This is a genomic window from Rhizobium sp. CNPSo 3670 (genome assembly GCF_057784555.1).
The window spans coordinates 113,815-171,485 of the sequence record NZ_JBXSOL010000003.1 but is presented as its reverse complement, the minus strand read 5'-3'; the positions used below and the strand labels follow the sequence as shown (position 1 = coordinate 171,485).

The 57,671-nt window shown below is 60.8% G+C and carries 49 protein-coding genes and 2 pseudogenes (2 of these 51 only partly in view); 31 read left to right on the top strand and 20 right to left on the bottom strand.

All coding sequences use genetic code 11. The annotated features are described in order from the left end of the window. The 6 genes from AC13QO_RS03995 to AC13QO_RS03970 all read left to right on the top strand — a co-directional run. On the top strand, positions 1–19 hold the 3' end of the coding sequence (locus AC13QO_RS03995; protein WP_085777717.1) for a cupin domain-containing protein. Its footprint begins 485 nt before the window's first position; the window shows 19 of its 504 coding nt (coding positions 486–504); its start codon lies beyond the left edge, outside the window; its stop codon occupies positions 17–19. Between the two features lie 24 nt (positions 20–43). Further along, the gene (locus AC13QO_RS03990; RefSeq protein ID WP_085777716.1) at positions 44–559 is read left to right on the top strand and encodes a GNAT family N-acetyltransferase; all 516 of its coding nucleotides are present in this window, start codon (positions 44–46) and stop codon (positions 557–559) included. A 287-nt stretch (positions 560–846) separates the two neighbouring features. Next, a complete protein-coding gene (locus AC13QO_RS03985) occupies positions 847–1,743 on the top strand; it encodes a glycosyltransferase family 2 protein (RefSeq protein ID WP_488539977.1) in 897 nt (298 codons plus the stop codon). Between the two features lie 123 nt (positions 1,744–1,866). Continuing rightward, entirely contained in the window at positions 1,867–4,227 is a 2,361-nt protein-coding gene (locus tag AC13QO_RS03980) for a glycosyltransferase (protein WP_488539976.1), read from the top strand. A gap of 207 nt (positions 4,228–4,434) precedes the next feature. Next, positions 4,435–5,616 carry an ATP-grasp domain-containing protein gene (locus AC13QO_RS03975; protein WP_488539975.1) on the top strand — a complete coding sequence of 394 codons (1,182 nt, stop codon included), beginning with the start codon at positions 4,435–4,437 and terminating at the stop codon, positions 5,614–5,616. Then, positions 5,613–6,827, top strand: coding sequence for a Gfo/Idh/MocA family protein (locus AC13QO_RS03970; RefSeq protein WP_488539974.1), 1,215 nt, complete (start codon positions 5,613–5,615; stop codon positions 6,825–6,827). The genes AC13QO_RS03975 and AC13QO_RS03970 overlap by 4 nt, the downstream gene beginning before the upstream one ends. 218 nt (positions 6,828–7,045) lie before the next feature. Here the strand turns inward: AC13QO_RS03970 and AC13QO_RS03965 are convergent, their stop codons facing one another. Then, the gene (locus tag AC13QO_RS03965) at positions 7,046–8,155 is read right to left on the bottom strand and encodes a DegT/DnrJ/EryC1/StrS family aminotransferase (protein ID WP_085777710.1); all 1,110 of its coding nucleotides are present in this window, start codon (positions 8,153–8,155) and stop codon (positions 7,046–7,048) included. Between the two features lie 191 nt (positions 8,156–8,346). Here AC13QO_RS03965 and AC13QO_RS03960 point away from each other — a divergent pair, with 191 nt between their 5' ends. Genes AC13QO_RS03960 through rfbA form a run of 5 tightly spaced genes read left to right on the top strand, consistent with a single transcriptional unit; the run spans position 8,347 to position 13,741 of the window. Continuing rightward, a complete protein-coding gene (locus AC13QO_RS03960; RefSeq protein WP_488539973.1) occupies positions 8,347–10,341 on the top strand; it encodes a CgeB family protein in 1,995 nt (664 codons plus the stop codon). Beyond that, on the top strand, positions 10,331–10,909 hold the full coding sequence (gene rfbC, locus AC13QO_RS03955; RefSeq protein ID WP_085777709.1) for a dTDP-4-dehydrorhamnose 3,5-epimerase: 579 nt from the start codon (positions 10,331–10,333) through the stop codon (positions 10,907–10,909). The genes AC13QO_RS03960 and rfbC overlap by 11 nt, the downstream gene beginning before the upstream one ends. Positions 10,910–10,915: 6 nt before the next feature. Next, positions 10,916–11,971 carry a dTDP-glucose 4,6-dehydratase gene (gene rfbB, locus AC13QO_RS03950; protein ID WP_085777708.1) on the top strand — a complete coding sequence of 352 codons (1,056 nt, stop codon included), beginning with the start codon at positions 10,916–10,918 and terminating at the stop codon, positions 11,969–11,971. Between the two features lie 3 nt (positions 11,972–11,974). After that, positions 11,975–12,862 (top strand): dTDP-4-dehydrorhamnose reductase, encoded by an 888-nt coding sequence (gene rfbD / locus AC13QO_RS03945; protein WP_488539972.1) that lies wholly within the window; start codon positions 11,975–11,977, stop codon positions 12,860–12,862. 9 nt (positions 12,863–12,871) lie between these two features. Further along, positions 12,872–13,741 (top strand): glucose-1-phosphate thymidylyltransferase RfbA, encoded by an 870-nt coding sequence (gene rfbA, locus AC13QO_RS03940; protein WP_097598538.1) that lies wholly within the window; start codon positions 12,872–12,874, stop codon positions 13,739–13,741. A gap of 116 nt (positions 13,742–13,857) precedes the next feature. On the opposite strand, the gene AC13QO_RS03935 is transcribed toward rfbA, so the two are convergent. The 7 genes from AC13QO_RS03935 to AC13QO_RS03905 all read right to left on the bottom strand — a co-directional run bounded on the left by AC13QO_RS03935 (position 13,858) and on the right by AC13QO_RS03905 (position 20,592). Beyond that, complete coding sequence (locus AC13QO_RS03935; RefSeq protein WP_488539971.1) at positions 13,858–14,469, bottom strand: riboflavin synthase; 612 nt, start codon at positions 14,467–14,469, stop codon at positions 13,858–13,860. After that, the gene (gene ribD / locus AC13QO_RS03930) at positions 14,469–15,779 is read right to left on the bottom strand and encodes a bifunctional diaminohydroxyphosphoribosylaminopyrimidine deaminase/5-amino-6-(5-phosphoribosylamino)uracil reductase RibD (RefSeq protein WP_488539970.1); all 1,311 of its coding nucleotides are present in this window, start codon (positions 15,777–15,779) and stop codon (positions 14,469–14,471) included. Before ribD ends, AC13QO_RS03935 begins: the two co-directional genes overlap by 1 nt. A 3-nt stretch (positions 15,780–15,782) precedes the next feature. Beyond that, entirely contained in the window at positions 15,783–16,259 is a 477-nt protein-coding gene (gene nrdR, locus AC13QO_RS03925) for a transcriptional regulator NrdR (RefSeq protein WP_003547190.1), read from the bottom strand. A 9-nt stretch (positions 16,260–16,268) separates the two neighbouring features. After that, positions 16,269–17,567, bottom strand: a complete 1,299-nt coding sequence (gene glyA, locus AC13QO_RS03920) for a serine hydroxymethyltransferase (RefSeq protein ID WP_085777703.1) — start codon at positions 17,565–17,567, stop codon at positions 16,269–16,271. A gap of 206 nt (positions 17,568–17,773) precedes the next feature. Then, positions 17,774–19,075, bottom strand: a complete 1,302-nt coding sequence (locus tag AC13QO_RS03915) for a L,D-transpeptidase family protein (RefSeq protein ID WP_085777702.1) — start codon at positions 19,073–19,075, stop codon at positions 17,774–17,776. Positions 19,076–19,508: 433 nt separating this feature from the next. Beyond that, positions 19,509–20,024: a transcriptional regulator LdtR gene (ldtR, locus tag AC13QO_RS03910; protein ID WP_004673822.1), complete on the bottom strand. Its 516-nt coding sequence runs from the start codon at positions 20,022–20,024 to the stop codon at positions 19,509–19,511. Positions 20,025–20,154: 130 nt separating this feature from the next. Continuing rightward, the gene (locus AC13QO_RS03905; RefSeq protein WP_064811669.1) at positions 20,155–20,592 is read right to left on the bottom strand and encodes a DUF6163 family protein; all 438 of its coding nucleotides are present in this window, start codon (positions 20,590–20,592) and stop codon (positions 20,155–20,157) included. A gap of 131 nt (positions 20,593–20,723) precedes the next feature. On the opposite strand from AC13QO_RS03905, the gene hemB reads away from it, so the two are divergent. The 4 genes from hemB (at position 20,724) to AC13QO_RS03885 (ending at position 24,124) form a co-directional block, all read left to right on the top strand. Beyond that, complete coding sequence (gene hemB / locus AC13QO_RS03900; RefSeq protein ID WP_085777701.1) at positions 20,724–21,737, top strand: porphobilinogen synthase; 1,014 nt, start codon at positions 20,724–20,726, stop codon at positions 21,735–21,737. A gap of 74 nt (positions 21,738–21,811) precedes the next feature. Continuing rightward, the gene (locus AC13QO_RS03895; protein WP_064801688.1) at positions 21,812–22,270 is read left to right on the top strand and encodes an RDD family protein; all 459 of its coding nucleotides are present in this window, start codon (positions 21,812–21,814) and stop codon (positions 22,268–22,270) included. 195 nt (positions 22,271–22,465) lie between these two features. Continuing rightward, positions 22,466–23,242 carry an arginyltransferase gene (locus AC13QO_RS03890; RefSeq protein WP_085777700.1) on the top strand — a complete coding sequence of 259 codons (777 nt, stop codon included), beginning with the start codon at positions 22,466–22,468 and terminating at the stop codon, positions 23,240–23,242. Beyond that, the gene (locus AC13QO_RS03885) at positions 23,243–24,124 is read left to right on the top strand and encodes a DMT family transporter (protein WP_488539969.1); all 882 of its coding nucleotides are present in this window, start codon (positions 23,243–23,245) and stop codon (positions 24,122–24,124) included. An 81-nt stretch (positions 24,125–24,205) separates the two neighbouring features. Here AC13QO_RS03885 and AC13QO_RS03880 read toward each other — a convergent pair whose 3' ends face one another. Further along, positions 24,206–24,664, bottom strand: coding sequence for an SRPBCC family protein (locus AC13QO_RS03880; protein WP_434712683.1), 459 nt, complete (start codon positions 24,662–24,664; stop codon positions 24,206–24,208). Between the two features lie 221 nt (positions 24,665–24,885). Beyond that, the gene (parC, locus tag AC13QO_RS03875; protein ID WP_285192811.1) at positions 24,886–27,141 is read right to left on the bottom strand and encodes a DNA topoisomerase IV subunit A; all 2,256 of its coding nucleotides are present in this window, start codon (positions 27,139–27,141) and stop codon (positions 24,886–24,888) included. Between the two features lie 233 nt (positions 27,142–27,374). Between parC and AC13QO_RS03870 the strand changes: the two genes are divergently transcribed. After that, the gene (locus tag AC13QO_RS03870) at positions 27,375–28,562 is read left to right on the top strand and encodes a YdgA family protein (RefSeq protein ID WP_285192810.1); all 1,188 of its coding nucleotides are present in this window, start codon (positions 27,375–27,377) and stop codon (positions 28,560–28,562) included. Between the two features lie 127 nt (positions 28,563–28,689). Here AC13QO_RS03870 and aspS read toward each other — a convergent pair whose 3' ends face one another. After that, on the bottom strand, positions 28,690–30,480 hold the full coding sequence (aspS, locus tag AC13QO_RS03865; RefSeq protein WP_285192809.1) for an aspartate--tRNA ligase: 1,791 nt from the start codon (positions 30,478–30,480) through the stop codon (positions 28,690–28,692). A gap of 255 nt (positions 30,481–30,735) precedes the next feature. Here aspS and AC13QO_RS03860 point away from each other — a divergent pair, with 255 nt between their 5' ends. The 4 genes from AC13QO_RS03860 to AC13QO_RS03845 all read left to right on the top strand — a co-directional run bounded on the left by AC13QO_RS03860 (position 30,736) and on the right by AC13QO_RS03845 (position 36,007). Continuing rightward, the gene (locus tag AC13QO_RS03860) at positions 30,736–32,127 is read left to right on the top strand and encodes a multicopper oxidase family protein (protein WP_488539968.1); all 1,392 of its coding nucleotides are present in this window, start codon (positions 30,736–30,738) and stop codon (positions 32,125–32,127) included. A gap of 131 nt (positions 32,128–32,258) precedes the next feature. Beyond that, positions 32,259–33,404: a ribonuclease D gene (rnd, locus tag AC13QO_RS03855; RefSeq protein WP_183699535.1), complete on the top strand. Its 1,146-nt coding sequence runs from the start codon at positions 32,259–32,261 to the stop codon at positions 33,402–33,404. 76 nt (positions 33,405–33,480) lie between these two features. Next, positions 33,481–34,542 carry an adenylate/guanylate cyclase domain-containing protein gene (locus tag AC13QO_RS03850; RefSeq protein WP_430957741.1) on the top strand — a complete coding sequence of 354 codons (1,062 nt, stop codon included), beginning with the start codon at positions 33,481–33,483 and terminating at the stop codon, positions 34,540–34,542. Positions 34,543–34,648: 106 nt separating this feature from the next. Next, positions 34,649–36,007, top strand: a complete 1,359-nt coding sequence (locus AC13QO_RS03845; RefSeq protein WP_488539967.1) for an esterase-like activity of phytase family protein — start codon at positions 34,649–34,651, stop codon at positions 36,005–36,007. 76 nt (positions 36,008–36,083) lie between these two features. Here the strand turns inward: AC13QO_RS03845 and ppx are convergent, their stop codons facing one another. The 4 genes from ppx to AC13QO_RS03825 all read right to left on the bottom strand — a co-directional run bounded on the left by ppx (position 36,084) and on the right by AC13QO_RS03825 (position 41,716). Next, positions 36,084–37,604, bottom strand: a complete 1,521-nt coding sequence (gene ppx, locus AC13QO_RS03840) for an exopolyphosphatase (RefSeq protein ID WP_285192805.1) — start codon at positions 37,602–37,604, stop codon at positions 36,084–36,086. 11 nt (positions 37,605–37,615) lie between these two features. Further along, positions 37,616–39,820, bottom strand: a complete 2,205-nt coding sequence (locus AC13QO_RS03835; protein WP_097598446.1) for an RNA degradosome polyphosphate kinase — start codon at positions 39,818–39,820, stop codon at positions 37,616–37,618. A gap of 65 nt (positions 39,821–39,885) precedes the next feature. Beyond that, a complete protein-coding gene (gene hdaA, locus AC13QO_RS03830; RefSeq protein ID WP_488539966.1) occupies positions 39,886–40,599 on the bottom strand; it encodes a DnaA regulatory inactivator HdaA in 714 nt (237 codons plus the stop codon). Then, positions 40,592–41,716, bottom strand: coding sequence for an AI-2E family transporter (locus AC13QO_RS03825; RefSeq protein ID WP_085780030.1), 1,125 nt, complete (start codon positions 41,714–41,716; stop codon positions 40,592–40,594). Before AC13QO_RS03825 ends, hdaA begins: the two co-directional genes overlap by 8 nt. A 247-nt stretch (positions 41,717–41,963) precedes the next feature. On the opposite strand from AC13QO_RS03825, the gene purM reads away from it, so the two are divergent. From purM to AC13QO_RS03810, 3 genes and pseudogenes are all read left to right on the top strand, one after another. Further along, entirely contained in the window at positions 41,964–43,037 is a 1,074-nt protein-coding gene (purM, locus tag AC13QO_RS03820; RefSeq protein WP_488539965.1) for a phosphoribosylformylglycinamidine cyclo-ligase, read from the top strand. After that, positions 43,034–43,705, top strand: a complete 672-nt coding sequence (purN, locus tag AC13QO_RS03815) for a phosphoribosylglycinamide formyltransferase (RefSeq protein WP_488539964.1) — start codon at positions 43,034–43,036, stop codon at positions 43,703–43,705. The genes purM and purN overlap by 4 nt, the downstream gene beginning before the upstream one ends. Before the next feature lie 317 nt (positions 43,706–44,022). Beyond that, positions 44,023–45,173: pseudogene (locus tag AC13QO_RS03810) on the top strand (integrase core domain-containing protein). A gap of 115 nt (positions 45,174–45,288) precedes the next feature. On the opposite strand, the pseudogene AC13QO_RS03805 reads toward AC13QO_RS03810, so the two are convergent. From AC13QO_RS03805 to AC13QO_RS03795, 3 genes and pseudogenes are all read right to left on the bottom strand, one after another. Beyond that, a pseudogene (locus AC13QO_RS03805) lies at positions 45,289–46,437 on the bottom strand (alpha-D-ribose 1-methylphosphonate 5-triphosphate diphosphatase). A gap of 148 nt (positions 46,438–46,585) precedes the next feature. After that, complete coding sequence (locus tag AC13QO_RS03800; protein ID WP_488539963.1) at positions 46,586–47,176, bottom strand: NUDIX domain-containing protein; 591 nt, start codon at positions 47,174–47,176, stop codon at positions 46,586–46,588. After that, complete coding sequence (locus AC13QO_RS03795) at positions 47,173–49,377, bottom strand: molybdopterin-containing oxidoreductase family protein (protein WP_488539962.1); 2,205 nt, start codon at positions 49,375–49,377, stop codon at positions 47,173–47,175. Before AC13QO_RS03795 ends, AC13QO_RS03800 begins: the two co-directional genes overlap by 4 nt. 16 nt (positions 49,378–49,393) lie before the next feature. On the opposite strand from AC13QO_RS03795, the gene AC13QO_RS03790 reads away from it, so the two are divergent. Both AC13QO_RS03790 and AC13QO_RS03785 read left to right on the top strand, forming a co-directional pair. Further along, complete coding sequence (locus AC13QO_RS03790; RefSeq protein ID WP_488539961.1) at positions 49,394–50,263, top strand: 23S rRNA (adenine(2030)-N(6))-methyltransferase RlmJ; 870 nt, start codon at positions 49,394–49,396, stop codon at positions 50,261–50,263. Positions 50,264–50,323: 60 nt separating this feature from the next. Further along, positions 50,324–50,920 (top strand): glutathione S-transferase, encoded by a 597-nt coding sequence (locus AC13QO_RS03785; RefSeq protein WP_221112315.1) that lies wholly within the window; start codon positions 50,324–50,326, stop codon positions 50,918–50,920. A gap of 87 nt (positions 50,921–51,007) precedes the next feature. Here AC13QO_RS03785 and AC13QO_RS03780 read toward each other — a convergent pair whose 3' ends face one another. Further along, positions 51,008–51,643 (bottom strand): outer membrane protein, encoded by a 636-nt coding sequence (locus tag AC13QO_RS03780; RefSeq protein WP_011424814.1) that lies wholly within the window; start codon positions 51,641–51,643, stop codon positions 51,008–51,010. Positions 51,644–52,007: 364 nt separating this feature from the next. Between AC13QO_RS03780 and AC13QO_RS03775 the strand changes: the two genes are divergently transcribed. The 5 genes from AC13QO_RS03775 to AC13QO_RS03755 all read left to right on the top strand — a co-directional run bounded on the left by AC13QO_RS03775 (position 52,008) and on the right by AC13QO_RS03755 (position 56,494). Continuing rightward, the gene (locus AC13QO_RS03775; protein WP_488539960.1) at positions 52,008–52,775 is read left to right on the top strand and encodes an SDR family oxidoreductase; all 768 of its coding nucleotides are present in this window, start codon (positions 52,008–52,010) and stop codon (positions 52,773–52,775) included. Continuing rightward, entirely contained in the window at positions 52,772–54,811 is a 2,040-nt protein-coding gene (gene uvrC / locus AC13QO_RS03770) for an excinuclease ABC subunit UvrC (RefSeq protein ID WP_221127326.1), read from the top strand. The genes AC13QO_RS03775 and uvrC overlap by 4 nt, the downstream gene beginning before the upstream one ends. A gap of 157 nt (positions 54,812–54,968) precedes the next feature. Beyond that, positions 54,969–55,559 (top strand): CDP-diacylglycerol--glycerol-3-phosphate 3-phosphatidyltransferase, encoded by a 591-nt coding sequence (gene pgsA, locus AC13QO_RS03765; protein ID WP_097598457.1) that lies wholly within the window; start codon positions 54,969–54,971, stop codon positions 55,557–55,559. After that, the gene (gene moaD / locus AC13QO_RS03760) at positions 55,556–55,810 is read left to right on the top strand and encodes a molybdopterin converting factor subunit 1 (protein ID WP_064801643.1); all 255 of its coding nucleotides are present in this window, start codon (positions 55,556–55,558) and stop codon (positions 55,808–55,810) included. The genes pgsA and moaD overlap by 4 nt, the downstream gene beginning before the upstream one ends. 222 nt (positions 55,811–56,032) lie before the next feature. Continuing rightward, positions 56,033–56,494, top strand: coding sequence for a molybdenum cofactor biosynthesis protein MoaE (locus AC13QO_RS03755; RefSeq protein ID WP_488539959.1), 462 nt, complete (start codon positions 56,033–56,035; stop codon positions 56,492–56,494). A 56-nt stretch (positions 56,495–56,550) separates the two neighbouring features. Here AC13QO_RS03755 and AC13QO_RS03750 read toward each other — a convergent pair whose 3' ends face one another. Then, positions 56,551–57,447: a branched-chain amino acid ABC transporter permease gene (locus tag AC13QO_RS03750; RefSeq protein ID WP_285192794.1), complete on the bottom strand. Its 897-nt coding sequence runs from the start codon at positions 57,445–57,447 to the stop codon at positions 56,551–56,553. 64 nt (positions 57,448–57,511) lie between these two features. On the opposite strand from AC13QO_RS03750, the gene AC13QO_RS03745 reads away from it, so the two are divergent. Next, positions 57,512–57,671, top strand: partial view of a CGNR zinc finger domain-containing protein gene (locus AC13QO_RS03745; RefSeq protein ID WP_488539958.1) — the start only. It continues 386 nt past the right edge of the window; only the first 160 of its 546 coding nucleotides appear in the window; the start codon lies at positions 57,512–57,514; its stop codon lies beyond the right edge, outside the window.

Here is a 57,671-nt window from a genome sequence, read left to right as displayed (position 1 = left end):
CGGTGAGCCCGGCGCCTGAACGCGACTTCCACAAGGATTCGTCGTGATCGACATACCCACCTTGGAAACAGAGCGGCTGACGCTTCGCCCTCACCGCCTCGACGATTTCGAGGCGCATGCGGCGCTATGGGCGGACGAAAAGGTCGTTCGCTTCATTACCGGTGCGCCGTCGACGCGCGAGCAGAGCTGGAGCCGCATGCTGCGCATCGCCGGCATGTGGCACCATATGGGTTTCGGCTTTCTGGCGATCGTGGAAAGGGAAAGCGGTAGGTTCATCGGCGAAGCTGGTTTCCTCGAAGCCCGGCGCGATATGAAACCGTCGATCGAGGGAACGATGGAGATCGGCTGGGCGCTGATGCCCGCGGCTCACGGCCACGGTTATGCCACAGAGGCGCTGACGGCTCTGATCGGCTGGGCGGAGGCGCACTTTCCGGGAAAGCCGATGAGCTGCATCATCAGTCCCGAGAACCACGCCTCGCTGCGGGCCGCAGCCAAACTCGGTTTCCGCGAGACCATCCGCACGCAATACAACGGCGAGATCATTCAGTTTTCGCGTTAGGGAATTCCGCCAAGCGGGTAACGCAGCGCAGAGCGTCCACCACACAGGCCGATGCTCGTGGAACGCAGAATTGCGAATGCCCGAGAGCGTGCCACCTTCTCCCAGCAATCATTCAGCTATCGAGCGAGATCCGAGGCGTCTTTTGCCGATTTGCCTGCCCTTCTGCGCAAGCCTCGCGTAATGCCCGAATTCTATGGTCATGGCAAGCGGTCTGCTTGGTCCTTCGGCGAAGCGATCACCGCTCTCGCCGGCTGAGGCTGGAGAGAAGCGTTTCAAGGGAGAAACATTTGCCGCGCGTGTCGATCTGTATACCGGCCTACAAGCCTGATTTCTTTGAACTCGCCCTAAAGAGCGCAATCGCGCAAAGCTATGCGGATGTCGAGATCATTGTCTCGGACGATTGCCCGACGGACGCCATCGAGGCAATCTGTTCACGGTATTCCAGCCTCGTTGCTTATAGCCGCAATCCCCATCCCGGCGAATACACCAATATCATGAGGCTGGCGGGTCTCGCTGAGGGCGAATACATCAAATTTCTGTTCGATGACGACGTGCTTAGCCCTTTCTGCGTGCAGTTTCTTCTCGAAGCGCTGGAGGCGACGCGCGGCAGAGGGACGAAACTTGCCTTTTCACCGCGGCACGTGATCGACGAGAGGAACAACTTCATCAATCTGATCAACCATTTCCAAGTCGATCGGGGTTTGAAGATCATCGAAGGCCGGGATTTCATCCGCTTGACCGCGATGCATCACCTCAACCTTATCGGCGAATATTCGACCGTGATGATGCGTAAGGCGGACTGCTTTGACGCAAATGGCGAGTTCCGCCTTTTCAGGCCCGAAAACGGCGTCTTCCGTGGCCTTCTTGATCTTTCAGGCTGGACAGAACTCGCCAAGGAAGGCGCGTTCGTCGCCCATCCGCACCCGCTTTCCTATTTCCGGCAGCATTCCAATTCCAAATCAAACCACACCACCAACCCGATCTTCATCTACGCCATCGTCTTTTACGAAGACATTCTGAACTATGCGCACGCCAACGGATTCCTCAGCCCGCAGGATTTGCCGGTCTCCTATCGCAATCTGATCAATGTCTACCAGTATTGGCGCGCCGCCTTTCCGGAACTCGATGCGAGGATCGCTCGCCTGAGCGCGCTGCTTGATGATGTCGGGCGATGGAGCGCGTAGCGGTTGGGTCGCTCGATCCCGGCGAGATTCACTGTACCCGCACGTTTCGCGCAATTCTCACGATTTAATTGATGGTCGACATGGCGCGATCATGCAGACAGAGGGTTTCAAATGATGCAGTTGATGGATGATACAATGGCGGGTTTCGGCGGACGCGAGCAGATCGTGCAGGCGTCTTTTTCCGTCGTCGTTCCCGCCTACAACGCATCAAACGTCATCGGGCGATGCCTGCAGAGCCTATTAAGTCAGCAGGGGCAGACGGCATTTGAAATTATTGTCGTCGACGATTGCTCGGCGGACGACACGATCTCTAAAGCCGAAGAGATAGGTCGTGGGCACAATAACATTAGCGTCCTGCGCCTCGACAGCAACGGCGGACCCGGCATTGCCAGGAATGCAGGGGTACTCAGAGCAAAAGGCGAATGGATTTGCTTCGTGGATGCCGACGACGTCGTGGAGAACAACTTTCTGGAGATGCTTCAGGCATCCGTCGAAGACTTCACGGATATTCTCGCGTTCAACTCCAGCCTTTATGACGCAGAAACCGGCAATAGCCTGAAAGCCAGCATCCGCGAGGATCTCGCCCGAGTCGAGGGCGCCGAAAGGCTGGCGGATTATCTTCAGGATCGCGTTGATCGATCAGTCATCTTCCATCTGTTCCGCCGCCGTTTCCTCCTAGACAATAACATCATGTTCCGCGGCGGCCTTCACGAGGACGTCGATTATATGTTTCACGCGCTGATGCGCGCGCGTTCTGTCAAGAGTCTTGACAGGCAGATCTACCGCAAGCTCGATACCCAGGGCTCAATCGTAAATTCGCTCAGCACCCGTCATGTCGACGGCTTCTTCGATGCGCTCGATGCCATGCATGCGCTCGTGGCGGACACGCCGATGTGGCCTGACCTGAAAAATCCTTTCCTGACCGGCATCATTAACGTGACCGCGTCTCGCCTGCTCAGGCTGCTGCCCGGCAAGGTGGTCAAGCTCGAGGATGCCGGCAAAATTCTCTCCACGCTTCACGGCCGTGTCGTGCGCTCAATGAAGCTTGCCGAGATTGCCTATCCCCTGCCGGTTCCGCCATCCGGCTTCCGCACCAAATATCGGATCACCTTCGATGCCTTTATGAACGGCATGGAAAAAGGCGATACGACCGAAGATATGCTGAGAGTCTTCGCGGAGATCGCGCCGAAGCTCTGGAGCTGCTACGACCTTCATCATTCCATTCTGCTCGGGCCTGGCGAGGTGCGTACCTGCTGCAAGCGCTTCACCTATGAAGGCGAACTGAAAGGCGATGTGGTTCTTTTTGGCGGCAACGGCAAGGATTTCCAGTTCACCTACAGCGATATCAAGCAGGCAAAAGATGCCCTGTTCCTCGAGATCAACCGAGACAACTCGGATGAATGCCGCGGTTGTCCCTTCTTGAAATTCGAGGAATGGGGCCGGCCGCTCGATCAAGGCGTCAAGTATCTTTCCTTCGAGCATCACTCGCTTTGCAATATGCGCTGCACCTATTGCAGCGAAACGTATTTTGGCGGCAAGAAGCCCGCCTATGACGCCGGCGCCTTTATCGACACCTTGAAGGATGCGAAGGCGCTCGAGAACATGGAATATATCGTCTGGGGCGGCGGCGAACCGACGGTCGAGCCGCGCTTCGACGAGCTTCTCAGCAAGCTGGCCGAGGGCATTTCCGATGTAAAGCAACGCGTCATCACTAACGCGACGATGTATTCGGAGACCCTTGCCGACCTTCTCCGGAAGGACCAAGCCCATATCGTTACCAGCATCGACGCCGGAAACAGCAAGAATTTCAGTGAGATCCGCAAGTATAAACATTTCGAGCGGGTATTCGAAAACCTGCGCCGCTATGCTGCCTGCTCTTCGCGCAATGTCGTCATAAAATATATTCTTTTGCCGGAAAACAGCTCCTCAGACGAACTTCGGCAATATGCCGACCTGATCGTCGAGAATGGCCTAACCGATTGCAACTTCCAAATCAGCTGCGATTTCAAAACGGATCGCGTGACCGATGACCAGTTAGTGTCGATCGTAGAACTTCACCATCTGCTGAGAGTTCGCGGCGCGCGCCTCATTTTCCTTGACGATCTCGTTTGGCAGCGGATTTTGACGGTTACGCCGGCTACCCTGGAATTGCTGAAATCCAAGCTGCAACCTTCGGTGCTGGAGACGGCATTCGAGCCGGCCTATCCTGAGGGCGTTGTGGTTTGGGGGATCGGCGGACAGGCTCAGATCATTCGCCGCAAGTCGCAGTTCTTTAAAACGAGCAAAATCGCTTATTTCATTGATCCGCGTCCCGAAATGATCGACCAGAGGCTCGGCGGCATTGAAGTGCGCTCTCCTCATTCGGCCCTGTCGGATGACCTGCCGATTATGATCGGCGCCGTGCAAAGCGCGCCGGAAATCTACGATCAGATTGAGGCTCTCGGCATAAGCCCCCAACGCATTCTGCAGAAAGTCATCCTGTAGCGCTGAACGCAGATCGGAGCGATGGGAAGTCCACCGCCTCGATCAGCAAGCCTCGGAAAACGCCTGCGGCCTACGATTTTGATCACCGCATCCATTTTCGAGTCTTTGAACACCGGAAGCGGATGGAAGAGAGCTGTCAATCTGCTGCTCCAGCGGTTTGATGCGGAACGCCCCTAACTCGTCAGGGGATGTGGGAGGGATTTGAGAATGACCAAGAGAGCATTGCTGGTCGGCAGCAACTTCAGCGCAGTTCCCCTTCTATTCGCGCTGAAAAGGCGCGGCCTGCATATTTCCGTGTGCGGAAACCGGCCGGATGAGCCCTGCCACGCGCATGCGGATCAATCGCATTTCATCGACTACAGCGATCCGACCGTGCTGCTCTCCCTCGTCGAGAGCGGCGATTTCGATTTCATCGTGCCGACCGGCAATGACGTTGCCTATATGTCGACCACCTTCGTCGCCGAAAAGCTCGGATTCCCGCGCTTCGATTCGCTGGAAACTGCGACCATCATTCACACCAAGCAGGCGTTCCGCAGCTTCACCGAGCAGTACGATATCCCTGCCCCACGTTCGGTGCGTCTGCATGGCGACTCGCCGGTCGAGACCGGCGCACTGCGCTACCCGCTGCTTGTAAAGCCAAGCGACAGTTTCAGCGGTCGTGGCGTCACGAAGGTTTTCGACAAGACAGAACTTGCGGACGCCGTCGCCGACGCCCGGCGCAACTCGCGCGCGGCGGAGATCGTTATAGAGGAATTCGTCGAAGGCAGCCTGCACAGCCATTCCGCCTTCATCAAGGACCAGGAAATCGTCTTCGACGTCTTCGTCGACGAATATTGCACAGTCTACCCATACCAGGTCGATTCATCGAATCATCCGTCGCGACTCTCCGAAACTGTCCGTTCGAAGACGCGTGCCATTATGGCGCGTGTCGTCAAGCTGCTCGGACTGCAGGACGGCCTCATCCATACGCAGTTCCTGTCAAATGACGACGATGTCTGGATAGTCGAATGCATGCGACGGTGCCCGGGTGATCTTTACGGCTCACTTGTCGACCAGTCTCTCGGCATCGATTATGCCGACCTGGTCATAACGCTGCTGCTGGGCGAGGAATTTTCGGTCAATCCGCGCTTCAAACCGCCGCTGTTTTTTGGGCGCCACACCATCACCTCCGACAGGCCCTCGACGCCGTTTTCCTTCTCACATTCCATTCCATCATCCGATGTCCGCATCGCACAACTCAAGACCACGGGCAAACCGATGAATTCGGCACCGCTCGACAAGCTCGCCATCCTCTACGCCCGTTTCGAGACGCAAGACGAGATGCTGAAGGTGGCGCCGGATTTCAAAACGTTCATTTCGCTCCAAACGATGCAAGGAGACCTCGCATGAGCCGCTCAAGCCAGGGAGTAGCGGGAAAGCTGCGCCTCGCCTTTCTGGGCGGCGCCGTCAATTCTGCTGTAGGTCGCGCTCATCGCGATGCAATCGAACTTGATCAGAAATTCGATCTCGTCGCCGGCTGCTTCAGCCGCCACGGCGAGATCAATCGTGAGACAGCGGAACAGTACCGCATTTTGCCGGAGCGCTGCCATGCCGACTTCGATAAGTTGCTATCGAAAGAAATCGGCAACATCGATGCTCTCGTCGTGCTTACGCCGACGCAGCAACATACGAAGCAGGTTGTCGGCGCACTCGAGGCGGGTATTCCGGTGATCTCGGAAAAGGCCCTTGCTGGTTCGAGCGCCGAGACGCGCATGATCGACAATTCGCGTAGTAACGGGACCTTTTTGGCCGTAACCTACAATTACACGGGGTACCCCATGCTCCGCGAAATCCGCGGCATGGTCGAGCATGGTGTTTTCGGTGAATTGCAGCAGATCCATATTGAGATGCCGCAGGAGAGCTTCCTCCGTTTCCGCCGCGACGGGACGCCGATGACGCCACAGGATTGGCGCTTGCGTGACGGTCCCGTGCCGACCGTTTCGCTCGATCTCGGCGTTCATGTGCACTCGTTGCTTCATTTTCTTACCCAGCGGGAGCCGGAAGAAGTCTGCGCGACCAGCCAGAGTTTCGGCAACTTTCCGCAGGTACTCGACAATGTACAGGCGCTTGTGCGCTGCGCCGGCGGCCTGCATTGCAGCATGTGGTACGGCAAGACAGCGCTCGGGCAACGCAACGGGCTGCGTGTTCGGCTCTATGGCTCCAAGGCATCAATCGAATGGCTTCAGGAAAACCCCGAGATTGCCTATTTCTACGACCGCAGCGGCCGCAGGCAGGTCCTCGATCGCGCCAGCCCGGAAATTATGATCGCCAACGCTAGCCGCTATGAGCGGTTCAAGGCGGGTCATCCTTCGGGCTTCATCGAAGCTTTCGCAAATTATTATGCCGACCTGGCGGACGCCCTGCTGCAACACAAGACCGGTACCACTCGCTTGCCTCACCCCTATGTGCTCGGGTTCAATGAGGCGGAAGAAGGACTGCTGCTGCTGGAAGCGATCGAATGCTCGCGGCTTGAAAAGCGCTGGGTCGAGGTTGAGCCGCGAGGCGTACGACGCCCGGCGATAGACCGGCTCGAAATCCAAGCTCCGCAACTGGCACTCTAATCTATCCTCTACAAGATAAGAAAGCGGCGTGATCGATGGTCACGCCGCTTTCGTATGAGCAGCCGGCTGCATGCGCGGTTCGCAATTGCTTGTTTTGGCAGGCAGGGCCCGCGTTCCCAATCTGCTGACAAGGCGGGCCGCCTGGCCTATTGGCGCGCATATCGCACCGCAGATCGTTTCTATCTGCGGTGCGATACGACATCCGGAATATCGCGTTTTCAAACTGACTCGATCAGCCCACAAACCTTGTCGACGATCTCCATCTCCATGTCCGGATAGATGGGAAGGCAGAGCACCTGTAGTGCTGCTTCGCTTGCGACCGGCAGATTCGACGGCTGGGCGGAAGGCAGGCTGCGATACATCGAGAAGCTTGAAATCAGCGGATAGAAATAGCGGCGCGTATGAATGCCGTTTTCCTTCAATAACTCATAGAGCCCATCGCGTGAAATGGGATAGCCGGGACGGACGAGGATCGGGAAATAAGAGAAGTTGGAGACCGTCTCGCCGGAACGGTCCAGGCATTCAATGCTCGCGACGCCGCGGAGCCGCTCGCGGTATGCACGGTCGATGAGCTCACGCCTTTCCAAGGCAAACTTGATGTATTTCAGCTGCAACAGGCCGAGCGCAGCGTTGAACTCGCTCATCTTGCCGTTCGTGCCTGGCGCGACCACGGTCACTTCATCGACGTAACCGAAGTTCTTCAGCTGGTCGATGCGGGTCTTCGTCTTGATGTCCGGGCAGATGATGGCGCCGCCTTCGAATGTGTTGAAAACTTTCGTCGCATGGAAGCTCAGGATGGAAAGGTCGCCGTGATTGAGAACACTTCCCCGTTCGTCCTCCACGCCGAAGGCATGGGCGGCATCATAGATGACCTTGAGATTGTAGAGATCGGCGATCTTCTGGATCGCATCGACGTCGCAAGGGTGGCCGTAGCAATGCACCGGCATGATCGCCGTCGTCTGCTGCGTGATCGCCGCCTCGATCTTCGCTGGATCGAGATTGAGCGTCACCGGGTCGATGTCGACGAAGACGGGTTTTAAGCCGTTCCAGAGAAGCGAGTGCGAAGTGGCCACGAAGGAATAAGGCGTGGTGATGACTTCGCCCGTGACGCGGAGTGCCTGAAGCGCCGTCAGCAGCGCAATGGTGGCGTTCGAAAAGAGGCTGATGTGCTTCACGCCGAGATGGTTGCAGAGCTCCTGCTCCAGTTGCCCGTGGAATGGCCCGCCATTGGTCAGGATGCGATTGTTCCAGATCGCTTCCAGCGAAGGAATGAATTCTTCAAGCGGCGGCAGGCTGGGCTTTGTTACATAGATCTTTTCGTTTTTCATGACGCCGTCCAGGGTTGGGCACTATCACGGATTTGGGCCTGGTACGAACATCACGGCTTAACCTGTTGCGAAGCTGACCAGCGAAATTCATGCCAACAGTGTGGCGCAAGCTTCACGTCCAATAGTCGGCACCCATACGAATGCCGCATCGTGAATCACGAAGACGGCAGCCATTCGCGAAGGACAACGCCTTGACGATCAATCAGCCCATTTCTTCTTTGCCGGCCGGTCTTCCCGATCTGGCGCTTCTCACGGAGAAAGCTGCCGGGACGGGATCCGTCATCATCTATCAGCCTTATCTCGACCCTTCGCAGCGCAGCCAAATCGACGCGGCGGCCATGCCGCTCGACATCTCGTTCAATACGCAGGCCACGACCCGCGAATATGAACTCTTCCGCACCCTGCATCAGCATCACGATGCGATCGGCCTCGGCGAGGATGTATTCTGGGGGCTGCTCTCCAGCAAATTCGAGATGAAGTCGGTGACGAGCTTCCCGTCCTTTGTCACGGAGGCGGAAAAGGCCAGGGCAGAAGGTGCGGACGCCTATCTTTACAATCCCCTGATCGGCCACGCGGCGATCTACAGCAACGTTTGGGAACATTCGCTGCTTGGCGGTCATCCCGGTATGGACCCGATTTTCCTGCACATCCAGGACCTCGGCTATCCGATTGCGCCGCCGCAGGACAAGACTTCCTTCGCGTTCTGCAATTATTTCTGCGGAAACCGGAAATTCTGGTCCGAGTATTTCGCCTTTTGCGAACGCATTCTCGAATCGCTGGAACACCAGGCGCGCGCCGGCACGCCGGCGGGCGCCGCCTATGCCGGTACAGCCCACTATTCGCGTGATGCCAACGCGAAGATGCGCCCCTTCGTGATCGAGCGCCTGCTCGGGCTCTATGTCCAGCAGGCTGCCGCCTCCGGATTGAAAATCGCCGCCTTCGTACCGGCTCTTGCCGATTTCGAATGGAAGTTCGGTACCCGCCTCGGCCGGATGCTGCATGGCCTCTTTGCCGCCAAGGAAGCCTTTCTGAAGACCCGTGACGAGGCTCTGCTGACCTCGTGGCAGGAAGGCCGCCAGCCGCTCATCAAGCAGCCGCATCTGATCTGGATGGCTGACGATCCGCCGGGCTGGATGCCGCGCGGCCAGTTCATCGGCGGCCGCGAATTGATGCGCGCCTATGCTCCGCAGGCCGCAGGCGCCTCCCCGATTCCGCAGCAGCCGGTGCGGACGGAAAGGCCCGCTATACCAGCTGCGCCGAAAATCGAGCAGCCGCTCCGCAACCCGCTGCAGCCTTTCGCCGGCGGATGGCAGGCACACAAGGATCGTCATTGCATCTGGATCGTGACGCCCGAAAACTACAATCACAGCCACGCCTTCGACGAAGTCGCACTCGGCATGCAAGGCGCCTTCGAGGAACTCGGCGGCTCGGCACCGATCGTCCGCGACATGAATGCATTCGCCGGCCGTGCGCCGATCATCTACGGCGGCAATCTTCTCCCCGCCGAAATCGTCGGCCATCTGCCGAAGGACAGCGTCATCATCAACCTCGAGCAGGTGTCCGAGGAAAGCAGCTGGATCAATTCGCGCTATACGTCGATCCTGAGGGCGATGCCGGTGCTCGACTACAGCCCGCGCAACCGCGAAAACCTTGCCGCCAAGGGCATCGATCATGCCGGTGTGCTCGAAATCGGTTACAGCGGTTGCCTGAGCCAGATCCAGCACAACCCCGTCAAGGATATCGACGTCCTCTTCTATGGCTCGATGAACGAACGCCGCCACCATATCCTGAAGACGTTGAACGACAGCGGGCTCAAGGTCGCGCACCTCTTCAACATCTATGGTGCGGAACGCGATGCGGCGATTGCCCGCGCCAAGATCGTCATAAACATCCATCATTATGCGAGCGGCGTTTTCGAGATCGTGCGCATTTCCTATCTGCTCGCCAATCGCGTTTGCGTGTTGACGGAAGGCGACATCCGCGATCCAGACCTCCAGCCCTTCATCGGCGGGTTGGCAATTGAGCGCTATGACGACATGATCGAGCGCTGCTACAAGCTGATCGCAGATGCAGACGAGCGCGATGTCATTGCCGCGACGGGCTTTGCGGCCATGCGGAGCCGCTCGCAGGCGGAGATGCTGATGAACGTCATGAAGGCCGCAGAAAAGGTAAGTCATGCGCATTGAGACCGCGGCCATCGAGGGCATTGTTGCAATCACGCCGCCACGCTTCGGCGATCACCGCGGCTACTTCTCGGAGGTATTCAAAGATGCCTGGTTCCGGGAAAATGTGGCCGACGTCGCGTTCATCCAGGACAATGAATCGCTTTCGGCGCAGGCTGGAACCGTCCGGGGGCTGCATTTCCAGATCCCGCCCTTTGCACAGGGCAAGCTGGTGCGCTGCCTTGCCGGTCGGATCATGGATGTCGTCGTCGATATCCGCGAGGGATCGCCGAGCTTTGGCAGATGGCTCTCTCAGGAACTCTCGCCGGAAACCGGCAAGCAGCTCTGGATACCGGCTGGTTTCGCACACGGATTCGTTACGATCGAGCCGAACAGCGTCGTCAGCTACAAGGTAACCGCACCCTACAGCCCGCAGCATGATCGGGGCATCGCGTGGAACGATCCGATGATCGGCATTCGCTGGCCGTTCGATGAGAGAGAGATGGTGTCGTCCGACAAGGACAAGACGCTGCCGCGGCTCGCCGATCTGCCAAGCCATTTTTCCTATTCAGCACAACAACCCAAGGATTGATCGTCGATGCGCATACTGGTCACGGGCGGAGCGGGCTTCATCGGATCGGCATTGGTGCGCCATCTTGTCAGCGAGATCGGCGCGGAGGTGCTGAATGTCGACGCGCTGACCTATGCCGGCAATCTGGCATCGCTGAAATCCGTGGAATCGGCGCCGAACTATCAATTCCTGCGCGCCGACATCTGCGACCATGCCAGAATGCAGGAAGCATTCGCATCCTTCCGCCCTGATATCCTCATGCATCTGGCAGCAGAGAGCCATGTCGATCGCTCTATCTCGGGCGCGGCCGATTTCATTCAGACCAACATCGTCGGTACATTCAGCCTGCTGGACGCCGCACGGCACTATTGGGACGGGCTTGACGCGCGCGGCAAGAGCGCCTTCCGCTTTCTGCATGTCTCGACGGACGAGGTGTACGGCTCGCTCGGCGACCAGGGCCTCTTCGAGGAGACGACGCCTTACGATCCGTCATCGCCCTACTCCGCATCCAAGGCCGCGAGCGACCATCTGGCGATCGCCTGGCACCGCACCTACGGCCTGCCCGTCGTCGTCTCCAATTGCTCCAACAATTACGGCCCGTTCCATTTCCCGGAAAAGCTCATTCCGCTGATGATCCTGAACGCATTAGAGGGCAAGCCTCTTCCGGTTTACGGCAACGGCGCGAATGTTCGCGACTGGCTCTATGTCGAAGACCACGCCCGCGCGCTCTTTGCGATCGCATCCAGAGGACGCCCCGGCGAAAAATACAATGTCGGCGGCCGCAATGAGCGCAGGAACATCGATGTCGTTCATCGCATCTGCGCGATCCTCGACGGCGTCTACACTGACAAGGCACCGCATGCGCGTCTGATCACCAACGTCACGGACAGGCCCGGACACGACGCACGCTATGCGATCGATGCCTCGAAGCTCGAAAGCGAACTCGGCTGGAAGGCGCAAGAGACCTTCGAAACCGGTATCGAGAAGACCGTGCACTGGTACTTGGAAAACGAATGGTGGTGGAGGCCGCTACGCGAAAACGTCTACTCCGGCGAACGCCTCGGCGTTTTCAAGGGACGATAAGCGATGCGCATTGCCGTCACCGGCAAACAGGGCCAGATCGTTCAGTCGCTGCTCAGACGCGGCGCCGAAACGGGCGTCGAAATCAGTGCGGTCGGCCGCCCGGAAATGGATCTCGCAAATCCCGCAAGCATCGCCGCCGCTTTCTCGGCTCTGCGCCCGAATGTGATCGTCTCGGCGGCGGCCTATACGGCGGTCGACAAGGCCGAGAGCGAAGCCGAGCTTGCTTTTTCTGTCAACGCGGCGGGCGCCGGGGGGGTTGCCGAGGCTGCCGCGCGGATCGGGGCTCCGGTCATCCACATTTCGACCGACTACGTCTTCAGCGGCGACAAGTCCTCCGCCTATTCCGAAGAGGATGCGACGGCGCCGATCTCGGTCTATGGGCGTTCGAAGCTTGCGGGCGAGAAGGCCGTCGCGGCGGTGAACCCGAACCACGTCATCTTGCGCACTGCCTGGGTGTATTCGCCCTTTGGCACCAATTTCCTGAAAACGATGCTGCGGCTTTCCGAGACGCGCGATCATCTTCGCGTTGTCGCCGATCAGACAGGATGCCCGACCTCGGCACTCGACATCGCCGACGCGGTTCTTGCGATCGCAGCCCGTATCGTAGCGGACCCTGCGCCATCGCTGCGCGGCACCTTTCATCTGACCGGCAGCGGCCAAGCAAGCTGGGCGGACTTCGCCGAAGAGATATTCGCGGAGCTTCTTAAATCCGGCGGCAAAAAGGTCGAGGTCGAACGCATCCCGACGGCGGACTATCCGACACCGGCGAGGCGTCCCGCCAATTCACGTCTCAACGGCGACAAGCTCGCCAAAACATATGGAATCCGGCTCCCGGAGTGGAAGCAGTCCATGATGGTGGTCATGCAAGACCTTTTGAATAAAGGTCTTTAAGGAGATGGCATGAAGGGAATTATTCTCGCCGGCGGCACAGGCACACGTCTGCATCCGATCACAGAGGCTGTCTCGAAACAGTTGATGCCGGTCTACGACAAGCCGATGATCTACTATCCGCTGACGACGCTTATGCTCGCCGGCATCAGAGAGTTGCTGATCATCACTACGCCTCACGACATCGAAGCTTTCAAGCGCCTTCTCGGCGATGGCTCGCAATGGGGAATTTCGCTGACCTATGCCGTACAGCCGAGCCCGGACGGCCTCGCCCAGGCGTTCATCATCGGCGCCGACTTCGTGCACGGCGACAGCTCGGCACTCGTTCTCGGCGACAACATCTTCTACGGGCACGGCCTACCGGAAATCATGAAATCCGGCACGAGTCGTCGCGAAGGCGCGACGGTCTTCGCCTATCACGTCACCGATCCGGAACGCTATGGCGTCGTCGGCTTCGACGAAAAGATGAATGCGCTGTCGATCGAGGAGAAGCCGAAGGAGCCAAAATCGAACTGGGCGGTGACCGGCCTCTATTTCTACGACCAGCAGGTGGTCGATATCGCCGCCAACCTGAAGCCGTCACCGCGCGGCGAATTGGAAATCACCGATGTCAACCGTACTTATCTCGAGCGCGGCCAGCTTTTCGTGGAGTTGATGGGCCGGGGCTATGCCTGGCTCGACACCGGCACGCCGGACAGCCTGCACGATGCCGCGGGTTTCGTCAGCACGCTGGAGAAACGCCAGGGCTTCAAGATCGCTTGTCCCGAGGAAGTCGCCTGGCGCATGGGTTACATCTCGCCGGCCGAACTCGCCAAGCTCGCGGAGAAGCTCGGCAAGAGTGCCTACGGCCAGTATCTGAGGAAGCTATCCCCGGATTGGTAAACTATCTGGCTGGCGCCGCCTCACAGACGGTAGTTGGACGTCTCAGGCGCGCAGATGATGTTCCTCGCGCCCGGCATGCCAGTCGTGGCGCACCGGAAAGCAGTACAGGTTGTAATTCAGGCGCTCGGGAATTCCGCCAGCCTGGCAGCGTAACGCGCCATTGTATCGACTTCGAAATTGACGAAATCGCCGGCTTTGCGCTCACCCCACGTGGTGACGTCGAGCGTGTGGCGGATGAGCAGGACGTCGAAATCGGTGCCGTCGACCGCATTGACGGTCAGCGAAGTGCCATCGAGTGCGATCGACCCCTTGGGGGCGACGAATTTCGCCAGATGCTCAGGTGCGCGCAAGCGGTAACGGGTAGCATCGCCCTCCGATGTCACCGAGAGGATTTCCGCCTTGCCGTCGACATGGCCGGAAACGATGTGGCCGCCGAGTTCATCTCCGATCTTCAGCGACCGTTCGAGGTTGATGCGGCTGCCTTCACGCCAGGTGCCGATCGTCGTCAGCCGCAGCGCCTCTTCCCAGGCTTCCACTTCGAACCAGCGGCCATTGCTGCCTTCATCAGGCAGGCCTGTCACGGTGAGGCAGATGCCGGAATGGGAGATGGACGCGCCCATATCGATGGTCGCAGGATCGTAACTTGTTGCGACGCGGAGTTTAATGCCTTCTTTCAACGACGAAACGGATTCGATCATACCGATATCGGTGACTATTCCGGTGAACATCAAAGCCCTCTTTCGTATTCGTCCAGGCGATCGTCGCCAAACATTCGCGTGCTCATATGCATGAAACCGGATGGTATGTCGGTTGCCTGCAACGGGGATTCAATACCGCCCTCACCGATGACGCCGGGCGCCTGGTAAAGGTGGATTCGATCGACGAGGCCGGCCTCAAGGAAAAGCCGCGCTGTCTTTGCGCCCCCCTCGACCAGAAGCGAGGAAATGCCCCGCGTCGCAAGCGCCGGCAGCAGGACCTCGGGGTGATAGGGATTGCAGTAGACGACTTCGACGCCGGCGGTTTCGAGCGCGGTGCGGCGGGAGTCTATGTCGGCGGGGTCAGTGATCGGAGCGCCCCCCTCTGTCCTGCCGGACATCTCCCCCACAGGGGGGGAGATTGGCTGGGGGGCAGCTCCCTGCCCTACATCTTCTGTTGCTGGTGATGATGAATCTGCTTGGGACGTCGGATCGCGCTCCTTGCCAATCTCCCCCCCTGTGGGGGAGATGTCCGGCAGGACAGAGGGGGGTAATCCTTCAGCATCCGCCGCCAACGGCGAAACTTTCTCGCTCGCCACCACGATGACCGGCACCTCCCGCGCCGTCTGAACCAGCTTACTCGTCAGCGGCAACGCAAGAGACGGATCAAGGACGATGCGGATCGGCGACTGGGCTTCGAGGCCTGGCGTGCGCACCGTCAGAAGCGGGTCATCCGCTATCGCGGTGCCGATGCCGACGAGGATCGCGTCGGATTCGGCGCGCAGCGCCTGAACCTCGGCGCGGGCCTCCGGACCTGTGATCGCCACTTGGCCCTCCCCCTCCCGGCCGATCATGCCATCGGCGGAAACGGCAAGTTTGAGAGTCACATAGGGGCGGTTCTTCGTCTGGCGGGTGAGATAGCCGGCCAGCGAACGCCGGCCCTCCGTCTCCAGTACGCCGGCATCCACCTCGATGCCGGCTTGGCGCAGCATGGCGATGCCGCGGCCGGAGACGCGCGGATCGGGATCGGTGACGCTGATGACGACGCGAGCGACGCCATAGGCAATCAGCGCCTCGGCGCAGGGCGGGGTCTTGCCGTGATGCGAGCAGGGTTCGAGCGTCACATAAGCAGTGGCGCCGCGGGCACGTTCGCCGGCTTCGGCGAGCGCCTGCGGCTCGGCATGCGGGCGGCCGCCGAGCGCGGTGACCGCACTGCCGACGACGACGCCGTCACGAACGATGAGGCAGCCGACGGAAGGGTTGGTGGCGGTGCGGCCGAGATGCCGGCGCGACAGGCGGATCGCCGATGCCATGAAACCTTCGTCATCCGCCGTGACGCTCATGGCTCATCTGTCCAGCGGGTCGCGGGCGATCTTGGCGTTGATTTCGGAAATGACCTTCTCGAAATCCTCGGCAAGCGAGAAATCCCGATAGACCGAGGCGTAGCGCACGAAGCCGACATCATCGAGGCTCTTCATGGCTTCCAGCACCTGCAGGCCGATCTGCTCGGAGGAGATTTCCGTCTCGCCGGAACTTTCGAGCCGGCGGACGATGCCGGAGACGGCACGCTCAATGCGATCCCGCTCGACAGGGCGCTTGCGCAACGCGACTTCGAAGGAGCGCACCAGCTTGTCACGATCGAACGGTACCTTGCGGCCGGTCTTCTTAATGACCATCAGCTCGCGCAGCTGCACACGCTCGAAGGTGGTGAAACGCCCCCCACAATCCGGACAGATACGCCGCCGGCGGATGGACGTATTGTCCTCCGCCGGACGCGAATCCTTGACCTGGGTATCTTCCGAACCGCAATAAGGGCAGCGCATCGCTACTCCTTACCCCATGTAGCCATACATGGGGAAGCGGTCTGTGAGGTTGACCACCTTGCCGCGCACGGCGGCTTCGACGGCGGCGTTGCCGTCGTCGGAATTGGCGACCTTCAGGCCGTCGAGAACCTCGACGATCAGATTGCCGATCTCGCGGAATTCGGCTTCCTTGAAGCCACGCGTCGTGCCGGCCGGTGCGCCCAAACGCACGCCTGATGTGACGAAGGGCTTTTCTGGGTCGAAGGGGATGCCGTTCTTGTTGCAGGTGATATAGGCGCGGCCAAGCGCTGCCTCGGCGCGCTTGCCGGTGGCGTTCTTCTTGCGTAGGTCGACCAGCATCAGGTGGTTGTCGGTGCCGCCGGAGACGACGTCGAGGCCGCCTGCAATCAGCGTTTCGGCCAGCGCCCGGGCGTTCTTGACGATCTGAGCGGCGTATTCCTTGAATTCCGGCTGCAGCGCCTCGCCGAAGGCGACCGCCTTGGCAGCGATGATGTGCATCAGCGGACCGCCCTGCAGGCCCGGGAAGACGGCCGAATTGAACTTCTTGGCGAGATCCTCTTCATTCGTGAGGATGACGCCGCCGCGCGGGCCGCGCAGCGACTTGTGCGTTGTCGTCGTCGCGACATGGCAATGCGGGAACGGCGACGGATGCTGGCCGCCGGCAACGAGGCCGGCGATATGGGCCATGTCGACCATCAGATAGGCGCCGACGCTGTCGGCGATCTCGCGGAAGCGCTTCCAGTCCCAGATGCGGGAATAGGCGGTGCCGCCGGCGATAATGAGCTTCGGCTTGTGCTCTTCGGCCTTGCGGGCGACTTCATCCATGTCGAGAAGGTTGTCGCCTTCTCGCACGCCGTAGGATACGACGTTGAACCACTTGCCGGACATGTTGACCGGCGAACCATGCGTGAGGTGGCCGCCCGAATTTAGGTCAAGACCCATGAAGGTGTCACCAGGCTGCAGCAGCGCCAGGAACACGGCCTGGTTCATCTGCGAGCCGGAATTAGGCTGGACGTTTGCGAAATTGACGCCGAATAGCTTCTTGGCGCGCTCGATCGCCAACTCCTCGGCGATGTCGACGAACTGGCAGCCGCCGTAATAGCGCTTGCCGGGGTAACCCTCGGCATATTTGTTGGTCATGATGGAGCCCTGGGCTTCCAGCACGGCGCGGGAGACGATGTTCTCGGAAGCGATCAGTTCGATCTCGTGCCGTTGGCGACCGAGTTCCTTTCCGATCGCGCCGAAGATTTCCGGATCGACGTCCGCAAGCGAGCGATTGAAGAAGGATTCGGTGGAAGCATTGGTCATGGGCGGGCTCCTCAACTGGAATGCGCTGAGGTATTAGCCTTCCGCCGGGGCAAGGGCAATACGAAGAACGACATTTGCTGGGCAAAGCGCGCGCTGCAGCTCTTTTGTGAGCACCCCTCGGCAGGACGCGTCAAACAGCGCCCTCCCCGGCATAAAAAACCGCGCCCGAAGCGCGGTTCTCAAAATCACGACGCAGAGGGCGCCGCTTATTGAACCGGCTGCTCCATGCCGGCCGTGGTGTCGAGCGCGAGCTCGGCATTGCCGTCCATCTGATAGATGTCGTCGCGGAACTGGACGATGCCGTCGGGCATGCCCCAGGCGGAGATGTAGACGAAATAGACCGGTACTTCGGTGGCGAGCTTGATCGGCGTGTTGACGCCGCTTGCGATCACCTGCTCCATCTGCTGGCGGCTCCAGCCCGGCGTCTCGCGCAACAGCCAGGTCGACAGGTCGCGCACGTTCTGAACGCGGACGCAGCCTGACGATTCAAAACGCATGAGCTTGTTGAACAGGCCCTGCTGCGGCGTGTCGTGCATGTACTCGCCGTTCTTGTTGTAGAAGTTGATCTTCGTCGATGCCATGGCGTTGATCTTACCCGGGTCCTGGCGGAACATCAGGTTCGGCGCCTCGCCGTTCCAATCGACAGTCTCCGGAGAAACCTCATTGCCCTTGCCGTCGATCAGACGGATCGCGTTCTTTTCGAGATAGGTCGGATCCTTGCGCATGAGCGGCATGATGTCCTTTTCGACGATCGAGCGCGGCGCGGTCCAGTAAGGGTTGAGGATGACTTCGTAGATCTTCGAATTGACGAGATGCGTCGGGCGGCTCAGACGGCCGACGACCGCGGTGTGGCGCGTCGCGACGCTGCCGTCTTCGACGGCCTCGACATAGGCGGCCGGAATATTGACCATCAGATGGCGCCGGCCGAGATCTTCCGGGAAGGTCTGCAGGCGGACCAGGTTGGTGTTCAACTGCTGCAGGCGGACATCGGCCGGAATATTCATCGCCTTCAGCGTGAACTCGCCGAGAACGCCGTCGGACGGCAGGCCGTGACGCGCCTGGAAGCGTTTGACGGCGCCGTCGACATAGGAATCGAAGGCGTTCGACATGCCTGCCTCGCGCGGCAGGTCGCCGGTGATCGCAAGGCGCTGGCGCAGCGCCTGGACGGCGGGAGAGGAAACGCCGAGCTGCAGGCGCTGATCACCGGGATTGACTTCGGGCCAGCCGCCGGCTGCCGCAATCTGCTGATACTGCATGATCGCCTGCTGGGCGCTCGCGACCGATTGGGGACCGAGGATCGGCGTGTTGGAAACGACGGCCGTCGCCGTGCGCGAAGCCGCCTTGGCATCGAACTGGTCATCCCAGTTGCCGCGGCGCGGTGCGTTGATCAGTGTATCGAGCGCCGACTGCGCGAAGGCCGGCGCGGCGATCGCACCGGCGCCGATCGTTGCCGCGGACGCAAGGAAAGCGCGGCGAGAGAGAGCTTCATTTCCGTTTTTCTTCGACATAGTCCCAACCACTGAATGCCGCTGTAAAGGAAGCGCGGCCCTTTGCGATATCACTGCGCCTTAACGCAGATCCCACCATTCGTTCTTCCGGCACATCGGAAAATTCCGCCCGCCGCATCACAAGATTGCGATGCGGAAGTCTGAACGTTCCTGATCCATTGAAAGCGCCGGTTGTTAACATTCCGCTGCCACACCAATATGGCCAATTCGTGTTGTCAGGCCGAGGGCAACTGCCGAAGGCCGAGTTCATCACGCAACGAACCATATGACGGGTAAATCGTGCCGGTTAATAACGGCTAAAAAACGGCTTGGAAACCGGCCTTTGCGCTTGCCTGGCCTGCGTTGCAAAGATGCCACGCGGGCGCGAACGGCAAAACCGGACGCGCAGGGAACGCATCCGGTTTTCTTCAACCCTGAAAGGAGGTCGAGGGTCTTAGAGGCGGTACATGATCGAGTCGTTCCAGAAACGATCCAGACGCTGGAGCAGCTTGTTCATCTGGGTGAACTCGTCGGTGCCGATGCCGCCGACCTTGTCGATCGAGGCGATGTGGCGTTCGTAGAGCTTGGCGACCGTTTCGGCGATGTCCTGGCCGGTTTCGGTCAGGCTGATGCGGACTGAGCGGCGGTCGATGCGGGAGCGCTGGTGGTTGATGAAACCGAGGTCGACCAGCTTCTTGACGTTGTAGGATACGTTGGAGCCGAGATAGTAACCTCGCGAGCGCAGCTCGCCGGCGGTCAGCTCGGAATTGCCGATGTTGAAAAGGAGCAGCGCCTGGATGGCGTTGACGTCACTGCGACCCTGACGGTCGAACTCGTCCTTGATGACGTCGAGAAGACGGCGATGAAGACGTTCGACAAGATGAAGGGATTCCATGTAAAGATCACGGATGCCCTGATCCTGCTGGTCACGGAAGTTGGATACCGCCTGCGGCTTGATTTTCGTGTTCATATTGACTGCCTCACTGTTTTGTTTGGCGGTGTCGTTTTCTTCCCGCCTTGAGTGAGACCCTATCGAATACATATAAAATTCGACTTAAACCGCAGGCTTAATGGAGCCTTACCGGAAACCCCACGTTGTCTCAGGGTAAATCAACACTTACCTGGCGGCGGTGGCGGCGCTTTTCCAGCCAGAGCAACAGGCGGAAAATGCAGTAGACCGCGGCGACCATGAGATGCAGCAGGATGATCAGCTTATTGGGCCCGAAAATATCAGGCAGCAGACCATACATCAGAATCTGGCCGCCCGCTGCCAGCACCCAGATAACCGGCCCCCAGGAGACGGTGAGCCAGAGGCCGAGGGAGGCGACGGGGAAAAGCACGGCAAGGCTGGTGCTGGCCACCTTCCACGGCAGGCTCAAAAGATCGAATCGGCCGGCCCCGACCAGCGAATAACCGACGAGCATCGCCCAATATTGCAGCCCGAACCAGAAGCAGGATACGGCCACCAGCCTCAGGAACAGGATGAAGAGAAGATCCGCCAGCGTGCGTTTCGGTATTGTCGGGGAATCGGTTTCCATAGCGCAAACATCGGTTCGGGATCGGATCGTTACAAGCGGTTTTTCCGCCGCGGCCAATCGTCCGGTTTGGATTTTCCGGGCGCCATGATAATGAGCGCTCCGATAAATGGAATGGGCCAGGGACAGATATCATGCAGGATAAGACGCATCTCGTCGACGACATCACCGGCCATCGCCGCATGCGGCGCAATCGCAAGGCAGACTGGACTCGCCGGCTGGTGCAGGAAAACCGGCTGACGGTAGACGACCTGATCTGGCCGATCTTCGTCGTGCCGGGCTCCGGTATCATCGATCCGATCCCGGCCATGCCCGGCGTCAACCGTATGAGCATCGACAAAGCAGTCGAGGCCGCGCGCGAAGCGGCCGGCCTCGGCATTCCGGCGCTGGCGACCTTTCCCAACATCGAGATGGAGCTGCGCGACGAGACGGGTTCGAACAGCCTCGAGGCCAACAATCTGATCAATCAGGCCACGGCGGCGATCAAGAAGGCGGTACCCAATATCGGCGTCATCACCGATGTCGCGCTCGACCCCTTCACCAGCCACGGCCATGACGGCATTCTGAGAGACGGCGAGATCGTCAACGACGAGACGGTCGATCAGGTGGCGCGTGCCGCGGTGATGCAGGCCGATGCCGGCGCCGACATCATCGCGCCCTCGGAGATGATGGACGGGCGCGTCGGCGCGATCCGCAGGGCGCTCGATGCCGCCGGCCATCAAGAGGTCGGCATCATGAGCTATGCGACGAAATTCGCCTCCGCCTTTTATGGCCCCTATCGCGAAGCGATCTCGACCGGCGGGCTGCTGAAGGGCGACAAGAAGACCTATTATATCGACCCGGCCAACGGCACCGAGGCGATCCGCGACGCCGCCCTTGACGTCGAGGAAGGCGCCGACATGCTGATGGTCAAGCCAGGCCTGCCCTATCTCGACATCTGCTGGCGGATGAAGGAGGCCTTCGGCCTGCCGACCTTCGCCTACCAGGTTTCCGGTGAATATACGCAGATCAAGGCCGCAGCGATGAACGGCTGGATCGACGGCGAGCGGGCGATGCTCGAAACGCTGCTGTCGTTCAAGCGGGCGGGATGCGACGGCATCCTCACCTATTTCGCAGTCGAGGTGGCGAAAATTCTCAGCAAACGGTGATTTCGAGGCGAATGATTGTATTTCGCCCCGCCGACACCATATCAGCGGCGTCGCTTTTGCGAGAGGAGATCGAGATGAGCTACAACCCCAATCCGCTTTACGCCGCACCGGAGGACTGGCGCGCCTATAGCGGCGTGTTGAGCCGCCGTGTCTTTGCCTTCATCCTCGATTACCTCATCGTGGCGCTGCTGTGCATTCCCGCGGCGATCGTTTTGTTCTTCCTTTCGATCGTCACGCTCGGCCTCGGCTTCTTCCTCTACCCTGCCCTCTTCGTCATCGTCGCCGGCCTTTATTTCGGCCTGACCGTCGGCGGGCCGAGCCAGGCTTCGCTCGGCATGCGGGCAATGGGAATTGCGATCGTGCGCGTCGACGGCCGGCCGATGGATTTTCTGACGGCGATCGTGCATCTGGCGCTGTTCTGGATCCTCAACTCGGTGCTGACGCCGCTCATCCTGCTTGCCGGCCTATTTATCGAGCGCAGCCGTCTCATCCACGACCTCCTGGTCGGCACGGTGACGGTGCGCACTGCCTGAGACCTGCCGTCTGAGACCTGGCGGCGGAGACGAAAAAACTCTCCGCCTTGCCTGTACCCGGCATCACGACGCTCCATATCCAAAGATTAGAAGACTGAAATGAAGGGCGGAGACCGCCGCGCTGTTGACGTTTTCTATTCTTAGGTCATGCTGTCAGAAAACGGCACTGTCTCGACAAGGAAACTTCCGCGACAAATGAATACGCAGACGACGCCATCCCCGCAGTTTTATCTGACGGCTCCGGCTGCGTGTCCGTATCTGCCGCATGAGATGGAGCGCAAGGTCTTCACCCATCTGGTCGGCCCGCGGGCCGCCGAGATGAACGACATCCTCACCCAGGGCGGGTTCCGCCGCTCGCAGAACATCGCTTACCGACCGGCCTGCGAATCCTGTCGCGCCTGCGTTTCCGTGCGGATTCTCGCCCAGGAATTCGAACCGACGAAATCGATGAAACGGGTGCTTGCCGCCAATTCCGATGTCATCGCCACCGAATTCGCAGCCCAGCCTTCCAGCGAGCAATATTCACTCTTCCGGCGCTATCTCGATTTCCGCCACCAGCAAGGCGGCATGTCCGATATGACCGTGCTCGATTATGCGATCATGGTGGAGGACACGCATGTGAACACGCGAATCATCGAATACCGCCGGCGCGAGGAAGGCTCCGGGCTGGAGGAGCGGCCGAAGGGCGAACTGCTTGCCGCCGCACTGACCGACACGATGAGCGACGGGCTGTCGATGGTCTATTCCTATTTCAATCCTGCGCTCGAGCGGCGTTCGCTCGGCACGTTCATGATTCTCGACCATGTCAGGCGCACGAAAGCGCTCGGTCTGCCGCATGTCTACCTCGGCTATTGGGTTCAGGGGTCACGGAAAATGGACTATAAGACCCGTTTCCAGCCGCAGGAGCATCTGACCCCGCGCGGCTGGGAACGTTTCGACCCCTCCTCCATGCCCGAAAGCACGCGCGACTGAATGTTCCCCACCGCTCTTTCCGATCATCGGAAAGGCCTGCTGCTGACGGCGATCGGCGGGCTGGCACTTTCCATGGATATCCCGCTCGTCCGCCTTGGCGACGGTGACATCTGGTGGGTTCTCGGAATGCGGAGCGCAGCAACAGTTGTCGCCACGCTCGTGATATTAGGAGCAATGCGCCTTGTTTCGGGCAAGTGGCCGGTCCTCGTTCCGGGGCGACCTGGTCTTATCGCCGGTCTGCTCTACGGTCTCTCTTCCCTAACTTTCGTGCTGGCCGTCTTCAATACGGCCACGGCCAATGTCGTCTTCATCGTCGCCTTCAATCCGATGTTCGGGGCGCTGCTTTCCTGGATTTTCCTCAAGGAGAAGCCCCCGGCCGCGACGCTGATCGCCATGCTGTTCATGATATCAGGCGTCGGACTGATTGTAAGCGAAGGACTTGCCAGCGGCCATATCTTTGGCGACGCCATGGCGCTTCTCAGCGCGCTCATTCTTGCCGCAGCCATTACACTCGGGCGTGCCTCGCGCCGGCAAATGGGCTTCGTGCCGCTGCTTGCCGCCATCCTGCCGGCCGCGCTCGGCCTCGCGCAAGCTCTGCCCTCAGCGTTTGCAATCGCCCATCCCGTCTGGATCCTCCTCAACGGCGCCGTCATGATGCCGGTCGCCTTCTGGTGTCTTGCAACCGGGCCGCGCTACCTCTCCGCACCTGAAGTCGGCATGTTCTATCTACTGGAAACGGTGCTTGCCCCGATCTGGGTTTGGCTGATCTTCGCGGAAACGCCGGCGACGATGACACTCGTCGGCGGCGGTATACTGGTGGCGGCGATCGCTGGGCATTGCTTCTGGATGCTACAAGGTAAGGGCATCAGACAAATCGCATGATGCGACGTGGTCCCTTGCCTGCCCTATGTCATAACAACAAGGACGGCGCGATGCGCCTTCTTTGGAATTTCAGCGTGCCGCTCAGCCGGTCGCCTTCAACTGTTGCTGTTCCAGTTCCCTGCCGAGCGCTTCGACGACATGCGCCCAGCCTTGCCGTGTTTTCTCCTCGTGCGCGGCCCATTCGGCGCACATTTCGTGGGTCAATGTCAGGCGGCTTCCGCCACCAAGAGGCTCGATGTCGATTTCGACGCGATCGCAATTATGGTCATGCTCCTCGACGGAAAAACTGAAGACCATGCGTTGCGGGCGCTTCAATTCCAGGAAGACGCCCTGATGAAAAGCGTCGCCGGTCGGGCGGCGGTCGACGACGAAGAAACGGCCGCCGACGCGCGGGTCGATGTCGGCACGGATGACGTGACCATCATCAGTCGCAAACAGGAAGCGGCGGGCAATTTCGGGGTTCAGCCAGGCGTCGTAGACGACAGCGGGCGGGGCCTTGTAGGTGTGGCTGACATGCAATTTGATGGTGCTGGCGGGCATCGATTTTCCTCCGGTAGGGGCACGCGCGCCTTCTCGAAGCGCAACGAACCACAGCCGTTCCGTCCGCCCACGCAACCGGCCTTCTCTTCTTTTTGATAACAGCAATGAAATAGAGAAGTTCCCGCGCCCGCCAAGAGCCAAGAGCGGAATTTAGTTCGGCAAAAAATCAAGGCCTACGGCGTCCTTTGCGCGCCTGAACAGGCGCGCGGCGCTGTAAAGCCTCAGCCAGCGAATTTGCCGCTGCGCGGGAAGCCCTTCGGTACGGTCCGTCCGGCGCTGGCGCGATCGCCAAGCCATTCGGCGAGTTCGTCCTTGTTCTTCGTGAAGGTGCGGCCGGCGCTGTCTTCCCAGACGAGGCCGTCTGATATCGCGAAGCATCGGACGTCGGAAATGCCGCCGTCCTTGTAGCGCTGCAGGCGCACGCCCTTGCCACGCGACATTTCCGGCACCTGCGCGAGAGGGAAGACCAGCAGCTTGCGGTTCTCGCCGACGACGGCGACGTGATCGCCGCTGACGGGCACCAGCAGCTGCGTTTCCTCCGGCAGCGCGACATTCATGATCTGCTTGCCTTTGCGCGTATTGGCGACCAGCTCCGCCTCTGGCACGACGAAGCCGTTCCCAGCCGTCGAGACGATCAGCTGCTTGCGCGAGGGATCGTGCACGAAGGCGGTCAGAACAGCCTGGTCGTTATCCATGTCGACTATGATACGCAAAGGTTCGCCGTGGCCGCGACCGCCCGGCAGCTTGTCGCCACCGAGCGTGAAGGCCTTGCCGCCTGTCGTAACGATCAGGATCTTGTCCGTCGTCTGCGCCGGGAAGGCCACTTTCAAGCCGTCGCCCTCCTTGAAGGTCAGGGTCGACGTGTCTGCGATGTGGCCCTTCAGGGCGCGGATCCAGCCCTTTTCGGAAATGACGACGGTGATCGGTTCCTTCTCGATCATCGCCTGCTGGATCGCTTCCTCGTCGGCTTCGGGCGCATCGGCGAACTGGGTGCGTCGACGGCCGACCTCGGTCGCCTTGGCGAATTTCTTCTTCACTTCGCCGATTTCCCAGGCGACCGTCTGCCACTGCTTGTCGTCGGAGGCAAGCAACGCCTCAATCTCGCTCTTTTCCTTGGTGAGTTCGTCGAACTCCTTGCGGATCTCGAATTCTTCCAGCTTGCGCAGGGCGCGCAACCGCATGTTGAGGATCGCTTCGACCTGGTTGTCCGTCAGGTCCCATCGCGCCATCATGACCGGCTTCGGCTCGTCTTCCTCGCGGATGATCCGGATCACCTCGTCGATATTGAGATAGGCGATCAGAAGGCCGCCGAGGATTTCGAGACGCTTGTCGATCGCGGCCAGACGGAAGCGCGACCGGCGCTGCAGGACCTCGCGACGGTGGTCCAGCCACTCCTTCAGCACTTCGTTCAGCGCCATGACCTTGGGGATGCGCCCCATGGACAGGACGTTCATGTTGAGCGGAAAGCGGCTTTCGAGCTCCGTCAGCTTGAACATCGACTCCATCAGGATCGTCGGATCGACGCTCCGGGACTTCGGCACCAGGACGATGCGGATGTCCTCGGCCGATTCATCGCGGATGTCTTCCAGCAGCGGCAGCTTGCGGGCAATCAGCAACTCGGCGATCTTCTCGATCAGCCGCGATTTCTGCACCTGGAACGGAATTTCGGTGACGACGATCTGATAGCCGCCGCGGCCCAGATCCTCCGTCTGCCATTTCGCCCGCACGCGAAAACCGCCGCGGCCGGTGCGGTAGCTCTCGATGATGCTGTCGCGGCTGTCGATGATGATGCCGCCGGTGGGGAAATCCGGGCCGGGAATGAACTCGACGAGCTTTTCGACCGTCGCATCGGGATGCTTGATCAGATGCAGGGCGGCATCGCATAGCTCATGGGCATTGTGAGACGGGATCGAGGTCGCCATGCCGACGGCGATGCCGGAGGAGCCATTGGCGAGCAGGTTCGGGAAGGCGCCGGGAAGCACGACCGGCTCGGAATTCGATTCGTCGTAGGTGTCGCGGAAATCGACCGCATCCTGATCGATCCCTTCGAGCAGCAGTTCGGAGACCGCCGTCATCTTCGATTCGGTGTAACGCATGGCGGCAGGGCTGTCGCCGTCGATATTGCCGAAATTGCCCTGGCCGTTCACCAGCGTATAACGCTGCGAGAAATCCTGCGCGAGACGAGCCAGCGCGTCGTAGATCGACTGGTCCCCGTGCGGATGGTAGTTACCCATCACCTCGCCGACGATCTTGGCGCATTTTCTGAAGGCTGAAGTCGGCCTCAGCCCCATCTCGTTCATCGCGTAGACGATGCGGCGATGGACAGGCTTCAGCCCGTCGCGCACGTCAGGCAGGGCGCGGTGCATGATGGTCGATAACGCATAGGCGAGATAGCGCTGCTCAAGCGCCGCCTTCAGGTCGACCGGTTGGATGTTGTCGTCGTCTCCGCCGGAAGGCGGCAAAATCTCTTGTCCCATAGGTCCTGACTAGCCCAGAAGAGGCTGGCGGGCAAGGAATCCAGGCCATTGCAGCTGTGGATGAAGTCTTCCGGCTGATATCAAAGGATGAGACAAGCTCATCGCGGCAATTTGGATTTCGTTTGCCCTTCCCTTCAACAAAAAATTAGTGGGCCGCAATATAAAGCAGGCCCAATCCGTAGTAGCGTAACTGCAGATTTCCAACCGTCACACGCCACCAGAGGAATCACCCTATGAACTTTTACCGGACAACGCGGCTGATGCTGTCGGGCGCAGCCTTTTTCTCGCTCGCAGGCTCGGCTTTCGCTCTCGACGGCGCCGATCTGCTGAAGAAGCTCAATGCCGCCTATGCCGCGCAGGGCGGAACGATTTCGGCTGAAGGCATCGATATCGACGGCACGACGGTGACCTTGAAGAACGTCAGCCTCAAACCGACCGGCGGCGAAAGCCTGCCTATCGGCGAAGTCACTCTTTCCGGTGTCGAGGAAGACGAGGACGGCGGTTACTACATCGAAGAAGCGACCTTCCCCGACATCAACAAGACCGAAGATGGCGTCACTGTGACGGCGCAGCAGCTGACGCTTGGCGGCATTTCGATCCCGTCAACGCCCGGCGGCGACTCGCTCGATACGATGATGCTCTACGAAACAGCCCATACCGGCCCGCTGAAGGTGGTCAAGGACGGCGCGGAAGTCTTCTCCGTGCTCGAAAGCAACATGAACCTGACATTGCGCGAAGACGAATCCGGCTTCGATTTCGACGGCGCTTTTAAGAGCATGAAGGCCGATCTCAGCAAGGCCGAGGATGCGCAGAGCAAGGACGCGATCGAGAAGCTCGCCCTGCAGCACGTCCAGGGCGACATCACCATGAAGGGCGCCTGGGAACTCGCGCCCGGCACGATCGACATTTCGGAATTCGCCTTCGACTTCACCAACATCGGCAAACTGAACCTTGGCTTCAAGATCTCGGGCTATACGATGGCCTTCATGAAGTCGATGCAGGATGCGATGAAGCAATCCGAAGCCAATCCGAACAAGGAACAGTCGCAGCAGGCGCTCGGCCTCGCCATGCTCGGCCTGATGCAGCAATTGTCCTTCGAGGGCGCAAAGGTGCGCTTCGAAGATGCCTCGATCACCAAGCGGGCGCTCGATTATGCCGGTTCGCAGCAGAACATGTCCGGCAAGCAGATGGCGGACTCGCTGAAGGCGATGACGCCGATCATGCTGGCGCAGCTCAATATCCCGGAACTGCAGAACGCCGTTACGGCCGCCGTCAACACCTTCCTCGACGACCCGAAGAGCCTGACCGTCAAGGCCGCTCCCGAAAAGCCGGTGCCGTTCCCGACGATCGTCGGTGCTGCCATGGGCGCTCCGAACACGCTGCCCCAGGTGCTCGGCGTCAAGGTTTCGGCCAACGACTGATCGCGCAAATCTCAAGAAAGGGCCCGGCAGTTCCGCTGCCGGGCCTTTTTGTTTGCAACGGGGACGATGAGGGCAAACGAAAAGCCCGGCGATTGCAGCCGCCGGGCTTTCTCATTGGGAAACGAACTCAGTCCTTTTTGACCGGCGGAATCGGCCGGATCGAAAGCTCGCGCAGCTGCGTCGGCGTCGCCGGGCTCGGAGCGCCCATCAGCAGGTCCTGAGCCTGCTGGTTCATCGGGAAGAGCGAGATTTCGCGCAGGTTCTTCGCGCCGACGAGCAGCATGATGATGCGGTCGATGCCGAAGGCGGCGCCGCCATGCGGAGGTGCGCCATACTGGAAGGCGCGGTAGAGGCCGCCGAAACGGTCCTCGACGTCCTGCTGGCTGAGGCCGACCTTCTCGAAGGCGGCAACCATGGTTTCCGGCGACTGGTTGCGGATCGAACCCGAGGCGATCTCGAAGCCGTTGCAGACGGCGTCATATTGGAAGGCCTTGATCGTCAAAGGATCCTGGTTCTGCAGCGCGTCGAGGCCACCCTGCGGCATCGAGAACGGGTTGTGAGCGAAATCGACCTTCTTTTCTTCCTCGCTCCATTCGAAGAAGGGGAAGTCGACGATCCAGCAGAGCTCGAACCGGTCGCGGTCGACGAGGTTGAGTTCTTCGCCGGCCTTGGTGCGGGCCTCGCCCGCAAACTTATAGAATTTTTCCGGCTCTCCGGCGACGAAGAAACAGGCGTCGCCGTCATCGAGGCCGAGCTGAGTGCGGATCGCATCGGTGCGCTCCTCGCCGATGTTCTTGGCAAGCGGTCCGGCGCCTTCGAGCTTATCGCCTTCCTTGCGCCAGAAGATGTAGCCGAGGCCCGGCTGGCCCTGGCTCTGCGCCCAGGCGTTCATGCGGTCGCAGAAAGCACGCGAGCCGCCTGTTTTGGCAGGGATCGCCCAGATCTGGACCTTCGGGTTGGAGGCGATCATGCCGGCGAAGACCTTGAAGCCGGAGCCGGCGAAATGCTCGGTCACCGCTTCCATGACGATCGGGTTGCGCAGATCAGGCTTGTCGGAACCGTATTTGCGGATCGCCTCGTCATAGGGGATGCGCGGCCATTCCTTGGTGACCGGCTTGCCTTCGGCAAACTCCTCGAACACCTTGGTCATCAGCGGACCCATCGTGTTCCAGACGTCTTCCTGGGTGACGAAGCTCATTTCGAGGTCGAGCTGGTAGAATTCGCCCGGCAGGCGATCGGCGCGCGGATCTTCGTCGCGGAAGCACGGCGCGATTTGGAAGTAGCGGTCGAAGCCTGCGACCATCAGAAGCTGCTTGTACTGCTGCGGCGCCTGCGGCAGAGCGTAGAAGGTGCCGGGATGAATACGGCTCGGCACGAGGAAGTCGCGCGCACCTTCCGGCGAGGAGGCCGTCAGGATCGGCGTGGTATACTCGGTGAAGCCAGCGCTGCCCATTTCACGGCGCATGGCCGAAATCACCTGGGTGCGCTTGACGATGTTCTTGTGCAGGGTTTCGCGGCGAAGATCGAGGAAGCGATACTTGAGGCGAACGTCTTCCGGATAATCAGGTTCGCCGAAGACTGGTAGCGGCAACTCCTTGGCGGCGGAGAGCACTTCGATCTCCTGGGCGTAGAGCTCGATCTCGCCGGTCGCCATGTTCTTGTTGACGGTGTCCTCGGTGCGAGCCTTGACGAGGCCGTCGATGCGGATGACCCATTCGCCACGCACGGTTTCCGCTGTCTTGAAGGCCGGGCTATCCGGGTCGGCGACCACTTGAGTGATGCCGTAATGGTCGCGAAGGTCGATGAAGAGAACGCCGCCATGGTCGCGAACGCGATGGACCCAGCCGGCGATGCGGACGGTCGAGCCGACATCCGTCTTGCGGAGGGCGGCACATGTGTGGCTGCGGTAGCGATGCATAATCTCAAATCCTGGCATGTGGCTGAAGACGGCAGCAGGGGTTCGAAGACCCTCCCGCGCCGACAAGAAAATCGGGCGGAAAAGCGCATGGACGCTCCGATTTGTCAAGGCTTGGCGCGCCCCGCCCCTGGGTTTGGCATGCGTTTATGGCGAGGCTGCGACCCACAGGCTGCGGCAGTTTGGCCGCGTTTCCCGTATTGATGAAGATGCAGCTCAACTTTAAAAGGATCGGCATTCCCATCCTGGAGCCGCCGCATGCCTCTGCTGACCCGCCGCAACCTTCTGAAGGCATCCGCCGTCGCGGGCGCCTATGGCGCCGGCATCGCCGTTGCGGGCAAATTCGGGCTTGCCGGGGCGGCGCCGGAACCGCAGCTGCTGATGGCTGTGAAAACCGAGGCCATGCTGACCCAGACGGGTCCGACCATGGACATCATGAGCTGGGGCCATGACGGCATGCCGCCGGTTCTGCGGATGACCAAGGGGCGGCCCTATGCGGCAAGGCTGAAAAACGGGCTCGACGAGCCGACGACGATCCATTGGCACGGGCTTCGCATCGACAACCGCATGGATGGCGTGCCGTTCGTGACGCAGCCCTATATCTATACCGGCGACAGCTTCGATTATGCCTTCACGCCGCCGGATGCCGGTACCTTCTGGTATCATCCGCATTGCAACACGCTGACGCAGATGGGACACGGCATGACCGGCATGCTCGTCGTCGAGGATCCGGCCGATCCGGAATTCGATGCAGAAGTGCTGCTCAATCTGCGCGACTGGCGTCTCGGAGGCGACGGGCAGTTCATCGCGCCCTTCCGGCCGCGCGACGCTGCCAAGAGCGGCACCTACGGCACGGTGCGCACGGCCAACTGGCGCCAGGAGCCGCAATATGATGCGCCGGCCGGCGGGTTGGTGCGGCTGCGCGTTGCCATCACCGACGTGACGCGCATCTTCTCGCTGAAGATGACGGGCGCAGATGCGACCGTCATCGCAATCGACGGCAATCCGGTGCCGAAACGCTTCCCCCTCGACCTCCTGCAGATCGGGCCTGGCCAGCGGCTCGATCTCGCCGTACGCATGCCGGATGGCGAAGGTGCCGTCGCGACACTGGAAGACATTCGCGGCACGGCACCGAAGACGATCGCCAGCCTGCGTGCCGTTGGGGCATCGCTGAAGCGCGATATCGGCGATCTCGGGCCTCTTGGCCGAAATCCTGTCCCGAAGGCCGATCTTTCCGCTGCCGAACAGATCCCGCTGGTGTTGAGCGCCACTGCGGAAAATGCCGCCGTGGAGAGCATCTGCGGCACGCTCGGCTACAGCTTCTGGGCGATCAACAAGGTGCCCTGGCCCGGGGACACGCCCGATCCGACGGCGCCGCTGGCGGAACTGAAGCTCGGCAGGAGCTATGTCTTCAACCTTGAGAACACGACGCCGCACTCGCATCCGATCCACCTGCACGGAATGAGTTTCAAGGTGATCTCCTCCTCGACGCGGGAGGTGATGCCACTGGTGTCCGACACCTACCTCGTCCAGCCGGATGAGAAGGTGCAATTGGCCCTCGTCGCCGACAATCCCGGCGACTGGGTGCTGCATTGCCATATCATCGAACATCAGAAGACAGGAATGACCAGCTATATCAGAGTGAGCTGAAGCATTCGCCTTGCCTCAGTTTGGACGTGATTCTTCTTCAGCAATGCTCGAAGCTTATGCTGTTGTATTGACATATCGAAGCGAAAGGAGAAGGAAGGTTCAACCGACCTTTTCCTTGCGAATGAAATGATATGATCGAAACCACCGCCGAATTGGCGGCCGCCTGCAAAGAGCTGGCCAAGTCCGACTTCATCACCATCGATACCGAATTCCTGCGTGAGACGACCTTTTGGCCGGAGCTCTGCCTGATCCAGATGGCAAGCCCGACAGTGGAAGTTCTCGTCGATCCGCTGGCGAAGGGCATCGATCTCGCTCCCTTCTTTGACCTGATGGCGGACACGAAAGTGTTGAAGGTCTTTCACGCGGCGCGCCAGGACATCGAAATCATCTTCAACCGCGGCAATCTCATTCCGCATCCGATCTTCGACACGCAGGTCGCGGCCATGGTCTGCGGTTTCGGCGACAGCGTCTCCTACGACCAGCTGGTCAGCCGCATCAAGAACGTCCATATCGACAAGTCGTCGCGTTTCACCGACTGGAGCCGCCGGCCGCTCTCCGAAAAGCAGCTGGAATATGCGCTGGCCGACGTCACCCATTTGCGCGACGTCTACCTGTCGCTGAGCGCAGAACTCGACCGCGAAGGCCGCACGTCGTGGCTGCGCGAGGAAATGGACATTCTCGAAGCGCGCGAAACTTACGACATGCATCCCGACGACGCCTGGCAGCGTCTGAAGATGCGCCTGCGCAAGCCGCAGGAGTTGGCGGTCCTGAAATACGTCGCCGCCTGGCGTGAGCGCGAGGCGCGGGCCCGCAATGTACCGCGTTCGCGCGTCTTGAAGGACGATGCGATCTATGAGGTCGCCCAGCAGCAGCCTAAGGATGCCGAAGCGCTCGGCCGCTTGCGCACGATTCCGAAGGGCTGGGAGCGCTCGGCCGCCGGGACGGCGGTCGTCGAAGCGGTCAACGCTGCACTTGCCCTACCGAAAGCCGAGATGCCGCATGTGCCTCGTCAGGCGCAGGCGCCGGAGGGCGCAGCTGCCGCCGTCGAACTCTTGAAGGTGCTGCTGAAGCTGATCTCGGAAAAACATGGCGTGGCGCCAAAGGTGATCGCCAACAGCGAGGATCTCGACAAGATTGCCGCCGATGGCGAGAACGCCGATGTCGCTGCCCTGCATGGCTGGCGGCGCGATCTTTTCGGCGAGCCCGCACTGCAGCTGATCCAGGGGCAGATCGGATTGCGTTTCGCCGGAAGGAAGGTTGAAACCGTCAGCCTCTGAAACCAAGCTGAATTCGCTTGACGCTTTTTTCCCAGCTGAAACAATGGCTGAAGGAAACCTCAGGCGAAGAGGCGGCATGCGGGAAATATCTCCAACGCAGAACTGGATCTTGATCGCGATCGTGCTGGCTGCGAGCGGCGTCATCTACGATCTGATGTTCTACTCCAATCAGACGCCGGTCATCGGGGCGATCTTCGCGCTCTTTATCGGCATGCCGATTCTCGCCTTCGAGCGCAAGGTGCTGTTTCGCACCCTCTACCGACGGATCCAGAGGCTGCCGACCTTCGTGTTCATCATCACGGAGCTGGTGATCTACGAGATCCTGATGAGCATCGGCTTCGCCTGCGCCGGCCTCCTGCTCTGGTCGCTCGGCATGCTGAAGCCGTCGTCGTTCCTCGATCTCGTCGTTATGCCGTTCGAGGTCTTCCTCTATGCGCTTGCCGTCTGCTCGGCACTGATCTTCATCCTGCGCGTGCGGGAATTGCTCGGCCGCGAAGTATTCGTCAGCATGCTCATCAGCCGCTATCGCAATCCGGTCAAGGAAGAGCGTGTCTTCCTCTTCATCGATCTCGTCGATTCGACAGCTTTTGCGGAAAAGCACGGCGACCTCAGGGCACAGCAGCTGCTGAGCTCGCTGTTTGCGACCTTCGCGGAGCCGGTCCGGCGCCACAAGGGCATGATCAACGACTATGTCGGTGATGCGGCGATCATTACCTGGCCGCTTGCCCGCGGCGTCAAGGATGCGCGCTGCGTTCGCTGCATCTTCGATATTCTCGCCGATATCGAAGCCAATGCCGCCGGCTGGCGGAAAAATTACGGCCAGGTGCCGAAGCTTCGCGTAGCCCTCCATGGCGGCGAGATCATCACGGCGGAAGTCGGCGTCGACCACCACAAAATCAGCTATTTCGGCGATACGGTGAATACGACCGCCCGGCTGGAGACGCTCTGCCGCAGCCTGAACCGGCAGGTGCTGATCTCCGCGGAGCTGGCCCGGCGCATGACTTTTCCCGACGACATTTCCTGCGAAGATCTCGGGATCCATGCCGTCAAGGGACGCGGCCAGGCACTCGGCGTCATGGCGCTGTCCTCGCGTGCGGTGACCGTCCTGAACACGCCCGCAGTCGTTCTGCACGGCTGAGCAAGTCCATTTATCACCCGTCACCAAAGCTTCACCCAACCGTCAATTCGCTGACACGGAAGCCCTGTTAAGCGGAAGCCATTCGCATCCGTTCCATGGGGATATTATGAAGAACGTCCTTTTTGCTTCCGTATCGCTTTTCATCCTGATTGCCGGCCCCGTTTCGGCCGACCAGCAGCAGTTCCCGGCCAATCTCGCCGGCCAGGCGATCCTGCCAGCCAATACCATGGTTCCTGCTCCGGCCGACGCCCCCGAATTCCTCAAGCATTCCGGCAAGTTCACGACGCCGGACCGCAAGCGCACCGAAGCACTCGGCAGCGTTCCCGGCAAGGACGGCGCGCGCGTGACCGACCTCAAGCTTCCGTTCGACGGCCAACCGATCCAGGGTTTCTCGGGCATCAAGACGATGGCCGACGGGACCTTCTGGACGCTCTCGGACAACGGCTTCGGTTCCAAAGCCAACTCTTCCGACTCCATGCTGTTCCTGCATCAGATGAAGTTCGACTGGACTGCCAACAATGCTGAGGTCGTCAAGAACCTCTTCCTCTCCGATCCAAACAAGATCGCGCCGTTCCCGATCGTGCTCGAAGGCACAGAAAAGCGTTACCTCACCGGTGCCGACTTCGACATCGAATCGATCCAGCCGGTTGCCGACGGCTTCTGGCTGGGCGACGAGTTCGGTCCCTATATCCTCAAGGTCGATACCGAAGGTCGCCTGACGGACGTGATCCCGACGAAGCTCGACGGCAAGGCGGTGCTTTCGCCCGACAACCCGCTGATCCAGCTGCCGGGCAATCCGGCCGCCAAGATGCCGGTCTTCAACCTGAAGCGCTCCGGCGGCTTCGAAGGCCTTGCCATGTCGAAGGACGGATCCAAGCTCTACGGCCTGCTCGAAGGCGCCATCTACAAGGATGACGGCACAATGGAAACGGCTGACGGCCATACGGCCATCCGCGTCATCGAATTCGACGCTGCCTCCAAAAAGTGGACCGGCCGCAGCTGGCTTTATCCGTTCGAAGACAAGGGTGTATCGATCGGTGATTTCAACATGCTCGACGACTCCACCGCTCTCGTCATCGAGCGCGACAGCGGCGCCGGCACCAGCGATAAGGCCTGCGCCGACCCGAAGCAGCCGAAGCCGGATTGCTTCGAAGCTCCGGCGGTGCTGAAGCGCGTCTACAAGATCGAGTTCAATGACGCCAATGTCGGCAAGGCCGTCCGCAAGATCGGCTATATCGACCTCCTGAACATCCAGGACCCCGACAACAAGAAGAAGGCCGGCAACAAGGACGGCGTCTACGACATGCCGTTCGTCACGATCGAAAACGTCGACCGCGTCGACGCCACGCACATCATCATCGGTAACGACAACAACCTGCCCTTCTCGGCCGGCCGCGCCGTCGACAAGGCCGACAATAATGAGTTCAGCCTGCTTGAGGTTGGTGAGTTTTTGAACGCGAAGTAATTTGGGCTCTAATGTGAGATTGAGAGGGCGGCGCGTCAGTGCCGCCTTTGTTGTTGAGGGCGTGCCGCAAATCAACCTACTCGAACCGGAACGCCAGCCTCTTGTTCGTCAGCCTCGACAGCTGCTGCAGGCGACCGTCCAGGCGTTCGCCGGCGAAATCGCGGTATTCCGGCGGCACCACGAATTCGAGGTCGAAGTCCGGGTTCGACGATTTGCGGAAGGTCAGGTTCTTGACGACGCCGGGCATGGAGGCCGAGAAGAGGTAGACGACGCGCAGCATGCCGCCGAGCAGCTTGGCGCGCTCGATGAACTGCGGGGTGGCGATCTGCGCCAGCGGGCCGGTGGCGCCGTCGTCATGCAGCCCCTCGAAACGGTAATAATTGGTGAGCGCGATGAAGGCGCGACCGGGATGGCTGATGCCGACGAAGGACGAGTGGGCAATGACGTTCAGCGCCTGCAGGCCACGGTAATCAGGATGGGCGCGCCAGCTGATATCGGCGAGCAGACAGGCGGCCTGGCGATAGCGGCTTTCCTCTTCCGTTTCCTGAACGTCGAAGAAAGGCATCATACGGCCGGTCCATTCCGCCAGTTCGCGGGCGTGCTCCGGCGAACGGGCACGCAGGATCGCCAGTTCGCCTGCAGCGGCCAACAGCGGATCGGCGCGGCGCTCGGCCTCAGACAGCAGCGAATAAAGATATCCCTCGCGCACGCCCTGCGCCGAGAAGGAAATCACCGACGGCTTCATCACGCTCAGCACCTCCTTCATGGCGACGGCGCCGAAGGGCAGCAGCGAGCGGCGGTGCTTGGAAACGGCCTGCAGCGCCGGCTCGCGCGAATCGCGCGCGGTCATCACCTGTTCGAGGAACAGCATCATCGCTTCAAGCGATACCTCATAGCCCTGCATCATATGCAGCGGATAACTGGTGATCTCCATGTGCAGCTTGGCGATGTTTCGCCAGGTGCCGCCGACGGCGTAGAAGGTGCGCCCCTCGCCGTTCGTCAAAAGCTTTGCCGTCTTCAGCTGCTTGCGGGCGAAGTCACGCGCTTTGGAAAGAGAACCGCCGGCATATTCCGACAGGCGCAAACCGCCGAGCGGCAGCGTAATGCCCTTGCCGACCTCCTTGCCCTTGATGTCGATCAATTCAAGAGAGCCGCCGCCGAGGTCGCCGGCAATGCCGTCAGGATTGAAGAAACCGCTGATGATGCCGAGCGAGGCGAAACGAGCCTCCTCCTCGCCCGAGAGCACCCGGACGTGGCGCTGCAGGATCGTCTCGGCCTGATGGATGAAATCGGGGCCGTTGCTCGCCTCACGGGCGGCGGCCGTCGCCAGCACATACATGGTGGCGGCCCGCGCCTGATCGGATAGGGCCTTGAAACGGTGGAGCGCCGCCAGAGCCCGAGCGACGCCCTCTTCATCCATCTTGCCGGTGACGGCTATACCTTTGCCGAGGCCGCAGAGGACCTTTTCGTTGAAGAGGATCGTAGGCGAACGGGACAGGCCTTCGTAGACGACAAGACGAATGGAATTCGATCCGATGTCGACGACGGAGACCGGGGCGATCCCTGGAAGGCGCCCCTGGGCTTCAGATTCAACCATATGGTCCAGTTTTACTTGTTGTTGCGGCCTTCGAGCAGGCCGGCGATCAGTTTCGGCGCGCTTGATTTCAGAGCTTCACCACGGCCTGACAGGCTCGGATTGGTCATGAAATACTGCTGCGCATTGAACGGCTCCTCGCCCCTGCGCACTTCCATGCGCCGCGACGTACCGTCGGGCAATATCTCGTAGCTTTGTTGATTGTCAATCACGTTGCCGAGCATAATCTGTGACAAGACCTGCTCATGAACAGTCGGATTCGTCAGCGGAACCATGGTCTCGACGCGGCGGTCGAGATTTCTCGGCATCATGTCGGCCGAGCCGATGTAGACCAGCGCCTTGTCGGACGGCAGGCCATGGCCGTTGCCGAAGCAGAAGATGCGGCTATGCTCGAGGAAGCGGCCGATGATCGACTTGACGCGGATCTTCTCCGAGAGACCGGGCACTTGGGGACGCAGGCAGCAGATGCCGCGCACGACGAGATCGATCTCGACGCCCGCGTGGCTGGCGCGATAGAGCGCATCGATGATGTCGGGGTCGACGAGCGCGTTCATCTTCATCCAGATCGCCGCCGGCCTGCCGTTCCTGGCGTGTTGAATCTCTTCATCGATGTGACGCAGGATGCGCGGGCGCAAGGCATTGGGAGAGACGGCGATCTGCATTCCTTCTTCAGGTTCGCCGTAGCCGGTGATGAAGTTGAAGATGTTCGCCATGTCGTGGGCGATGACGGAATTGCAGGTGAAATAGGAGAGATCCGTATAGATCTTGGCGGTGATCGGGTGGTAGTTACCGGTTCCCAAGTGACAGTAGGTTCTGAGCTTGCCTTCCTCGCGGCGGACGATCATAGACATCTTGGCGTGGGTCTTGAGCTCGATGAAACCGAAAACGACCTGCACGCCGGCGCGTTCGAGATCGCGTGCCCAGCGGATATTCGCCTCTTCGTCGAAGCGGGCCTTGAGCTCCACCAGCGCTGTCACCGACTTGCCGGCTTCAGCGGCATCGACCAGAGCGCGGACGATCGGGCTGTCGTTCGAGGTGCGGTAAAGCGTCTGCTTTATCGCCAGAACGTCAGGATCGCGCGCAGCCTGGAGAAGGAACTGGACCACCACATCGAAGGATTCATAGGGGTGATGGACGACCATGTCCTTCTCGCGGATGGCGGCGAAGCAGTCGCCGGCATGTTCGCGGACGCGCTCGGGAAATCGCGCATTGTAGGGCTGAAACCTGAGATCGTCGCGCGGCGCCTTGGTGATCTCCGACAGAGTGTTCAGCGCCAGGAGCCCCGGCAGAACGGCGACGCGATTGTCAGGGATGCTGAGCGCCTGCACGACGAACTGGCGCAGCGAGGCCGGCATTTCCGAATCGGTCTCGATGCGGATGACCTTGCCGCGACGGCGTCGCTTCAGTGCGGTTTCGAAAAAGCGCACGAGATCCTCGGCCTCTTCCTCGACTTCGATATCACTGTCGCGGATGACGCGGAACGTACCGGAACCCTGCACCTCGTAACCGGGGTAGAGCCTGTGGATGAAGACGTTGGCGACATCTTCCAGCGTGATGTAGCGGATCGTGTTCCCATCATCGGGCAGCCGGACGAAGCGGTCGAGCGCCACCGGCAGGCGCAGCAGTGCCGTCATCGGCTCGCGGCCATTCTTGCTGACGAGCTGCAGCCCGATCGAAAAACCGAGATTGGGAATGAAGGGGAACGGATGAGCCGGATCGATGGACAGCGGCGTCAGCACCGGGAAGATCGCCTGTTCGAATTCGGCGGCAAGCCACTGGCGGTCTGCATCACTCAGGGCGCCCGGGCGCACGATCAGAATGTCTTCCTTGGCGAGATACTGCTGCAGCACGGCGAGCGAGGCCTGCTGCTCCATTTGCAGATGGTCGATCTCCTGCAGAATCGAATCCAGCTGTTCGGCCGGTGTCTTGCCGTCGGGGCTGCGGATGGCGATGTTCTGGCGCACCTGGCCCTCGAGGCCGGCGACACGCACCATGAAGAACTCGTCGAGGTTGGCTGCCGAAATCGACAGGAAGCGGACGCGCTCGAGCAGCGGATGCTCGGTATTCAGCGTCTCTTCCAGGACGCGCCGGTTGAACTGCAGCCAGGAGAATTCGCGATTGATGAAGCGCTCGGGGCTCGCCAGCAGTTCTTCCAGCGGGGGGACATTGTCGTTGGTTTCCGGAGTGAGTTCCTGATGTTCTGCGACTGCGCTGTCCATGGTCCGCTTACCCCGTTTTCAATCGCGACGGCAATTATATCAGTTTCACGACGGATCTGTGACAGTCAATCGGCCGGTTCCGAATTTCCCAATTCATTCAATACTTCGGCAGCAAGAGACCGGGTGATTTTCGTGCCCCGCGACAGCGCCAGCCGGTCGAGCCTTTCGACGATCATCTGGGCCGCGTTCAGCGACCGCTCCATCCGGTTGACGATATAGAGCACGAGTTTGTCATCTATATAAAGCTGCCGGTCGGCGAAGAGCTTGACGATCACCTGCGACAACAGGGCTTCATCCGGCTCACCGATCTCGACGACGGTGGCCGCCTTGAGGCGAGAGCGCAGATCCGGCAGCAGGACCGGCCACGACATCGGCCAGAGACGGCTTGTCACCAGCAGGCTGGTGCCGTTTTCGCGCACGCTGTTGATGACGTGGAAGAGCGTGTTGTCGTCGAAGCCGAGACGATCGGCATCCTCGAACAAGACAGGGCCGTTCGCCGCGGTGACCGCGGCATTGGAGCCGGCCTTGGGGTGAATGATCTCCGCTCCGCTGTGTTCTTTCCAGATCCCGGCCAGGTGCGATTTTCCGGATCCTACCGGACCGGCGAGGACAACGACCGGCGACGGCCAGTTCGGCCATGCATCGACGATCGAAACGGCGGCGGCGAGACGCTCCGAGATCAAGAGATCGTCGCGGCCGGTTGCAACATCATGTGAAAAGGCCAAGGGAAGCTGCTCTCCGGCCTTGCGCTTCGGATCAGCGTTCTTCACGTCATTCATTGGGTACTGATTTCGTCTTCCGGGCGCGGCCGCCTGATGACCCGCCAAAATAAAGATCGCTCTGAAGGTAGCGTGAAAGCGCGAAGCGGACAAGAACGCCGACGGCCGCGGCGGCCGGCACGGCGACCAGAAGCCCGACGAATCCGAAGAGCGCGCCGAAGGCAAACAGCGCAAACATCAACCAGACCGGATGCAGGCCGACGCTGGAGCCGACGAGCTTCGGCTGCAGGATGTTGCCTTCGAGGAACTGGCCGCTGAAGAAGACGGCGAGCACCAGCCCGATCCAAGGATAATCCGGCCAGAACTGCACGAGTGCCACGCCCACAGCGAGAATGAGGCCGACTAGCGAGCCGACATAGGGAATGAAGCTGATCATGCCGGCGAAGAGGCCGATCAGCAGGCCGAAATTCAGCCCGACCAGGGAGAGGCCGGCGGCATAATAGACGCCAAGGATGAGGCAGAGCGAACCCTGGCCGCGAATGAAGCCGGCGATCGCCTGATCGACTTCCTTGGCAATCTGGCGGACATCGCCGACATAATCGCGCGGGATCCACTGGTCGACCTTGGCAACCATGCGGTCCCAATCGAGCAGGATATAGAAGGCGACGACGGGGGTGACGACGAGCAGCGATATGACGTCGACGATCGCTTTGCCGGAATTCCAGAGCTGCGCGAAAAGCCCCGTAAGGAAGCCCATGCCTTCGGAGAGGATGCCGGAGAGATTGTCCTTGATCGTGCCGGCCTGGCTCTTGACCCAGTCCGGCAGCAGCGAATTCTGCGTCTGGGTGACGAACTGCTGCAATTGGCTGATATAACCCGGCAACCGCTCGGCGAAATCATTGAACTGGCTGATGAGCACGGGAATGAGGATCATCAGCGCCAAAGCGAAGACGACAACAAAGGCAATGAGGATGACGATGGTCGCCATCATACGGCTCAGGCCGAGCCGCTGCAGCCTGTCCGCCACCGGATCCAGGAAATAGGCAATCGCCATGCCGGCGACGAAGGGCAGCAGGATCGAGCTGAAGACATAGAGGAAGGCGATGAAGAAGACGAGCACGGCCAGCCAGAAGAATATCTGGCGCTTCAGACTATTGCCGCTGACATGCTGTGGCATCGCTTCCCCGCTGATCGCTCGCCGCCGCCCAAACGCCGCGCCCGATCCGGCGCGGCCATCAAGCACATAGGATGCAGGCGCAAAGATGGTCAAGCCTGTCACATCAAATCCCGGAAAGCCTCGGGGGAGACGCGGGAAATTGGGGGCTTTTGCCATGCGACGCTTGCATAAAGGCCCCTGTCATGCAATTGCGACCGGCAGATGACGCGGCGCGTCCGCCGCCCGGAAATAGCCATCGGAGACCAGCATGAGCCAGTCTGGAAAAAACGGCCTGACCTATAGCGATGCGGGCGTCGACATCGATGCCGGCAACCTCCTCGTCGAAAAGATCAAGCCGGCGGTGCGCTCGACGCGCCGCCCGGGCGCCGACGGCGAGATCGGCGGCTTCGGCGGGCTCTTCGATCTCAAGGCGGCGGGCTTCACCGACCCGGTTCTCGTCGCTGCCAATGACGGCGTCGGCACCAAACTGAAGATCGCGATCGACGCCGATTACCACGACACCGTCGGCATTGACCTCGTCGCCATGTGCGTCAACGATCTCGTGGTCCAGGGCGCCGAGCCGCTGTTCTTCCTTGATTACTTCGCGACCGGCAAGCTCGACCCCGACCAGGGTGCTGCAATCGTCGGCGGCATTGCGGCGGGCTGCCGCGAGGCGGGCTGCGCGCTGATCGGCGGCGAGACGGCCGAGATGCCCGGCATGTATTCCTCCGGCGATTACGATCTCGCCGGCTTTGCCGTCGGTGCTGCCGAACGCGGCAGGCTGCTGCCATCAGGCGATATCGCCGAGGGCGACGTGATCCTCGGACTTGCCTCCTCCGGCGTCCATTCCAACGGCTTCTCGCTGGTGCGCAAGATCGTCGAACTGTCCGGCCTCGACTGGGATGCGCCGGCGCCGTTCGCCGAAGGCAAGAAGCTCGGCGAAGCGCTGCTCGAACCGACCCGCATCTATGTGAAGCCGCTCCTGAAGGCGATCCGCGAGACGGGCGCGCTGAAGGCGCTCGCCCACATCACCGGCGGCGGCTTCCCGGAAAACATTCCGCGCGTGCTGCCGAAACATCTGGCCGCGGAGCTCGATCTTGGCGCCGTCAAGGTCCCGCCGGTCTTCTCGTGGCTCGCCAAATCCGGCGGCGTCGAGGCGAAAGAAATGCTGCGCACCTTCAATTGCGGCGTCGGCATGATCGTCGTCGTCGCCGAAGAGAATGCCGCCGCGGTATCGCAGGCGCTAGAAGCCGAAGGCGAGAGCGTCATCATGCTCGGCCGCATGATTGCCCGCGCCGAAGGCGCTGCCGGCACGGTCTACAAGGGTACGCTTGCCATATGAGCGCGCCGCGCAAACGCGTCGTCGTCCTCATCTCCGGCGGCGGCTCCAACATGATCGCGCTGGTCGCGGCGGCGAAAGCGGCCGACTATCCGGCCGAAATCGTCGGCGTGATATCCGACAAGGCGGATGCCGGCGGGCTGGCGAAGGCAGCGGCCGAGGGCATTGCCACCTTCGCCTTTCCTCGCAAGGACTATGCCAGCAAGGAGGCGCACGAGGCGGCGATCTTTTCTGCGCTCGACACGCTTTCGCCCGACATCCTGTGTCTCGCCGGATACATGCGGCTGCTGACGGCGACCTTCATCCAGCGGTATGAAGGCCGGATGCTCAACATCCACCCTTCCCTGCTGCCGCTGTTTCCGGGCCTGCATACCCATCAGCGCGCGATCGACGCCGGCATGCGCATCGCCGGCTGCACCGTGCATTTCGTCACCGAAGGCATGGACGAAGGGCCGACGATCGGCCAGGCGGCGGTGCCGATCCTTTCCGGCGATACGGCCGAAAGCCTGGCCGCGCGGGTGCTCACCGTCGAACACCAGATCTATCCGCAGGCGCTGCGGCTCTTTGCCGAAGGCCGTGTGGCGATGGACGGCGGCAAGGCGGTGGGCGCTGAGGTTTCGCTTGCCGTGCCGAAGGGGCAACTGATTTCTCTGATCGGCGACTGCGCATAAAAGGCATTTTCATGCCACACGGCTCAGACTGCTAACAAAGCTCGGCACGTCGCTATGCTCGGACTTGTCTTAGTCCTGCCATTTCGAAAGCTGCCCCTCGTCCGGCTGCCGCCACCTTCTCCCAGCTCGCGGGGCGAAGGGGATATGCAGCACCCTCTCCGGTCCCACTCGCTCTCGCAGGGCACGTCCCCTCGCCCCGTTTACGGGGAGAGGGTTAGGGGTGAGGGGCAACCATCGGTACAGCCCGGGCTGATACCTGACAGAATGAACCGGGTTGATGGTCGACAAGTCATAGTGTGTCGGAGGGAGGGCTTCCGATGCCGTTTGTGGAGACTTGTCGCATGGAAGAACGTGTTCGGATGCTGTCGGACTATGCTTTGGGGCACTGGAGTGTGAGAGATCTTTGCCGACGCTACGGTGTGAGCCGGGATACATTTTACGCCTGGCGCAAACGGCAGATGAGCGGAGCGCCGGATTGGTTTGTCGATCGGTCGCATGGCACGGTTTCGTGCCCGCATCGCACGCCGTCAGCCCTTGCCGATGAGGTGATTGCGCTACGCCGGCGGTTTCCGCATATGGGGCCGCGCAAGCTGCTGGCGCTGTTGCAGCGCCAGTCTGCGCAGACCGCTTGGCCGGCGGCCTCGACGATCGGCGACATCCTCAAACGGGCAGGCCTTGTGGACACTGCCAAGCGGCGACGCAGGGCACTGGACCAAAGCCGGCCGTTCACCGAGGCAACACAAGCCAATGACGAATGGAGCGTGGACTTTAAGGGCTGGTTCCGCACCCGCGACCAACAACGCATCGATCCACTGACGATCAGCGACAGCTATAGCCGTTTTCTGATCGATGTCCAAATTGCTCCACAGACCATCGACGGCGTGCGGCCTGTCTTCGAACGAGCCTTTCGCACCCATGGGCTACCGTTTGCGATCCGCTGCGACAATGGTTCGCCTTTCGGCAGCCATGGGGCCGGCGGCCTGACCCGATTATCGACTTGGTGGCGATGCCGGCGAGATGAAGTGCGCCTCGATGCCGAGCTTGATCCCCCCAGGAGAACGGCAGGCACGAGCGCATGCATCGTACTCTCAAGGCCCAGACATCCAAGCCACCGGCCGATAATGCCGGCCAACAGCAGGCCCGTTTCGATGCCTTTCGCCGGCACTACAATGAGGAGCGCCCGCATGAAGCGCTGGGTCAACGACCACCGGCCGATCTCTATCGACCCTGCCAGCCGCGTGTGATGCCCGAGCGTCTCGACGATCCCTGGTATGATGCCGATCATCAAGTGCGTCGCGTGCGAGACAACGGTGAGATCAAATGGAAGGGAGGCCGACTCTTTGTCAGCGAAGCCCTTGCCGGCGAACTCGTCGGCCTGAGCGAGCTCGAAAACGGTGACCACGTCGTGCGCTTCTGCAACCGCGACATAGGCCTCATCGGCCCGGACGGACGCTTTCGTCCGGCTTAAAGCATTTTCCCAAAACTGCGGTTCGTGCCGATTGAACGACCGGGTTGATGATCGACATTTTGGACCGGGATGATACCTGACAGTTTTCATTCTGTCGTATGTGCTGCTTTAGGCCTCATCGGCCCGGGCGGTCGCGGCGGAGCGAAGCGGCCAGCGTCTGCAACGGGTGCAGCGTGCCGTCGCTGTAGACGAAGTGGCCGGCGCGGAAGGTGGCGCGGATGCGGTTGATGTCGCCCGGCTCCACAACGACCAGATCGGCGCGTTGGCCGAGGGCGATTTCGCCACGGTCGAAGAGACCGGCGGAGCGGGCGGCATTGCCGGTTGCCAGCGCGACGGCTGCCGGCAGGCCGCCTTCCACTGTGTCGGCAAGCTTGAAGATGCCGGGCACGAAGGCGGCAGGATGATAATCGGCGGCGATGATGCTGAGCAGCCCCGGTCCTTGCAGCGTCGAGGGCGCTGAGATTGCCTGACATCGACTGGCCGCGCAGGGCGTTCGGCGCGCCCATCAGCGTCCAGAGGCCGCGGCGGCGTGCTTCCTCGGCCGCAGGAGCGGTGACCGGAAACTCGCTGATGGTGACGCCGAGGTGATGCATCTCGGCGACCTTCTCGACACTGTCATCGTCATGCGAGGCCAGCGACAGCTTGTGCTTCAGCGACAGCGCGACGATTTCCTTCAGCTTCCGGCGGCCATTTCCTCGGAAATTGCGCGGCGCTCGGAAATGCTGAGGATGTAGCTCTGCAGGTTGTTGTACTGGCCCTGGCCCGGCGTGTGGTCGGTCAGCGACACCATGTCGATCTGATCGGCATTCAGCAGGCGCTCGAGTGCGGGAGCGGCGCCGACATTGGTGATTTCGTAACGGGCATGAACTCGGTGGTCGATCAGGAGGTCATCACGCAGCCGGTTGATGCCCTCGATCACCGCCGACGTCGTCTCAAGCGAGCGGACGTGGCCGTAAACGCTTTCCGTGGCGAAAGAGACCGCGGCAAAGGCTGTGGTCACACCGGCGGCGGCAAGCTTCTTGTCGAGTTCGTGGATGCCGAAATCGATCGGCATGGTCGCGTTCGGCCGTGGCGCGATCTCGCGCTCGATCATGTCGCCATGCAGGTCAACGAAGCCCGGCATCAGCAGCCGCCCGCCGCCATCGATCGCAGCGCCGGCAACCGGCTCCGGCCGGATCTCGGCGATGGCGCCGTCCTCAACACGCACGGAACCTTTGCTCACCACCTCGCCCGGGAGAACGAGGGTGAAATTGCTGAGCCACATGGGCTTTCTCCTGACCGCATCCGATGATCGACAAACCGCAGCGGATAGAACCGCTTCGTGACAAACGTATGAATTTACGCGCGCCGGCAGTTTAATGCCTGAGCCCAACTTGGGTGATCGAACGATCCCCCCAAGACATCCCGACTCGCTATCTGATCCTATCCCGGTTCAACGCGGCCCATTGCAAAAGCATGATCGTCTTGGCGTCGAAAATCTCGCCGGTCTCGATCATCCCTGCAGCGTCGTCCAGCGGGATTTCCAGAACCTCGATATCCTCATGCTCCTCGTCCAGACCGCCGCCTTCGGCGACGCGATCGGCGGTGTCGATCAGGGCTGCGAAGAAGTGGACGACTTCGCTAATGGCGCCCGGCGACATGTAGCATTTAAAGAGGAAGCGCGCCTCGCGCAGGCGATAGCCGGTCTCCTCCATCGCCTCGCGGCGTATCGCCGTCTCGGGATGATCGTTATCGAGAAGGCCGGCCGGCACTTCGATAATCCAGGCGGGATCGCCGTTCAGATGCACGGCAAGACGGAACTGGCGGACAAGGACGACCAGATCGCGTTTCGGATCATAAAGCAGAATGCAGGCGGCCGGCGTGCGGTGGTAGACCTCCCGCTTCAACCGCTGGGTCGCGCCGTTACGGTCGATATAGTCGAGCAGATAGCTGCTCAACCGCGTCCACCCATTCGACAGTATTTCCTCGCCGACGATCTTCACCCGTGATTTCGGCTGCATCATGCTGCGTCCTTGCGAAGCCAGACCTTGTTGTCGTGTACCGCCGCTCCGCCATAAGGCGCGACCGGATCGGCGCCCGTCAGGACGTTGATGCCCTCGCCGTCGACATGCGCCTTGTTCGGCCAGAGACCCTCGGCAATCAGAACGCCCGGTTTCACCTCCGTGGTGATACGGGCGTGGATGCGGAGATCGCCGCGGCTGTTGCCGATGCGGACGAGATCGCCGTGGGCGACACCGTTGGCTTCGGCATCGACAGGATTGATCATCACCTCGGGACGGCCCTCTTTCTGACGAGACGTCTTGGTCTCCGAAAAGCTCGAATTCAGAAAGTTGCGCGCCGGCGACGTGGCAAGACGGAAGGGATGCTCTGGATCGGCAACTTCGATGACATCGACCTGATCGGGGAAGGCCGGAAGATCGGCATGCGGCCCGAGCGCGCCGATGGCGGCCGGCGGCTTGTTCGGTGCGGGCTGGTTGATCCAGTCGGGGCGGAAATGGAACTTGCCGTCGGCATGAGCAAAGCCGTTCAGGAAATGGGCGTCCTCGAAAGCCGGCTGGCGATCGAACCATTTGTGTTCGAGGAAATGATCGTAATCCGGCAGGTCGCTCGATCGGAGGATGCGGTCGATCATCTCGCGGGCGGTAAAGCCGAAGCCGGGACGATCGGCGACGCCGAGGCGTTTTGCCAGTTCCTCGATGACGAAGAGATTGGTGCGCACGGTCGGCGGCGGCTCGACCAGCTTCGGTCCGAGCAGGATGTGGTTCTGGCCGCCGGCGCGGTAGATATCGTCGTGCTCAACGAACATGGTCGCAGGAATGACGATATCGGCGATGTCGGCCGTTTCGGTCATGAACTGCTCGTGGACGGCGACGAAGAGATCGTCGCGGGCAAAGCCGCGCCTCACGAGACGCTGCTCGGGAGCGATGTTGGCGGGATTGGTGTTCTGGATCAGCATCGCCGTCACCGGACCACGATGGCGCAGCGCCACCGGATCTCCGGTCAGCACCCGGCCGATCTGCGACTGGTCGAGCATGCGGATATCGCCGTCCTTCATCGACCGGCCGGTCAGTTCCGCATTATTCATGCGGAAGATATCGCTGTTCGAATGGAAGGCGCCGCCGCCCTCATATTGCCAGGAGCCGAGAACGGTGGCGACCGACGCGGCCGCATGCATGGCGACCGCGCCGTTGCGCTGGCGGGTGAAACCGTAGCCCAAGCGGAAGAAGGTCTTCTTCGTCGTGCCGACGAGGCGGGCAAAGGCTTCGATCTCCTCGACCGACAGACCGGTGATCGCAGCGGCCCATTGCGGCGTCTTCGTCCTCAGATGCGCTTCGAGACCCTGGGGATCGTCGGCATATCTCGCCATGTAGTCACGATCGGCATAGCCATCCCGGAAGGCGATGTGCATGGTGGCGCAGGCGAGCGCAGCATCGGTGCCAGGCTTGACGATCAACGCCATGTCGGCCTGCTTCATCGTCGGATTGTCATAAATGTCGATGACAACAATCTTGGCGCCACGCTCTTTGCGTGATTTGACGGCGTGGGTCATGACGTTGACCTGGGTCGAGACCGCATTGGTGCCCCAGATGACGACGCAATCGGTGCGGCCCATCTCGCGCGGGTCAGGCCCACGGAGCGTGCCGGTTGCCATGGTAAAGCCGGTCCAGGCCGGATTGGTGCAGATCGACGAGAAGAAGCCGGAATAGCGCTTGGCGTGGCGGAGGCGATCGATCGAATCGCGCTGCACCCACCCCATGGTGCCGGCATAAAAATAGGGCCAGATGGCCTCGCTGCCGTCCCTTGCCTCGGCCTTCATGAAGGCTTCGGCGATTTCGTCAAGCGCATCGTCCCAGGAAATCTGTTGCCACTGCCCTGCCCCCTTGGCGCCAGTGCGGCGCAGGGGATGCAGCAGCCGGTCGGGATGATAGAGCCGCTCGGCATAACGGGCGACCTTGGCGCAGATGACGCCCGAGGTGTAGGAATGGTCGCCGGCGCCGCGCACTCTGCCGATGCGGCCGTCCTCCGATATCTCAACTTCGAGCGCGCAGGTGGAGGGACAGTCGTGCGGACAGGCCGTGTGGCCGATCTTGCTGTCCAGCTTCGGGGATTTGGCGTCGATAGGGGTCGCAATGTTCATGGCATTTGTATATGCCAAGGCCTGCATGGCCAAAAGCCAGAAAAACTCCCCATGACGTGAATTCATACGGACATCAGCGAAAATGAACTACCGCCACATCTACCACGCGGGCAATTTTGCCGATGTGCTGAAACATGCCGTGCTGGCGCGGCTGATCCGTTACATGCAGAAGAAGGAGGGCGCCTTCCGCGTGCTCGACACGCATGCCGGCATCGGCCTCTACGATCTCTCTTCCGAGGAAGCGCAGAAAACCGGCGAGTGGCAGGCTGGCATCGGCAAACTGATGGAGGCCGAACTCGGGCCTCAGGTTTCCGATCTGCTGGAGCCCTACCTCTCGGCAATCCGCGAACTCAATCCCGAGGGGGGCATCCGCTTCTATCCCGGATCGCCGAAACTTGCGCGCATGCTGTTCCGGCCGCAGGACCGGCTGTCGGCGATGGAGCTGCATCCCGAGGATTACGCCCGCCTGCACCGGCTGTTCGAGGGCGATCACCACGTCCGCATCACCGAACTCGACGGCTGGCTGGCGCTCGGCGCGCATCTGCCGCCGAAGGAAAAGCGCGGCATCGTGCTCGTCGACCCGCCCTTCGAGGAAGAGGACGAGTATGAACGCCTGGCCAAGGGACTCGAAAAGGCCTATCGCCGCTTTCCCGGCGGTACCTACTGCCTTTGGTACCCGTTAAAGAAGGGCGCGCCGATCAAGGAATTCCACGAGGCTCTGCAGGCACTCGACATCCCGAAGATGCTTTGCGCCGAACTCACCGTGCGCAGCGACCGCGGCATGACCGGACTGACCGGCTCCGGCCTCGTCATCGTCAATCCGCCATTCACACTAAAGGATGAGTTGCACCAGATGCTTCCGGCGTTGAAGGACCATCTTGCCCAGGACCGCTTCGCCTCCCACCGCGCCTTCTGGCTGCGCGGCGAAAACAAGACGATCAAGAGCGATTGACCGGGCAAGCTGCTTCGGGAATAGTCCGTCCCACCGCCCCATAGTCTCACCAGGTGTTCCATGAAGCTCCTCTGCTCACCGGCCTCGCCCTATTCCAGCAAGGTGCGGATGGCTGCACATTTTCTGGGAATCGAGTTGAACGCCATCCGGGTCGATACCAATACCGGGCCGGCGATCCTGGTGGACAACAATCCACTCGGGAAAATTCCGACGCTTCTGACGGAGGAAGGCGCTTCGATCTTCGACAGCGTGGCGATCATGCATTATTTCGACCGGCTGACGAATGGTGGCCTCTACCCGTCCAAAGACGGCAAACGCACGGATGCGGAAGTGCTTGAGGCGCTCTGCGACGGTATCTGCGACTGCCTGCTTACCATCGTCTACGAGCGCCGCTTCCGTGACGAGGAGAAGGTTCACCAGCCCTGGATCGACAGGCAATGGAAGAAGGTGACGGCCGGGCTTGCTCATCTCAGCGCCAAGCCGCCGAAACTCGGCAAGAAGCTCAATGGCGGACATTTCGCCCTGGCCGCCACGCTCGACTATCTCGACCTACGCTTCAAGGACCAGTGGGAAGCCGATCACGCGACGCTGGTCGACTGGCTGGCGCAGTTCGAAAAGAAATTCCCTGCTCATCGCGAGCTCAAAGCCAGCGCCTGATCCGGAGCTGAAACGGAGCACCGGACAGCAGACAGCAAAAAGCCGGGCGATGAGCCCGGCTTCTGCATATTGGGATGTTCAATCGGCTTAGAACTTCACGCCGATACCGAGCTTGACGCTGTTCTCGTCGTAACCGCGCGAGAAGCTGCCGGAGTCGAGGTCGTAGTCCTTGCTCTGGTAGTCGGTGTAGCGATATTCCAAGCGCGTCGTGATGTTATTTGTCACGAAGGCTTCGACACCGGCGCCGACCGTGTAACCGTAGTTCGTCTTGCTTTCGTCCGAGGTGCCGTCGGAAACCTTGACGTTGCCGAGGGCAAGACCAGCCGTACCGTAAAGCAGGAAGGGATTCATGTCGTAGCCGACGCGGCCGCGGACGGAGCCGTTCCAACCATACTTGTTCTTGACGCCGCCCGAGGAGACGTCATCGCCGCTGTAGCCGAGATCCGATTCAACGCCGTAAACGATCTGGCCTGCTTGCCAGTTGTAACCGGTGAAGACCTGGCCGCCGAAACCATAGGTGTGGCGGTCGGAACCGAAATCACCCATGTTGTAGGTGCCGGCGCCGCCGAGATAGAAGCCTTCCCAGTTGCCGGCCGGCTTGACCGGGGCGTCCTGGGCAACCGGTGCTTCCGGAACCTGGTCGACGGCATCAGCCGCCTGAGCTGCCGAAACGCCCGCGATTGCAAAAGCAGAGGCCATGAGGCCAGCAATGAGTACACGCATACTTTTCTCCTTTCAGTCCCGCGCCGCTTTCATCTGTCTATCAGCGAAGCATTGGCGGGGAAATTGCCAGATGTCCCTTCCGGATCGAGACTGAAATTGGAACTGAAATGCGGATTTGAAAGAGCCAAATTGTGATATCATTGTGGCTGCCGCATGGCGGAAATTCGATGTTGCTTGAGAGCAACATAGGATTCATTAACCCTACCGAATGGTTAAACTTAAAATACTTATTTTAAGAAACAACATTATTAAATAATACATAGAATATCCCGGCCATGGATGCAACTGTGGCCGCCTATTTATATAATCTCCGCCCGCCCTTATATAGGTTGCACACAGACTCGCGGGATCAGAAGGCAAGATTTTGAACCACAGAAGACTTCGCTCAGCCCTGATAACAGGGGCGGCCAAGAGAATAGGCAGGGCAATCGCTGAAGACCTTGCTGCAAATGGCTTTTCCGTCGCGATCCACGCCAACAGCTCCCTCGGCGAAGCCGAAGAGCTGGCGGCGGAATTGCGGCGAAAGGGACAAAGAGCGGTCGCGTTGCAGGCCGATCTTACCGATATCGGCGAAACGGCTGAACTGGTCGCGAAGGCGTCGGAAGCGCTCGGGCCGCTCGATCTGCTCGTCAACAATGCGTCGGTTTTCCAGCATGATTCCGCGCGCAGTTTTAACACCGCCACATGGGCGCTGCACTTCGATCTGCACGTGCGTGCGCCCTCGATCCTCGCGGCGACCTTCGCGCAGCAGCTGTCTGCCGAGGCGGCGGGACTCATTGTCAACATTATCGACCAGCGCGTCTGGGCACTGAGACCGAGCTTCTATTCCTACACGCTCTCCAAGTCCGCGCTGTGGACGGCGACGCAGACGCTTGCCCAGGCTTTGGCGCCCCGCATCCGCGTTAATGCGATCGGCCCCGGGCCATCAATGCCGAGCGAGCGGCAGTCGTTGGAGGACTTCCAAGCGCAGGTCTCAGCCCTTATCCTGCAGCGAGGGCCGGCACTGGAGGAATTCGGACAAACGATTCGTTTCCTCTACGACACGCCCTCGATCACCGGCCAGATGATTGCGCTCGACGGCGGCCAGCACCTTGCCTGGCAGACGCCCGATGTGGCGGAGATTAAGGAATGAACGGACGAAAGCTGCCGGATGGCGGCGTTCTCTACGATGATACGGATGAGAGCGAAGACGAAATCGAGGTGGAAGGCGACGTTTCCGCCTCGCCTCTTGCGGCAGCTGTCGACTGGAACGCCGGCAGCCTCAACGAAACCGGGCTCATCGGCGCCGAACTGATCGGCGAATTCGTCAAGCGCCTGCCGAACAGCCCCGGCGTCTACCGCATGTTCAATGCCGAGGGCGACGTGCTCTATGTCGGCAAGGCGCGCAGCCTGAAGAAGCGCGTCGGCAATTACGCCGTCGGCCGTGTGCATTCCAACCGCATCGCCCAGATGGTGCGCCAGACGGCGAACATGGAATTCGTGACGACGCGCACGGAAACCGAAGCGCTACTCCTGGAAGCGAATCTGATCAAGCGCTTGCGGCCGCGCTTTAACGTGCTGCTGCGCGACGACAAGTCGTTTCCCTATATCCTCATCACCGGGGATCACCGGGCGCCGGCGATTTTCAAGCATCGCGGCGCCAGGGCGCGGAAAGGCGATTATTTCGGGCCTTTCGCTTCGGCCGGCGCGGTCGGGCGCACGATCAATTCGCTGCAGCGCGCCTTCCTGATCCGCACCTGCACCGACAGTGTCTTCGAAACGCGCACGCGACCCTGCCTGCTTTACCAGATCAAGCGCTGTTCCGGGCCCTGCACGCACGAGGTTAGCGACGAGGGGTATGCCGAGCTGGTGCAGGAGGCGAAAGATTTCCTGTCCGGCAAGAGCCAGAAGGTGAAGTCGCATATGGCGGAAGCCATGAACCAGGCGGCCCAGGACCTCGATTTCGAACGGGCGGCGATCTATCGCGACCGCCTTGCGGCACTTTCCCATGTCCAAAGCCACCAGGGCATCAACCCGGCCGGTGTCGAGGAGGCTGACGTTTTCGCAATCCACCACGAAGGCGGCGTCTCCTGCATCCAGGTGTTCTTCTTCCGCACCGGGCAGAACTGGGGCAACCGCGCCTATTTTCCGAAGGCCGACCCGCAACTATCCAGCGCCGAAGTTCTGAATGCCTTTCTCGCGCAATTCTACGACGACAAGCCGGTGCCGAAACAGATCATGCTGTCGGAAACGGTCGAGGAATTGGAGCTGCTCGCCGCAGCACTCAGCGAAAAGGCCGGCCACAAGGTTTCCATCCTCGTGCCGCAGCGCGGCGAGAAGCGCGATCTCGTCGAGCATGTGGTCGGTAATGCGCGCGAAGCGCATGGGCGAAAGCTTGCTGAGACGGCGTCGCAGTCGCGGCTGCTCGAAGGATTCAAGGAAACCTTCGGGCTCGCCTATGCGCCGCAGCGCATCGAGATCTACGACAACTCGCATATCATGGGCACTAACGCCGTCGGCGGCATGGTGGTGGCGGGGCCGGAAGGCTTCGTGAAGAACCAATACCGCAAGTTCAACATCAAATCGACCGATATCACCCCCGGCGACGACTTCGGAATGATGAAGGAAGTGATGACCCGGCGGTTCTCGCGGCTGATCAAGGAGGAAGGCATTCCCGACCGGACGGCGCAGACAGCAGCTGCCGACGCTGCCGACATGCCCTTCCCCGCCTGGCCGGACGTGATCCTCATCGACGGCGGTCAGGGGCAGATGACGGCGGTGCGGGCCATCCTGGCCGAGCTCGGCATCACCGACAGCGTGACGGCGATCGGCGTCGCCAAGGGTGTCGACCGCGACGCCGGACGCGAGCGCTTCTTTGCGCCGGGACGCGAGAGTTTCACATTGCCGCCGCGCGATCCTGTGCTCTATTTCATCCAGCGCATGCGCGACGAGGCGCACCGGTTCGCGATCGGCTCGCACCGGGTGCGGCGCAAGAAGGAGATGGTCAAGAACCCACTCGACGAGATCGGCGGTATCGGCCCGTCGCGCAAGCGCGCGCTGCTCCAGCACTTCGGCACGGCGAAGGCGGTTTCCCGCGCCGCCCTTTCCGACCTGATGGCGGTGGAAGGTATCTCGGAAGCCGTGGCAAAGCAGGTCTATAACCATTTCCACGACGACGCCGCGAAATAAGCGGCGGCCGTCGCAAATTCCACGCAATGGCGGCGAAAAGACAGAAAGAATGTTGACGGTTCCTGGCCAAAGCCGTCATCTACATCGACCGAAAATCGAAAACGGTTTTCGTAAAGACGCGGCGCTGCAGCGGCGCATCAATTCAGAGAAACGATCCATGGCATCGCGTGCGTACAGCCTTCCCAACCTTTTGACTTACGGCCGCATCCTCGCCGTGCCACTGATCGTTCTCTGCTTCTTCGTCGAGGGCAGGCTGTCGATCAGCAATACGGCGCGCTGGGTGGCGCTGTGGATCTTCGTCATCGCCTCGATCACCGATTTTCTCGACGGCTATCTCGCACGCATCTGGAACCAGACCTCGAATATCGGCCGGATGCTCGATCCGATCGCCGACAAGCTGCTGGTCGCCTCGATCCTTCTCCTGGTCGCGGCCGACCAGACCATCGCGGGCTGGTCGATCTGGGCGGCAATCATCATTCTCTGCCGTGAGATCCTGGTTTCCGGCCTGCGTGAATATCTGGCGGCGCTGAAGGTCAGCGTGCCGGTGACACGGATCGCAAAGTGGAAGACGACGCTGCAGCTCGTCGCCATCGCCTTCCTGCTCGCGGGACCTGCCGGCGACGAGATTTTCCCCTATACGACGCAGACGGGCATTGCGCTCTTGTGGATCGCAGCACTGCTGACCATCTATACCGGCTACGACTATTTCCGTGCCGGGCTGAAACATATCGTGGATGACGAGGAATGACGCGGCTTGTCTATTTCGCCTGGGTGCGTGAGCGCATTGGCAAGGGCGAGGAGGAGATCGACCTCCCCTCCTCCGTCGTCACCGTGGCCGATCTTCTGAATCATTTGAAGACGCTGGGCGAGGAATATGAAGCCGCACTTCAATATCCCGAGGTGATCCGCGTGGCGCTCGACATGGAGCATGTCGAGCATGACGAGCCGATAGGTGCGCCCCGTGAGATCGGGATTTTTCCGCCGATGACGGGGGGATGAGACGGTGACGGTGGTGCCGTGTCGCTACCCCCCTCTACCCTGCCGGGCATCTCCCCCACCAGGAGGGAAATTGGCTGGGCGCACGGGCTTCCTCAAACAATTGGCGTTTCGGCCTGGCGAAGCGGTAAATGGTCAGGAAGAGCGTGCCACTTGTGATCTCCCCACACGGCACAGCCTTTCCGCATTCTTCATAGCGGCTTCAAAGCAGCGGAGGATTTCGCTGTGACCATCACCCCCACGATCCGCGTCCAGCGCGAAGACTTCGACCTGCAGGCCGAAGTCGATCTCCTCTCGAAAGGCAAAGCCGACATCGGCGCCGTCGTTACCTTCTCCGGCCTCTGCCGCGATGAAGGCGGGAGGCTGGCGGCGCTTGAACTCGAGCATTATCCCGGCATGGCCGAAGCCGAGATGACCCGCATCGGCGAACTCGCCATCACCCGTTTCGGGCTGCTCGGGCTGACCGTCATCCACCGCTACGGCAAGATCGCTCCTGGCGAGAACATCGTGCTCGTCGTTGCAGCCGCCCCGCACCGGCAGGCCGCCTTTGACGGCGCCAATCTCGTCATGGATTTCCTCAAGACCGCAGCCCCCTTCTGGAAGAAGGAGCACGGCAAGGACGGCGCCAGGGGCGACTGGGTCGCGGCGAAAGACGCCGACGACGCGGCGCGCGACAAGTGGAAATGATCAGAGCATGATGCCGAAAAGTGTGCGCGGTTTTCGGCTAACATCATGCGTCATTTCTAAAGCACCACACGCTCCCTGCGGCTCATAACCAGAAGCAGGACGAGCAGCGAGAAGACCACCAGATCCCGCCAGACGAATGCGCCATAGGCGCCCCACAAGGTTTCGACAACGGCAAGCCCGGCAGCGCCGCCAGCCGAACGCAGCGGATCGGAATAGCCGCCGACGGCTGCGATCAGCAGCACCTTGAGCCCGAACATCAGTCCCGCGCCGAAATCCATCGAACCGTAGTAGAAGGTGGCGAGAATGCCGCAGAGGGTGGCGACGAGAGCAGCTGCCGCATAGGCGACAAGGAAGACACGGCTGGCGCTGGTACCGCAGAGCTCGGCGGCCAGCGGATCATCGGTGACGGCTCGCCAGAGGCGACCCCAGGCCGTGCGCCTGAGGATCAGCGCACCGAACGCGACGATGGCTGACATCAGCGCCGTGTCGATCAGCTGGATATAGGTGAGAGTCACTTTGAACGGACCATCACTCCAGAAGACAACAACCTGGTTCAGGAACGGCGGCAGCCAGATCGCTCTTGTATCGGCGGCAAGGCGGGCGGTTTCCATCAGCACGATCATGATGCCGAGCGCGGCAACGATCACGGTATTCGGCGATTTGCTGGCCAGCGGCAGCATGATCGAGCGGCCGATCCAGATGCCCGCGGCCAGTGAATAGCCAAGCGCAGCGCAGGCGCCGATGGCAAGGGCGGCCGGCAGCACCAGCCAGAACCTGACATAGGCGAGTTCGGTAAAAAGCAGCAGGATCTGGCCTGAGAAGGCGAAGATCGCCCCATAGGTGATATCGGCCCGCTTGGTCACGCCGAAGGCAACCGCATAACCGAAGGCGAGCGCGGCATAGAGGGCGGCAAGCGGCACCGCATTCGCCAGTTGTTGCAGAAGATAGGCCATTCCGAAGACTCCGCGTCGGCAAATTATAACTGGTAAAACCTATTTCACCAGTTATAATTTCCTCATGAGCTTTTCCTGGACCCCTCACCGTTTTGCCGGCGGCGCACTGGCGCTCGATGTCGCCAACAGCGTCGTTCTGCGCGACGACCCAAAGCGGCGGGTCGACCGCTTCGCGAGCCGCGAGCAGATGCGCAACTTCCCGCGCGCCGCCGCCGAATTCTGCG

Excerpts from the sequence above, each read along its gene's own strand:
- AC13QO_RS03825 (WP_085780030.1), bottom strand. The coding sequence starts at position 41,716 with ATGCCACAGCATGTCAGCGGCAATAGTCTGAAGCGCCAGATATTCTTC.
- AC13QO_RS03885 (WP_488539969.1), top strand. The coding sequence starts at position 23,243 with ATGTTCCCCACCGCTCTTTCCGATCATCGGAAAGGCCTGCTGCTGACG.
- AC13QO_RS03860 (WP_488539968.1), top strand. The coding sequence starts at position 30,736 with ATGCCTCTGCTGACCCGCCGCAACCTTCTGAAGGCATCCGCCGTCGCG.
- AC13QO_RS03795 (WP_488539962.1), bottom strand. The coding sequence starts at position 49,377 with ATGAATTCACGTCATGGGGAGTTTTTCTGGCTTTTGGCCATGCAGGCC.
- AC13QO_RS03880 (WP_434712683.1), bottom strand. The coding sequence starts at position 24,664 with ATGCCCGCCAGCACCATCAAATTGCATGTCAGCCACACCTACAAGGCC.
- rfbD (WP_488539972.1), top strand. The coding sequence starts at position 11,975 with ATGCGCATTGCCGTCACCGGCAAACAGGGCCAGATCGTTCAGTCGCTG.
- AC13QO_RS03870 (WP_285192810.1), top strand. The coding sequence starts at position 27,375 with ATGAACTTTTACCGGACAACGCGGCTGATGCTGTCGGGCGCAGCCTTT.
- aspS (WP_285192809.1), bottom strand. The coding sequence starts at position 30,480 with ATGCATCGCTACCGCAGCCACACATGTGCCGCCCTCCGCAAGACGGAT.
- AC13QO_RS03750 (WP_285192794.1), bottom strand. The coding sequence starts at position 57,447 with ATGGCCTATCTTCTGCAACAACTGGCGAATGCGGTGCCGCTTGCCGCC.
- ribD (WP_488539970.1), bottom strand. The coding sequence starts at position 15,779 with ATGAGCGTCACGGCGGATGACGAAGGTTTCATGGCATCGGCGATCCGC.
- AC13QO_RS03970 (WP_488539974.1), top strand. The coding sequence starts at position 5,613 with ATGAGCCGCTCAAGCCAGGGAGTAGCGGGAAAGCTGCGCCTCGCCTTT.
- nrdR (WP_003547190.1), bottom strand. The coding sequence starts at position 16,259 with ATGCGCTGCCCTTATTGCGGTTCGGAAGATACCCAGGTCAAGGATTCG.
- purM (WP_488539965.1), top strand. The coding sequence starts at position 41,964 with ATGAGCCAGTCTGGAAAAAACGGCCTGACCTATAGCGATGCGGGCGTC.
- ppx (WP_285192805.1), bottom strand. The coding sequence starts at position 37,604 with ATGGTTGAATCTGAAGCCCAGGGGCGCCTTCCAGGGATCGCCCCGGTC.
- AC13QO_RS03905 (WP_064811669.1), bottom strand. The coding sequence starts at position 20,592 with ATGGAAACCGATTCCCCGACAATACCGAAACGCACGCTGGCGGATCTT.
- AC13QO_RS03780 (WP_011424814.1), bottom strand. The coding sequence starts at position 51,643 with ATGCGTGTACTCATTGCTGGCCTCATGGCCTCTGCTTTTGCAATCGCG.
- AC13QO_RS03975 (WP_488539975.1), top strand. The coding sequence starts at position 4,435 with ATGACCAAGAGAGCATTGCTGGTCGGCAGCAACTTCAGCGCAGTTCCC.
- purN (WP_488539964.1), top strand. The coding sequence starts at position 43,034 with ATGAGCGCGCCGCGCAAACGCGTCGTCGTCCTCATCTCCGGCGGCGGC.
- AC13QO_RS03845 (WP_488539967.1), top strand. The coding sequence starts at position 34,649 with ATGAAGAACGTCCTTTTTGCTTCCGTATCGCTTTTCATCCTGATTGCC.
- AC13QO_RS03895 (WP_064801688.1), top strand. The coding sequence starts at position 21,812 with ATGAGCTACAACCCCAATCCGCTTTACGCCGCACCGGAGGACTGGCGC.
- AC13QO_RS03790 (WP_488539961.1), top strand. The coding sequence starts at position 49,394 with ATGAACTACCGCCACATCTACCACGCGGGCAATTTTGCCGATGTGCTG.
- AC13QO_RS03800 (WP_488539963.1), bottom strand. The coding sequence starts at position 47,176 with ATGATGCAGCCGAAATCACGGGTGAAGATCGTCGGCGAGGAAATACTG.
- hdaA (WP_488539966.1), bottom strand. The coding sequence starts at position 40,599 with ATGAATGACGTGAAGAACGCTGATCCGAAGCGCAAGGCCGGAGAGCAG.
- rnd (WP_183699535.1), top strand. The coding sequence starts at position 32,259 with ATGATCGAAACCACCGCCGAATTGGCGGCCGCCTGCAAAGAGCTGGCC.
- moaD (WP_064801643.1), top strand. The coding sequence starts at position 55,556 with ATGACGCGGCTTGTCTATTTCGCCTGGGTGCGTGAGCGCATTGGCAAG.
- AC13QO_RS03915 (WP_085777702.1), bottom strand. The coding sequence starts at position 19,075 with ATGTCGAAGAAAAACGGAAATGAAGCTCTCTCTCGCCGCGCTTTCCTT.
- rfbC (WP_085777709.1), top strand. The coding sequence starts at position 10,331 with ATGCGCATTGAGACCGCGGCCATCGAGGGCATTGTTGCAATCACGCCG.
- parC (WP_285192811.1), bottom strand. The coding sequence starts at position 27,141 with ATGGGACAAGAGATTTTGCCGCCTTCCGGCGGAGACGACGACAACATC.
- glyA (WP_085777703.1), bottom strand. The coding sequence starts at position 17,567 with ATGACCAATGCTTCCACCGAATCCTTCTTCAATCGCTCGCTTGCGGAC.
- AC13QO_RS03850 (WP_430957741.1), top strand. The coding sequence starts at position 33,481 with ATGCGGGAAATATCTCCAACGCAGAACTGGATCTTGATCGCGATCGTG.
- rfbA (WP_097598538.1), top strand. The coding sequence starts at position 12,872 with ATGAAGGGAATTATTCTCGCCGGCGGCACAGGCACACGTCTGCATCCG.
- rfbB (WP_085777708.1), top strand. The coding sequence starts at position 10,916 with ATGCGCATACTGGTCACGGGCGGAGCGGGCTTCATCGGATCGGCATTG.
- AC13QO_RS03980 (WP_488539976.1), top strand. The coding sequence starts at position 1,867 with ATGGATGATACAATGGCGGGTTTCGGCGGACGCGAGCAGATCGTGCAG.
- AC13QO_RS03835 (WP_097598446.1), bottom strand. The coding sequence starts at position 39,820 with ATGGACAGCGCAGTCGCAGAACATCAGGAACTCACTCCGGAAACCAAC.
- AC13QO_RS03935 (WP_488539971.1), bottom strand. The coding sequence starts at position 14,469 with ATGTTCACCGGAATAGTCACCGATATCGGTATGATCGAATCCGTTTCG.
- AC13QO_RS03965 (WP_085777710.1), bottom strand. The coding sequence starts at position 8,155 with ATGAAAAACGAAAAGATCTATGTAACAAAGCCCAGCCTGCCGCCGCTT.
- uvrC (WP_221127326.1), top strand. The coding sequence starts at position 52,772 with ATGAACGGACGAAAGCTGCCGGATGGCGGCGTTCTCTACGATGATACG.
- ldtR (WP_004673822.1), bottom strand. The coding sequence starts at position 20,024 with ATGAACACGAAAATCAAGCCGCAGGCGGTATCCAACTTCCGTGACCAG.
- AC13QO_RS03785 (WP_221112315.1), top strand. The coding sequence starts at position 50,324 with ATGAAGCTCCTCTGCTCACCGGCCTCGCCCTATTCCAGCAAGGTGCGG.
- pgsA (WP_097598457.1), top strand. The coding sequence starts at position 54,969 with ATGGCATCGCGTGCGTACAGCCTTCCCAACCTTTTGACTTACGGCCGC.
- AC13QO_RS03890 (WP_085777700.1), top strand. The coding sequence starts at position 22,466 with ATGAATACGCAGACGACGCCATCCCCGCAGTTTTATCTGACGGCTCCG.
- hemB (WP_085777701.1), top strand. The coding sequence starts at position 20,724 with ATGCAGGATAAGACGCATCTCGTCGACGACATCACCGGCCATCGCCGC.